At 70.9% G+C, this 56,841-nt stretch carries 55 protein-coding genes (1 of these 55 only partly in view); 21 read left to right on the top strand and 34 right to left on the bottom strand.

The genetic code is table 11. The features are described from left to right. Window positions 1-598 carry the final stretch of a HAMP domain-containing sensor histidine kinase gene (locus HCK04_RS32265; protein ID WP_142651158.1) on the top strand. The gene continues 788 nt to the left of window position 1, outside the view, so only the last 598 of its 1,386 coding nucleotides appear in the window; its start codon lies beyond the left edge, outside the window; its stop codon occupies window positions 596-598. Between the two features lie 40 nt (window positions 599-638). Beyond that, a complete protein-coding gene (locus HCK04_RS32260; protein ID WP_142651157.1) occupies window positions 639-2,516 on the top strand; it encodes an acyl-CoA dehydrogenase family protein in 1,878 nt (625 codons plus the stop codon). A 142-nt stretch (window positions 2,517-2,658) separates the two neighbouring features. Here the strand turns inward: HCK04_RS32260 and HCK04_RS32255 are convergent, their stop codons facing one another. The 7 genes from HCK04_RS32255 to HCK04_RS32225 form a co-directional block, all read right to left on the bottom strand. Continuing rightward, window positions 2,659-2,817, bottom strand: a complete 159-nt coding sequence (locus HCK04_RS32255) for a hypothetical protein (protein ID WP_168066445.1) — start codon at window positions 2,815-2,817, stop codon at window positions 2,659-2,661. Between the two features lie 545 nt (window positions 2,818-3,362). Further along, complete coding sequence (locus HCK04_RS32250; protein WP_142651156.1) at window positions 3,363-3,962, bottom strand: Uma2 family endonuclease; 600 nt, start codon at window positions 3,960-3,962, stop codon at window positions 3,363-3,365. A 150-nt stretch (window positions 3,963-4,112) separates the two neighbouring features. After that, entirely contained in the window at window positions 4,113-5,258 is a 1,146-nt protein-coding gene (locus HCK04_RS32245) for an acetyl-CoA C-acetyltransferase (protein ID WP_142651155.1), read from the bottom strand. A gap of 87 nt (window positions 5,259-5,345) precedes the next feature. Beyond that, window positions 5,346-6,467: a hypothetical protein gene (locus tag HCK04_RS32240; RefSeq protein WP_142651154.1), complete on the bottom strand. Its 1,122-nt coding sequence runs from the start codon at window positions 6,465-6,467 to the stop codon at window positions 5,346-5,348. Between the two features lie 81 nt (window positions 6,468-6,548). Beyond that, the gene (locus tag HCK04_RS32235) at window positions 6,549-7,457 is read right to left on the bottom strand and encodes a class F sortase (RefSeq protein ID WP_142651153.1); all 909 of its coding nucleotides are present in this window, start codon (window positions 7,455-7,457) and stop codon (window positions 6,549-6,551) included. A gap of 8 nt (window positions 7,458-7,465) precedes the next feature. Further along, on the bottom strand, window positions 7,466-8,395 hold the full coding sequence (locus HCK04_RS32230; protein ID WP_142651152.1) for a hypothetical protein: 930 nt from the start codon (window positions 8,393-8,395) through the stop codon (window positions 7,466-7,468). 156 nt (window positions 8,396-8,551) lie between these two features. Next, on the bottom strand, window positions 8,552-9,832 hold the full coding sequence (locus HCK04_RS32225; RefSeq protein WP_142651151.1) for a hypothetical protein: 1,281 nt from the start codon (window positions 9,830-9,832) through the stop codon (window positions 8,552-8,554). A gap of 149 nt (window positions 9,833-9,981) precedes the next feature. Between HCK04_RS32225 and HCK04_RS32220 the strand changes: the two genes are divergently transcribed. Beyond that, on the top strand, window positions 9,982-10,761 hold the full coding sequence (locus tag HCK04_RS32220; RefSeq protein ID WP_142651150.1) for a hypothetical protein: 780 nt from the start codon (window positions 9,982-9,984) through the stop codon (window positions 10,759-10,761). 12 nt (window positions 10,762-10,773) lie between these two features. Here the strand turns inward: HCK04_RS32220 and HCK04_RS32215 are convergent, their stop codons facing one another. Next, window positions 10,774-11,802 (bottom strand): class F sortase, encoded by a 1,029-nt coding sequence (locus tag HCK04_RS32215; protein ID WP_142651149.1) that lies wholly within the window; start codon window positions 11,800-11,802, stop codon window positions 10,774-10,776. Window positions 11,803-11,813: 11 nt separating this feature from the next. Further along, the gene (locus HCK04_RS32210) at window positions 11,814-13,241 is read right to left on the bottom strand and encodes a hypothetical protein (RefSeq protein ID WP_142651148.1); all 1,428 of its coding nucleotides are present in this window, start codon (window positions 13,239-13,241) and stop codon (window positions 11,814-11,816) included. A gap of 239 nt (window positions 13,242-13,480) precedes the next feature. Here HCK04_RS32210 and HCK04_RS32205 point away from each other — a divergent pair, with 239 nt between their 5' ends. Continuing rightward, complete coding sequence (locus HCK04_RS32205; protein WP_142651147.1) at window positions 13,481-14,626, top strand: acyl-CoA dehydrogenase family protein; 1,146 nt, start codon at window positions 13,481-13,483, stop codon at window positions 14,624-14,626. Window positions 14,627-14,654: 28 nt separating this feature from the next. Here HCK04_RS32205 and HCK04_RS32200 read toward each other — a convergent pair whose 3' ends face one another. Both HCK04_RS32200 and HCK04_RS32195 read right to left on the bottom strand, forming a co-directional pair. Further along, window positions 14,655-14,816: a hypothetical protein gene (locus HCK04_RS32200; protein WP_168066443.1), complete on the bottom strand. Its 162-nt coding sequence runs from the start codon at window positions 14,814-14,816 to the stop codon at window positions 14,655-14,657. 83 nt (window positions 14,817-14,899) lie between these two features. Further along, window positions 14,900-15,682, bottom strand: a complete 783-nt coding sequence (locus HCK04_RS32195) for an alpha/beta fold hydrolase (RefSeq protein WP_142651146.1) — start codon at window positions 15,680-15,682, stop codon at window positions 14,900-14,902. 138 nt (window positions 15,683-15,820) lie between these two features. Between HCK04_RS32195 and HCK04_RS32190 the strand changes: the two genes are divergently transcribed. Continuing rightward, a complete protein-coding gene (locus HCK04_RS32190) occupies window positions 15,821-16,714 on the top strand; it encodes a hypothetical protein (RefSeq protein ID WP_142651145.1) in 894 nt (297 codons plus the stop codon). A gap of 107 nt (window positions 16,715-16,821) precedes the next feature. Here the strand turns inward: HCK04_RS32190 and HCK04_RS32185 are convergent, their stop codons facing one another. Together HCK04_RS32185 and HCK04_RS32180 are read right to left on the bottom strand one after the other, a co-directional pair. Further along, on the bottom strand, window positions 16,822-19,050 hold the full coding sequence (locus tag HCK04_RS32185) for a SpoIIE family protein phosphatase (protein ID WP_142651144.1): 2,229 nt from the start codon (window positions 19,048-19,050) through the stop codon (window positions 16,822-16,824). Window positions 19,051-19,170: 120 nt separating this feature from the next. Further along, window positions 19,171-19,875: a metal-dependent transcriptional regulator gene (locus tag HCK04_RS32180; protein ID WP_142651143.1), complete on the bottom strand. Its 705-nt coding sequence runs from the start codon at window positions 19,873-19,875 to the stop codon at window positions 19,171-19,173. 87 nt (window positions 19,876-19,962) lie between these two features. On the opposite strand from HCK04_RS32180, the gene HCK04_RS32175 reads away from it, so the two are divergent. After that, the gene (locus HCK04_RS32175; RefSeq protein ID WP_205830972.1) at window positions 19,963-20,565 is read left to right on the top strand and encodes a UdgX family uracil-DNA binding protein; all 603 of its coding nucleotides are present in this window, start codon (window positions 19,963-19,965) and stop codon (window positions 20,563-20,565) included. 5 nt (window positions 20,566-20,570) lie between these two features. On the opposite strand, the gene pdxH is transcribed toward HCK04_RS32175, so the two are convergent. After that, the gene (gene pdxH / locus HCK04_RS32170) at window positions 20,571-21,215 is read right to left on the bottom strand and encodes a pyridoxamine 5'-phosphate oxidase (protein WP_142651141.1); all 645 of its coding nucleotides are present in this window, start codon (window positions 21,213-21,215) and stop codon (window positions 20,571-20,573) included. A 170-nt stretch (window positions 21,216-21,385) separates the two neighbouring features. Here pdxH and HCK04_RS32165 point away from each other — a divergent pair, with 170 nt between their 5' ends. Next, window positions 21,386-22,492 (top strand): citrate synthase 2, encoded by a 1,107-nt coding sequence (locus tag HCK04_RS32165; RefSeq protein ID WP_142651140.1) that lies wholly within the window; start codon window positions 21,386-21,388, stop codon window positions 22,490-22,492. A 252-nt stretch (window positions 22,493-22,744) separates the two neighbouring features. Here HCK04_RS32165 and HCK04_RS32160 read toward each other — a convergent pair whose 3' ends face one another. After that, on the bottom strand, window positions 22,745-25,483 hold the full coding sequence (locus tag HCK04_RS32160) for an ABC transporter substrate-binding protein (RefSeq protein ID WP_142651139.1): 2,739 nt from the start codon (window positions 25,481-25,483) through the stop codon (window positions 22,745-22,747). A gap of 124 nt (window positions 25,484-25,607) precedes the next feature. Between HCK04_RS32160 and serC the strand changes: the two genes are divergently transcribed. From serC to HCK04_RS32150, 3 genes are all read left to right on the top strand, one after another. Continuing rightward, window positions 25,608-26,720 carry a phosphoserine transaminase gene (serC, locus tag HCK04_RS32155; RefSeq protein WP_142651138.1) on the top strand — a complete coding sequence of 371 codons (1,113 nt, stop codon included), beginning with the start codon at window positions 25,608-25,610 and terminating at the stop codon, window positions 26,718-26,720. A gap of 166 nt (window positions 26,721-26,886) precedes the next feature. After that, window positions 26,887-27,009, top strand: a complete 123-nt coding sequence (locus HCK04_RS43885; protein ID WP_260617490.1) for a hypothetical protein — start codon at window positions 26,887-26,889, stop codon at window positions 27,007-27,009. After that, complete coding sequence (locus HCK04_RS32150) at window positions 27,006-27,683, top strand: hypothetical protein (protein ID WP_142651137.1); 678 nt, start codon at window positions 27,006-27,008, stop codon at window positions 27,681-27,683. Before HCK04_RS43885 ends, HCK04_RS32150 begins: the two co-directional genes overlap by 4 nt. 12 nt (window positions 27,684-27,695) lie before the next feature. Here the strand turns inward: HCK04_RS32150 and HCK04_RS32145 are convergent, their stop codons facing one another. Continuing rightward, window positions 27,696-28,322: a rhomboid family intramembrane serine protease gene (locus tag HCK04_RS32145; protein WP_142651136.1), complete on the bottom strand. Its 627-nt coding sequence runs from the start codon at window positions 28,320-28,322 to the stop codon at window positions 27,696-27,698. 228 nt (window positions 28,323-28,550) lie between these two features. Here HCK04_RS32145 and HCK04_RS32140 point away from each other — a divergent pair, with 228 nt between their 5' ends. Next, window positions 28,551-29,459, top strand: coding sequence for an SDR family oxidoreductase (locus tag HCK04_RS32140; protein ID WP_142651135.1), 909 nt, complete (start codon window positions 28,551-28,553; stop codon window positions 29,457-29,459). A gap of 194 nt (window positions 29,460-29,653) precedes the next feature. On the opposite strand, the gene HCK04_RS32135 is transcribed toward HCK04_RS32140, so the two are convergent. From HCK04_RS32135 to HCK04_RS32105, 7 genes are all read right to left on the bottom strand, one after another. Next, a complete protein-coding gene (locus HCK04_RS32135) occupies window positions 29,654-30,451 on the bottom strand; it encodes a crotonase/enoyl-CoA hydratase family protein (protein WP_142651134.1) in 798 nt (265 codons plus the stop codon). Window positions 30,452-30,466: 15 nt separating this feature from the next. Further along, complete coding sequence (locus HCK04_RS32130; protein ID WP_142651133.1) at window positions 30,467-31,246, bottom strand: SDR family NAD(P)-dependent oxidoreductase; 780 nt, start codon at window positions 31,244-31,246, stop codon at window positions 30,467-30,469. Window positions 31,247-31,279: 33 nt separating this feature from the next. Continuing rightward, on the bottom strand, window positions 31,280-31,627 hold the full coding sequence (locus HCK04_RS32125; RefSeq protein WP_142651132.1) for an STAS domain-containing protein: 348 nt from the start codon (window positions 31,625-31,627) through the stop codon (window positions 31,280-31,282). A gap of 40 nt (window positions 31,628-31,667) precedes the next feature. Then, the gene (locus HCK04_RS32120) at window positions 31,668-32,420 is read right to left on the bottom strand and encodes an ABC transporter ATP-binding protein (protein WP_142651131.1); all 753 of its coding nucleotides are present in this window, start codon (window positions 32,418-32,420) and stop codon (window positions 31,668-31,670) included. After that, window positions 32,417-33,181: a cobalt ECF transporter T component CbiQ gene (gene cbiQ / locus HCK04_RS32115; protein ID WP_142651130.1), complete on the bottom strand. Its 765-nt coding sequence runs from the start codon at window positions 33,179-33,181 to the stop codon at window positions 32,417-32,419. Before cbiQ ends, HCK04_RS32120 begins: the two co-directional genes overlap by 4 nt. A gap of 129 nt (window positions 33,182-33,310) precedes the next feature. Beyond that, window positions 33,311-34,360, bottom strand: a complete 1,050-nt coding sequence (locus tag HCK04_RS44415) for an energy-coupling factor ABC transporter permease (protein ID WP_142651129.1) — start codon at window positions 34,358-34,360, stop codon at window positions 33,311-33,313. A 76-nt stretch (window positions 34,361-34,436) separates the two neighbouring features. Then, entirely contained in the window at window positions 34,437-36,311 is a 1,875-nt protein-coding gene (locus tag HCK04_RS32105) for a glycosyltransferase family 2 protein (RefSeq protein WP_142651128.1), read from the bottom strand. 144 nt (window positions 36,312-36,455) lie between these two features. Between HCK04_RS32105 and HCK04_RS44410 the strand changes: the two genes are divergently transcribed. The 4 genes from HCK04_RS44410 (at window position 36,456) to HCK04_RS32085 (ending at window position 41,709) form a co-directional block, all read left to right on the top strand. Beyond that, window positions 36,456-38,810, top strand: coding sequence for a GH1 family beta-glucosidase (locus HCK04_RS44410; RefSeq protein WP_142651127.1), 2,355 nt, complete (start codon window positions 36,456-36,458; stop codon window positions 38,808-38,810). A gap of 77 nt (window positions 38,811-38,887) precedes the next feature. Then, window positions 38,888-39,109 (top strand): EF-hand domain-containing protein, encoded by a 222-nt coding sequence (locus tag HCK04_RS32095; protein ID WP_142651126.1) that lies wholly within the window; start codon window positions 38,888-38,890, stop codon window positions 39,107-39,109. A gap of 92 nt (window positions 39,110-39,201) precedes the next feature. After that, complete coding sequence (locus HCK04_RS32090) at window positions 39,202-39,831, top strand: TetR family transcriptional regulator (RefSeq protein WP_142651125.1); 630 nt, start codon at window positions 39,202-39,204, stop codon at window positions 39,829-39,831. Between the two features lie 336 nt (window positions 39,832-40,167). Then, window positions 40,168-41,709 carry an FAD-dependent monooxygenase gene (locus tag HCK04_RS32085; RefSeq protein WP_142651124.1) on the top strand — a complete coding sequence of 514 codons (1,542 nt, stop codon included), beginning with the start codon at window positions 40,168-40,170 and terminating at the stop codon, window positions 41,707-41,709. Between the two features lie 28 nt (window positions 41,710-41,737). Here HCK04_RS32085 and HCK04_RS32080 read toward each other — a convergent pair whose 3' ends face one another. The 6 genes from HCK04_RS32080 to HCK04_RS32055 all read right to left on the bottom strand — a co-directional run bounded on the left by HCK04_RS32080 (window position 41,738) and on the right by HCK04_RS32055 (window position 48,966). Then, on the bottom strand, window positions 41,738-42,979 hold the full coding sequence (locus HCK04_RS32080; RefSeq protein WP_142651123.1) for an MFS transporter: 1,242 nt from the start codon (window positions 42,977-42,979) through the stop codon (window positions 41,738-41,740). A 22-nt stretch (window positions 42,980-43,001) separates the two neighbouring features. Continuing rightward, the gene (locus HCK04_RS32075) at window positions 43,002-43,982 is read right to left on the bottom strand and encodes a pyridoxamine 5'-phosphate oxidase family protein (RefSeq protein WP_142651122.1); all 981 of its coding nucleotides are present in this window, start codon (window positions 43,980-43,982) and stop codon (window positions 43,002-43,004) included. Window positions 43,983-44,034: 52 nt separating this feature from the next. Then, the gene (locus tag HCK04_RS32070) at window positions 44,035-47,301 is read right to left on the bottom strand and encodes a BTAD domain-containing putative transcriptional regulator (RefSeq protein WP_142651121.1); all 3,267 of its coding nucleotides are present in this window, start codon (window positions 47,299-47,301) and stop codon (window positions 44,035-44,037) included. A gap of 85 nt (window positions 47,302-47,386) precedes the next feature. Further along, complete coding sequence (locus HCK04_RS32065) at window positions 47,387-47,773, bottom strand: hypothetical protein (protein WP_142651120.1); 387 nt, start codon at window positions 47,771-47,773, stop codon at window positions 47,387-47,389. Then, complete coding sequence (locus HCK04_RS32060; RefSeq protein WP_142651119.1) at window positions 47,770-48,327, bottom strand: MarR family transcriptional regulator; 558 nt, start codon at window positions 48,325-48,327, stop codon at window positions 47,770-47,772. Before HCK04_RS32060 ends, HCK04_RS32065 begins: the two co-directional genes overlap by 4 nt. A 75-nt stretch (window positions 48,328-48,402) precedes the next feature. Continuing rightward, window positions 48,403-48,966: a MarR family winged helix-turn-helix transcriptional regulator gene (locus HCK04_RS32055; protein WP_142651118.1), complete on the bottom strand. Its 564-nt coding sequence runs from the start codon at window positions 48,964-48,966 to the stop codon at window positions 48,403-48,405. Window positions 48,967-49,049: 83 nt separating this feature from the next. Here HCK04_RS32055 and HCK04_RS32050 point away from each other — a divergent pair, with 83 nt between their 5' ends. From HCK04_RS32050 to HCK04_RS32035, 4 genes are all read left to right on the top strand, one after another. Next, entirely contained in the window at window positions 49,050-49,691 is a 642-nt protein-coding gene (locus HCK04_RS32050) for an NAD(P)H-dependent oxidoreductase (RefSeq protein WP_142651117.1), read from the top strand. Window positions 49,692-49,904: 213 nt separating this feature from the next. Further along, on the top strand, window positions 49,905-50,537 hold the full coding sequence (locus tag HCK04_RS32045; protein ID WP_142651116.1) for a DUF1707 domain-containing protein: 633 nt from the start codon (window positions 49,905-49,907) through the stop codon (window positions 50,535-50,537). Between the two features lie 67 nt (window positions 50,538-50,604). Beyond that, a complete protein-coding gene (locus HCK04_RS44405; protein WP_168066440.1) occupies window positions 50,605-50,751 on the top strand; it encodes a hypothetical protein in 147 nt (48 codons plus the stop codon). After that, window positions 50,748-51,479 carry an rRNA methyltransferase gene (locus HCK04_RS32035; RefSeq protein WP_142651115.1) on the top strand — a complete coding sequence of 244 codons (732 nt, stop codon included), beginning with the start codon at window positions 50,748-50,750 and terminating at the stop codon, window positions 51,477-51,479. Before HCK04_RS44405 ends, HCK04_RS32035 begins: the two co-directional genes overlap by 4 nt. A 93-nt stretch (window positions 51,480-51,572) precedes the next feature. On the opposite strand, the gene arsM is transcribed toward HCK04_RS32035, so the two are convergent. Next, window positions 51,573-52,814, bottom strand: coding sequence for an arsenite methyltransferase (arsM, locus tag HCK04_RS32030; RefSeq protein ID WP_142651114.1), 1,242 nt, complete (start codon window positions 52,812-52,814; stop codon window positions 51,573-51,575). A gap of 30 nt (window positions 52,815-52,844) precedes the next feature. Continuing rightward, entirely contained in the window at window positions 52,845-53,228 is a 384-nt protein-coding gene (locus HCK04_RS32025) for a metalloregulator ArsR/SmtB family transcription factor (RefSeq protein ID WP_142651113.1), read from the bottom strand. A 106-nt stretch (window positions 53,229-53,334) separates the two neighbouring features. Here HCK04_RS32025 and HCK04_RS32020 point away from each other — a divergent pair, with 106 nt between their 5' ends. After that, window positions 53,335-53,790, top strand: a complete 456-nt coding sequence (locus HCK04_RS32020; protein WP_142651112.1) for an ArsI/CadI family heavy metal resistance metalloenzyme — start codon at window positions 53,335-53,337, stop codon at window positions 53,788-53,790. A gap of 36 nt (window positions 53,791-53,826) precedes the next feature. Here the strand turns inward: HCK04_RS32020 and HCK04_RS32015 are convergent, their stop codons facing one another. The 3 genes from HCK04_RS32015 to HCK04_RS32005 form a co-directional block, all read right to left on the bottom strand. Further along, complete coding sequence (locus HCK04_RS32015) at window positions 53,827-54,288, bottom strand: hypothetical protein (RefSeq protein WP_142651111.1); 462 nt, start codon at window positions 54,286-54,288, stop codon at window positions 53,827-53,829. Window positions 54,289-54,401: 113 nt separating this feature from the next. Next, window positions 54,402-54,968: a thioredoxin domain-containing protein gene (locus tag HCK04_RS32010; protein WP_168066438.1), complete on the bottom strand. Its 567-nt coding sequence runs from the start codon at window positions 54,966-54,968 to the stop codon at window positions 54,402-54,404. A gap of 240 nt (window positions 54,969-55,208) precedes the next feature. Next, window positions 55,209-55,748: a GNAT family N-acetyltransferase gene (locus HCK04_RS32005; protein ID WP_142651109.1), complete on the bottom strand. Its 540-nt coding sequence runs from the start codon at window positions 55,746-55,748 to the stop codon at window positions 55,209-55,211. 666 nt (window positions 55,749-56,414) lie between these two features. Between HCK04_RS32005 and HCK04_RS32000 the strand changes: the two genes are divergently transcribed. Beyond that, entirely contained in the window at window positions 56,415-56,714 is a 300-nt protein-coding gene (locus HCK04_RS32000; RefSeq protein ID WP_142651107.1) for a hypothetical protein, read from the top strand. The last annotated feature ends 127 nt before the right edge of the window (window positions 56,715-56,841 follow it).

The raw sequence follows: 56,841 nt of genomic DNA, 5'->3' as shown, positions 1-56,841 counted from the left end.
GCTCTACCGGGCCGGTGCGATCCCGTCCGAGGACCTGCCGAAGATCATGGGACGGATCGAGGCCGAGGCCAACCGCATGGGCCGCCTGGTAGGCGAGATGCTGGAGCTCGCGCGGCTCGACCGCGGCGCCGCGCTCTCGCTCGACGAGACCGACCTGGCCGAGATGGCCCGCGAGGTCGCCGCCGACTCGGCCGCCCTCGATCCCGCCTATCCCGTGACGGTGGAGGCCCCGCCCTCCCTGGTCGCGACCGTGGACGAGGCCCGGGTGCGCCAGGTGCTCGTCAATCTTCTCGGCAACGTGCGGGCGCACACGCCCGAGGGCACCAAGGCCACCGTACGGCTGCTGCGTGCCCCGGATTCGGTGACGATCGAGGTGCGCGACACCGGGCCGGGGATGAGCCAGGAGCAGGCCGAACGCGCCTTCGACCGCTTCCAGCGCGGAGAGGACCACCTGTCCGGCGGGGCGGGGCTCGGCCTGTCGATCGTGAAGGCCATCGTGGAGGCGCACGGCGGCCGGTGCAGGATCGTCTCCTCCCCCGGCGAAGGGACGGCCGTACACATCGCGCTGCCCGCGATGCAAAAGGCTACTGGCGGGTAGTTAACGAGCACAGCTCGCTTCACCGCCGAGGAGGTCGACGATGACGACCGATTATGCCAAGGCCAGGGAGGTGGCCGAGCAGGCGCGCGAGACGGAGTGGACCCGCCCGAGCTTCGGCAAGCAGCTCTTCCTCGGGGACTTCCGGCTCGACCTCGTGCACCCCGCCCCCCGCCTCACCGAGGAGGAGATCAAGAAGGGAGACGACTTCCTGCGCGCCCTGCGGGCGTTCCTGCAGGAGAAGGTCGATCCCGCGCTCATCGAGCGCACCGCCGTGATTCCGGACGAGGTGATCAAAGGCCTGGCCGCGATCGGCGCGTTCGGCATGACCATCGAGGAGGAGTACGGCGGGCTGGGCCTGAGCCACCTGTACTACTGCCGCGCGCTGGAACTCGTGACCTCGTGCTCCCCCGCGCTCACCGCGCTGCTGTCGGCCCACCAGTCCATCGGGGTTCCGCAGCCGCTGCGGCTGTTCGGCACCCCCGAGCAGAAGCGCCGCTTCCTGCCCCGCTGCGCCCGGGGCGAGATCTCCGCCTTCCTGCTCACCGAGCCGGACGTCGGCTCCGACCCCGCCCGGCTCTCGACCACCGCCGTACGCGACGGCGACGCGTACGTGATCAACGGCGTCAAGCTGTGGACGACCAACGGCGTGGTCGCCGACCTGCTGGTGGTGATGGCCCGGACCGGCTCCAAGATCTCGGCCTTCGTGGTCGAGGCCGACGCGCCCGGCATCACCGTCGAGCACCGCAACCAGTTCATGGGCCTGCGCGGCATCGAGAACGGAGTCACCCGCTTCCACCAGGTGCGGGTGCCGGTGGAAAACCTGATCGGCCGCGAGGGCCAGGGCCTGAAGATCGCCCTGACCACGCTCAACACCGGCCGGCTCTCCCTTCCTGCCACCTGCGTCGGCGCGGCGAAGTGGGCGACGAAGATCGCCCGCGAGTGGGGGCGCGAACGGGTCCAGTGGGGCCGGCCGGTCGGGCACCACGAGGCCATCGCCCGCAAGATCGCCTTCATCGCCGCCACCACGTACGCGCTCGAATCGGTGGTGGACCTGGCCGGCCGGATGGCCGACGACGAGCGCAACGACATCCGCATCGAGGCCGCGCTCGCCAAGCTGTACAGCACCGAGATGGCCTGGCGGCTGATGGACGAGCTGGTGCAGATGAGAGGCGGCCGCGGTTACGAGACCGCCGAATCGCTGCACGCCCGCGGGGAGCGCGGCGTGCCCGCCGAGCAGATGCTGCGCGACCTGCGGATCAACCGCATCTTCGAGGGCTCGACCGAGATCATGCACCTGCTCATCGCCCGTGAGGCGGTCGACGCCCACCTGTCGGTCGCGGGCGAGCTCATCGATCCGAAGGCCGACCTGCGGGCCAAGGGGCGGGCGGCCACCCGGGCCGGCGCCTTCTACGCCAAGTGGCTGCCGAGCCTGATGGCCGGGCCCGGCCAGGTGCCCACGTCGTACGCAGAGTTCGGCCCGCTGGCCCAGCACCTGCGCTACGTCGAACGGACCTGCCGCAAGCTCGCCAGGTCGACGTTCTACGGCATGTCGCGCTGGCAGGCACGGCTGGAGCACAAGCAGGGGTTCCTGTCGCGGATCGTGGACATCGGCGCCGAGTTGTTCGCCATCACCGCGGTCTGCGTACGCGCCCAGGAGGACGGGGCCGAGTTCGGGCGCAAGCCGTACGAGCTGGCCGACACCTTCTGCCACCAGGCCCGGCAGCGGGCCGAGGCGTTGTTCGACCGGCTCTGGGACAACACCGACGCCATGGACGTGCGGCTGGCCCGGCGGGTGCTCGACGGGCGCTACACGTTCCTGGGGGAGGGCATCATCGACCCGTCGCTGGAGGGGCCGTGGATCGCGCCCCAGCGCACGGGGCCGTCCATGTTCGACGACGTCCACCGGCACATCGGCTGAACGGGAACGGCCCCGCCCCCTTCTGAGCGGGGGGCGGGGCCGTTTCATGCGGTGGAGCCGTGTTTTGTGCGGGGCCGTGCTCTATGCGCGGGCGGGGCCGTGCTTTGTGCGCGGGCGGGGCCGTGCGGCGAGCCGGTCAGGCTCACACGTCGAGGCACCACATCCAGCCGTGGTCCGAGACGTAGCAGCGGTACCAGCCGTCGGCCCTCTGGGCGTGCGCCGGGGCGGACAGGACGCCGAACGTGGTGACCGCGACGGCGGTGGTGGCGAGCACGGCGGCGACGCGCTTGAACGACTTCATGGGTATCTCCTGACTCCTGTGCAAGGGATGTCTCTCTGACGCGTCCGAGTACACAGGACCCCACTTGTCGCGGTCTGGTGGGCCACTTGGAGACGGTTTGGCCGTCTCGGACGGCGAAAACCCTTTGTCCGGCGATACAGCGGCTTGTTACCGTCGTCCGCATGTGGATTCTGTACGGCGACCGCTGATCAGCCCAGCTGATCCGCTCAGCTTTCCGGCCCTGTCCATCCGACGCGGCAGCTGAGTGACGGCACCTCGGTGCCGCGTTCCCGACGTACAAGGAGATCCCGTATGCGTACTCGCGCGTCCAGCAAAGGCGGCAAGCGGCAGAACCCCCGCACGCCGCAGCCCCAGCGTTCCTTCCCACCGCCGCGGCAGATCCCGGCACCGCCCATGCGACCGGTGCGCCAGCCGCGGCGCCTGCCGAAAGGCCGCTGAATAAGCCGGCCCGGCAGAGGAAAGGGCACCTCGGAATCGATCCGGGGTGCCCTTTCGGTGTCCGTGCCCTGCCGTCCCGTCCTCTGCAGGGGTGACGGGGCCTGAGCTCAGACCGAGAGAAGCACAGCAGGATCGATGGAGAGCTCGACTGGGACATCCGTCTCCAGCAGGTCCCCGGCGAAGACACGATCGACCCGCCGGTAGACGTCATGACCCGGCACCAGCGTCCAGACCGTGATGTTCGGCTTGGGCTCCAGGTCCACCACCCAATATTGGGCGATCCCCGCCTTGGCGTACTCGCTGGGCTTCTCGTACCTGTCGGTGCGCTCGCTGGCGCTCTCCCGGGAGACGACCTCGACCACGAGAAGCAGGTCCACTCCCTGATATGCCCGTTCGTCTCGCTCGACCGCGCGCCGGGCGGCCCTGCCGTCGACGACCGCGACGTCGGGCACACGTATCCCGGTCGACGTGAACACGTCGACCGGGCCGTTCACGTAGAGATCGGCACCGGCGCGCGCGACCGCCGCATCCAGCCGCGTGCGCAGGTTCCGGACCGCGTGGTCATGACGAATGCTGGGCCAGGGGGACATGACGATCCATCCGTCGACGAGCTCGTACCGCGCGTCCCTGGGCATGCGATCCAGGTCGGCGATCGTGTACGGACCGTGATGGTAGGAGTGCTCTCTGTCATCGTAAGCGACGCTCATCCCGCCTCCTTCGCCCCGAATGCCACGAGCCACGACTCAGCGTAACCCAGCGGGCCCACGAGGGCCGGGGCTCGTGCACCGCACGTCGCCGGCCCGGCAGAGGAAAGGGCACCTCGGAATCGACCCGGGGTGCCCTTTTCGCGCGAACGGTCAGAGACGCTCGATGATCGTGACGTTGGCCTGGCCGCCGCCCTCGCACATCGTCTGCAGGCCATAGCGCCCGCCGGTGCGCTCCAGCTCGTGCAGGAGCTTGGTCATGAGGATCGCGCCGGTGCCGCCCAGCGGGTGCCCCAGCGCGATGGCGCCGCCGTTGGGGTTGGTGCGCGCCGGGTCGGCCCCGATCTCCTTGAGCCAGGCCAGCGGCACGGGTGCGAACGCCTCGTTGATCTCGATGACGTCGATGTCCTCGATCGACAGGCCCGCCTTGGCCAGCGCCTTGCGGGTGGCCGGGATCGGCGCCGTCAGCATGTAGATCGGGTCGTCGCCGGTCAGCGCGAGCGTGACGATCCGGGCGCGCGGGACCAGGCCGTGCTCGCGCACCGCCTGTTCCGAGGCGATGAGCAGCGCCCCCGAGCCGTCGGAGATCTGCGAGGAGGTGGCCGCGGTGATCCGGCCGCCCTCACGAAGGGTCTTCAGCCCGGCCATCTTCTCCAGCGTGGTGTCGGGTCGCGGGCCCTCGTCGTCCTCGACGCCGTTGATCGGCGCGATCTGGTCCTTGAAGTGTCCGTTGGCGATCGCCTTCGCGGCCCGCTGGTGGCTCTCGTAGGCGTAGCGCTCCAGCTCGTCGCGCTCGAAGCCCCACTTCTCGCACATCAGCTCCGCGCCGCGGAACTGGGAGATCTCCTGCTTGCCGTACCGCTCGACCCACTTGTCGCCGAACGGGAACGGCATGCCCTTCTCCAGGGCCGCCGAGATGCTCGATCCCATCGGCACGATGGACATCGACTCGACGCCGGCCGCGACGACCAGGTCCTGCGTGCCCGACAGCACCCCCTGCGCGGCGAAGTGGATGGCCTGCTGCGACGAGCCGCACTGCCGGTCGATCGTGACCCCGGCCACGGTCTCCGGGAGGCCCGCGCTCAGCCACGCGTTGCGCGCGATGTCCATGGACTGCGGGCCGAACTGCATGACGCAGCCCATGATCACGTCATCTACGGCGGCGGGGTCGACGCCGGTGCGCTCGACGAGCGCGGAGAGAGTGTGGGCGGCCAGGTCGACCGGGTGGACCGTGGAGAGCCCGCCCTTCTTCTTGCCGACCGGCGTGCGAACCGCCCCGACGATGTACGCCTCTGCCACAGTGCCTCCATAAGAAACCGAGCAATGTTCGGTTAGTGAGAGGTTACATCAGAACTTTCGTCGGGGGAGGCGGGGAAACGGACATATTCAGGCATAACCTCCCGGAAGCGCGTCGGCAGGCTCGGCAAGCTGGAAGCCCCGGCTGTCGGCCGCGATCCCCCGGAGCGCGTTGGCGAGCGTCACCGCGACGTCCGCCCGGACCAGCAGCGCCGCCCGCGCCTCGTCGGCGTCCTCCGCGTCGGTCTCGCTGGCCGTGTCCTCCACGTCTGGGTCTGCGTCCGTATCTGAATTGGCGCCCGCATCGGCGGCGGAGCCCGTGTCCGAGGTGGCGTCTGCGTCGGAGCCGGAGTCCGCGTCGGCGGCAGAGCCCGTGTCGGCGGCAGAGCCCGTGTCGGCAGTGGCGTCCGTGCCCGAGCCGGCGTCCGCGTCCGAGGTTGTGTCGGCGTGGCCGTCCAGCGGGGCCGCGTCCGCGCCCGCCACGTCTTCCGTCGTGCCGTCGGCCGCTTCTCCGGAGGCCGCGCCGGCCGCGTCGTCGGCTCCCGTCTCCTCCGTGCGTACGACCGGGGAGACCCTGGCGATGGCGATCTCCGTGAGGTACGGCCAGCGGGTCTGGGCGGCGAGCGGCAGGCGGTGCCCCTCCTCGATCGTGACCTGCACGTCGGCTCCGGCGTAGACGTCGGCCACCCTGCCTCGGCGTACGGAGACGTGGACGACGCCCTCGATCAGCTCGCCGTCCGGCCACCTTTCGGCGTCCACCGCATCGGCGTGCCGCAGCGCCTCGGTCAGGACCGGCAGGATCTCCTCGGGCTCGGGCACGGCCGGCAGGTAGACCAGCGGATCTACGGTCTCCTCCGCGGGATCGAGCGGCTCGCCCTGGCAGAGCGACCAGCCGCCCAGGCGGTAGGCGATGCCCTCGGCGAGACTCTTGTCGAAGAAGTCCACCGGCAGCGGGCCCTCGGCCGCGATCCGGCACGCCCAGAGCGTGTCCGAGTCGGGCACGCCGAGTTTGGCGAGGACGTCACCGGTCAGCTCGACGGGCACCTCGATGCGCGACCCGCCCGCGAGGATGTCGTCGCCGTCGGTTCTCGCCTCGGGATCGGCGAGTTGCGCGACCGCCAGCAGTGTCTTCGGATCCGGCCGGGCAGGCAGCAGCGCCGTGGGCCCCGTGCGCAGCCGACCGGGCAGCAGGAGTTTCGAGAACCAGCCCACAGGCCCTCCTCATGATCGGGTCGAAGAGACCATAGCCCCGACGGCCGCCCGCCACGAGCCCTTCCCGTGAGGTGCCCGGGATCAGGACTTTCTTTTCGCCAGGCGCGTGCCGGTCATCGTGGCATAGACGATGACATTGTCGACATAGTGGCCAGTTGTGTGGTTGTAGGTGCCGCCACAGGTGATCAGCCTGAGCTCGGCGTTGTCGGCGTGGCCGTACACCCGGTTGGTGGGGAACGTCTGCTTGTCCGCCTGCTCGATGCCGCCCACGGTGAAGATGGCCACGGTCCCGTCGAGGCGATACACCTCGATCTTGTCGCCGTACGCCAGCTCGTGCAGGCGGCTGAAGACAGCGCTGCGCGTGGTGGTGTCCTTGTGGCCGAGCATGACGGCAGGGCCCGCCTCACCCGCCGTCGGGCCCCCGCGATACCAGCCGACCAGGTTCGAGTTGCTGATCGGCGGCGTCTGGATCGTGCCGGAACGATCGAGGCCGACCGACTTGATCGGCGCGTTGACGCCGATCTTGGGGATGACCAGGCGCTTGGGCGTGGACGGCTGCATCGCCGGAGCCGCCGGGATGTTCGGAACCGGCGGCGGCGCGGTGGCGACCGCCTGCGTCAGCGGCTGCCCGACTCCGCCCGGCCCCACGGAGGGGGCGAGCCCGTCCTGCGCCACGCGCTTCAGCGTCGAACGCTCCGACGCGGCGTACTCGTCCGGGTTGTTCACCATGATCACCACACCCACGATCATGATGACCAGGCCCACGATGGCCGCCGTGATCAGCAGCCGCCGTACGGCCTCCGCCCCGCTGCCGGGAGGCTTCTCCTCCGGCGGCGGGGGCGGCGCCTGCACGGGCTGCATCTGGGGCAGCATCACCGGCTGGAAGACCGGCTGGCCGTAAACCGGCTGTGGGTAGCCCTGCCCGCCCGGCCCGAGAGGCACGCCGTACGGCTGGCCCGGCGGGTACTGTCCAGGTGGCGGGGTGGTCATGACTCGTCCTACTGCCTCACCGGACGTCGCCGGGCCCGGAGCACGAGCCCGCCCGCACCCGCCGCCAGCATGAGCGCGGTGCCGGTCAGGACGAAGAGCCGCGCGTCGGGGCCGGCGTCGCCTCCACCGCCGGTGGCCGCGCCGCCCCCGGGCGTGTTCTCGATCTGGGCGGACTTCGACTTCTTGGTCTTGACCGGCGACGGCGACGCGAAGACCGTCTCGTACACCGTCCTGGTGCTACTGGGCCTGGGCGAGGCGCTCGCGGAAGGACTCGGGCTGGCGCTGGGACTGGCACTCGCGCTCGGGGACGCCGAGGGGCTCGCCACCGCGATCGTCGCGACGGCGGGCGCCGTGTTGGCGCCCGTGGTGGCGACCACGCAGTTGTAGAGCGCGGTGGGCGTCGTGGTGGTCGTGCCCGTGCCGGCGGGCGCGATCATACTGATCTTGAAGTCCTTCGCCGTCAGCACGACGGAGGTGGCCCCGCTTTGCGGTGTGACGGTCATCGTGGCCGTGGGAAGAGCGGGCATCGCCCCTCCCGACGCGACGACCGCGGTCAGCGGCGTGCCGGTCGGCGAGGGTGTGGACACGCCCGCGGTCATGCCGGCCGGCAGCGCCGACGCCGACACGGTGGGCTGGAGCTCGATCGTCGCGCCGCTCGCGATCTCCACCGGCGCGGGGAACGCCGACGTGGTGACGGGCTGGACGCTCAGGGTCGCGGTGTACTGAGTGCCGGACACCGCCGAGGTGCTGGCAGTGAGCGTCACCATGAAATCGTGCGTCACCGCAGCGCCACCCACGTTCGGAGTGCAGCTGTACGTCACGGTCTTCGTGTCGGCGTGCGCGCCGAGCGCGCTCAGGCCCAGGAGAAGGCCCGCGCTGACCACTCCGGCCGCGGCGGCCCTTCCGGCGACACGGCCCCGCGCCTTTGACTTCAGCACTGACGTCTCTCCACTTCGATGCTCGCAGTCAACAGGCGTACCAGCATTCCAGCGTACGGTCACGGTCAGGTAGAGATCTTACGGACAAAAACCCCAAGACTGTCTCCACTTGCTCAAACATTCTCCCGTTCTCCACCTGTGCGCGTCAGCCGGACGCTAATGCCTGCCGTACGAACCGGGGTTGAGGCCGAACCGCCGCAGCAGCAGCCCTCCGGCCGCCGCGGCGGCCATCAGCGCCAGGCCGGTGAGCACGACGAGCCGGGCGTCCGGGCCCGCGTCGCCTCCGCCCCCGGTCTGCGCGCCGCCGAGCGGGGTCGTCTTGATCTGCTTGGTCGCCGGGCGGGAGGCCGTCGCGGTCGCCGTGACCGTGCGGGTCGCCGTGATGCTCGGGCTCGGGCTCGGGGTCGGCGATGCCGAGGCGCTGGGGCTGGGCGAGGCGCTCGCGTCGCTGTCGGACGGGCTCGGCGAAGGGGACGGCGAAGCGGAGGGAGACGGCGAGGCGGACGAGGACGAGGCGACGGCGAACGCGAGCGACGCCCTGCTCGCGGACGCCGGCAGCGTGCACGTGTAGAGCGCGTCACCCTCGCCTGTGGTGTCCCCGGCGGCGCGCAGCTTCAGCGTGAAGTTCCCGGCCGCGACTCCGACCGTGCCCGTCGCCGTCGGCGTAAGCGTGACGAGCAGCTGGGGGATCGGCGTCAGCGTGGCCGACGGCGAGAGTGACGACGCGAGCACCGTAGAAGCGGACGGGCTCAGCGTGATGGCCGCAGGGCTCTCCCCCGTGCCGTTCTCCGTTTCGGCGCCGTTCTCCGTGTCATCCGTGGTCGAGCCGCCCTCCTCGCCGGGCGGAGTCGCACTGGCGGAGGGTGACGGGCTCGGGGAAGCGTCCGTCGCCGACTCGTCGCCGTCAGGGGAAGGCGACGGCGATGCCGAAGGAGAAGCCGAGGGAGAGACGGATGGGGAGACGGAAGGGGAGGGCGACGGGCTCGGCGTCGGGGAGTCCGAGGGGCCGGCGCTCGGACTGGCGCTGGGACTGGCACTCGGGCTGGGGCTGGGCGACGCGTCCGCGGGCTCGCTCACGACGGGAGCGCCGGTCACCTCCACCAGGCCCTCGGCGATCATGACGTCGTTCGCCGCGATGCCCGTCGCCGGCGCCACCATCGCGCTCTGGCCCTCAGACGGCGTCGCGGGAGCGATCTGCCAGGTCAGGGTCGCCGCGCTGCTCACCACCGGGTCGTCGGGCGCGACCAGGGTCACGTTCACCGGGTAGGTCGCGGCGGCGGAGGCACCGGCCGGAGTGCACGAATACAGCACCGTCGTGGTTTCGGTCTCGGCGAGCACCGGCCACGTCATCAGGGCCAGCGCGACCGCCGCTCCCGCCGCCGAACGGGCCGCGATGCGACGCTGGGCACTCCTGCGCCGGGCACTGGGGTCGGGCACGACGTCTCTCCTGCCACCTCAGTCACGTACACGTAGCGAACAGTCTCCCAGGAGTTGACCATTGACATAACCGGCGGGCGGCCTATGTCAGGAAATTCCCAGGGAACCTTCATCGCCTCGCAACAGTAGGGAGGGTGGAGGTGTTGACCATGAGAAGACTGCTCGTGGCTCTCGCGGCCATGGCGGCGATCCTCGTTCCGGCCCTGCCCGCGCACGCGCGGGCAGGCGGCTGGGCCGTGACCGAGCTCGACCCGCTTCCCGCCACGGTGCGGCCCGATGTCTCCTACACGGTGGGCTTCTGGGTGCTTCAGCACGGCACCCACCCATACGACGGCCCCGGCGACATCGGACCGATCGGCCTGCGTCTGACCGGAAAGGACGGCACGACCCTGACGTTCGACGGGACGCCGCTGCCGGAACCCGCGCACTACGCCACGTCCATCACCGTGCCGGCCGGACGATGGCGGGTGGAGGGTGTGCAGGGCATATTCGCGACGTACGAGATCGGGACGCTCACGGTGCCGGGCGGGCTGAAGACGGCTCCGCCGCCGTTCCCGGTGCCCGTCGGCATCGTGATCAAGGATTATTGGGGTCCGGTGAAGCCTCCCGGGTTCCCCTGGAAGGCGACGAACGTCGTTCCCAACCGCCCGCCGACGGCGATGCCCGCAGCGTCCGCGGAGCCGACCGGTGCCTCACCGCAGGCCCCTGCCCCTCAGCCGGTCGAGGCCACCCCGCCGACGCAGGTGGCCGCGGCCGCCGGCGACTCCTCGCCGTGGCGTCAGCCGTACGCGCTGGTGGCCGTCGCGGTGGCGGCGGTGGCGGGCACGCTGCTGGTCCAGCGCGCGGCCCGGCCGGTCGTACGGCGAAGGCCCCACGATCCGCCCGAGCGTGAGGAGCGGGAGGGCGAAGAGGTGATCAGCCTGGGCTGATCACCTCCGTGATCACTTGGTCTGCGTCAGCGTCGCGTAGACGATGATGTTGTCGGTGTAGTGGTGCTGCTTGGCGTTGTAGACCCCGCCACAGGTGATCAGCCGCAGCGACGACGTGATCGTGTTGCTGTAGACCCGCTTGGTCGGGAAGGTCGACTTGCTGACCTGCTCGATCCCGTCCACCGTAAAGATCGCCATCTTGCCGTCCGCGCGGAGAACGGCGATCTTGTTGCCGCGCTTGAGCTCGCGCAGGCGGCTGAAGACGGCGGCGCCCTTGCGGGTGTTCACGTGTCCGAGGATGACCGCCGGCCCCTGGTCGCCGGGGGCCGGTCCGTAGCGGTACCAGCCAGTCAGGCCGGGCTTGCTCAGCGGGGGCGCCTGGATGACGCCGGACTTGTCCACGCCGACCGAGCCCACCGCGGCCTTCACGCCGATCGCGGGAATGCTGATCTTGAGCGGGCGGCCGGCGGCGGCCTTGCTCGTCGTCTTCTTCGCACCGGACGACGAGGACGACAGCGGCTTCGAGGACGACGAGGCCGCGCTCGTGAGGGTCAGCGGGGCGATCGGCTGCAGCGCGGGAGCCGGCGGCGGCGCGGTCGGGTCGGCCGCCGTGAGCGGCACGCCCGGCCCGCCCGGGCCCACGGTCGGCGGCAGGAAGGCCGCGTTGCCCGCGTCCCGGACGGTCACCGTGCCCGGAACCGGCCCGCTCTCCTGCGGGTCCGAGGGGCTCAGCACGACGAGCATCCCGGCCATCACCGCCGCGATGCCGCCGAACGACCCGGCCACGAGCAGCGTCGCGAGCACCGGCTGGGGCAGTGGCTTGCGCGCCTTCTTGGCGTCGGCCTCCGCGGGAACGCCGCTCTGCACGGGCACGCCACCATGCGAGGGAGCGTCCGCCTGCGCAGGAACGCCACCCTGCGAGGCAGCGCCCTGCGCGGGAGCACCACCCTGCACGGGAGTGCCGGCCTGCTCGGGAACGCCACCCTGCTGGGGAGCGCCGCCGTGCTCGGGAGCGCCGCCGTCAGGAATGCCGTCGTTCATCGTCATCCTCCTCAGCCCCGCTCACCCGAGTGCGCCGCCCTGCGCCGGAGCATCGCCACACCGCTGAGCATGCCGATAAGCAGCAGCGCGCCGCCCGAGCCGATCAGCAGCATGCCCGAGAACGACACGCGCTCCGGAGCCTCACCGGTCTGCGCGCCGCCCTGCGGCGTGATCGCGACCTGTGCCACGCTCGGCGTCGCGGTCAGCGTCACCGTTCTCGTCGCCGTCGGCGACGGGCTGCCCTGCGTCACCACCGCCGTCACGATGTAGTGCTGCGTCTGCACGGCAGCCGGCGACGGACTGGCCGACGGAGAAGGCGAAGGCGTGGCCGAGAGCGAAGGCGACGCGGAAGGCGACGCGGAAGGCGACGGCGACGGCGACTCGTCGCCCGGGTTCTCGTCCGTCGGACTGACCGAAGGACTGGCAGAGGTGTCCGGCGACTCACTCGGCTCCACCGAAGCCGACGGGCTGCTACCCGTCCCGCCGCCGATAACCACCCGGATCGCCGTCGGCGTCTTCACCGGCTTGCATACCGCCCGAAACTGCTGCGGCGGGTCGCGAAGCTCCTCGGTGATGACTCGGAAGGCATCCACATACGCCTCCGTGTCGTCGCCGTTATACACCGTCAGAGTGTGCTGCCCGTACGACAGTCCACGCATGCTCCACAAGTTGTGGTTGCCCTTGTGCTCTACCAGCACCGGGGCGCCGTTGCGCTCTTTCGAGGAGTCGGCCGTTGCGGGGATACCCGCTTTGCCGTCTACGAAGAACCGGACCGGGCCTCCGTGAGTGGACTGCTCGGAGATGAAGTCGATCCCCGTTCCTGTGAACTTGTAGTCAACTCTCGCGTCCTTGACCTTGGTCCAGTGGACGTCTCTCAGATAGTCCCCGTAGTACGGCAACCGGTCGCTGGAGTCCTGCCAGTTCGCGTCGTAGGTGATCCCGGCCTCGTCATCATTAACGACTTCCTCCGAGGCTGGCGGCGTGAAGTCAATGTAGAGGTTACGCGGCTCGATCTCCCAGACGCCCGGCTCGGTCGTACCCACAGAGCCGGACACCAGTTCGGGCAACCCGAGAGCACCGCCGCTATCGAGTTCCCCTTCGTCCTTCGAGCCGATCGAGTTGAGCTCGCCCTCCCACATCTCGCCAAGGACGCCGACCACGCCAGTGGCCGTGACTCGAGCACCTGCCGGAAACAGCCCAGGCGACAGGAAGGTGTTCAGGCTGTCCTTGTAGGCGAGCCCCCATCTGACATCCAACGGCTCTCTGACCTTCAGTGCCGTCTGCAGAGCGAGCGTCACTTTCAGATTCACAGGCGTGGAGCCGGCGACTCCCCGGGTGCATCGATAGTCCATATCGATTTGCGCGGTCTCCGCCTGCGCCGTCATCGAGGGACCGACGACGAACGCCGTTCCGGCCAGGCCGAGGGCCAGAGCGGCCATGGTCCTAGGGAGACCAGCTTTCCACCGAATCACCGCATACTCCGATCACAGGACCGCCCTGGCGGGCCTATAGCAAACCGAAGGTAGATCTTAGAGGCAACCGAAGCGGGCCAAAGGGGTCGTTATGACGATGGTTTCGGAGTTGTGACCCTCCGTACAAGCTGATCCCGATCGACCAGGGAGGACCAGAATCGTATTCTGGTGCGGCCAACAGACCCTGGGACCGGAAGGCTTACCCGATGCGGCGAGACCTCTTCGACGAGGAGCACGACCTCTTCCGCGAGACCGTCCGTGAGTTCATGGCCCGTGAGGTCGTCCCCCACCACGCGCAGTGGGAGAAGGACGGCATCGTCCCCCGCGACGTGTGGAAGAAGGCGGGCGAGCTGGGCATGTTCGGCTTCTCCGTCCCGGAGGAGTACGGCGGTTCGGGCATCACCGACTTTCGCTACAACGCAGTGATCGTCGAGGAGATCATCCGCGTCGGCGCCACCGGCCTGGGATTCGGCCTGCACAACGACATCATGGCGCCGTACATGGTCGATCTGACCAACGACGAGCAGAAGCAGCGGTGGCTGCCCGGCTTCGCGTCCGGCGAGCTGATCACGGCGATCGGGATGACCGAGCCGGGGGCCGGCAGCGACCTGCAGGGCATCCGCACCACCGCCGTACGCGAGGGCGACCACTACGTGGTGAACGGTCAGAAGACCTTCATCACCAACGGCATCAACTCCGACCTCGTCGTGGTCGTGACCAAGACCGACCCCTCGGCGGGCGCGCGGGGCACCTCGCTCCTGGTGGTGGAGCGCGGCATGGAGGGCTTCACCCGCGGCCGCAACCTGGAGAAGGTCGGCATGCACGCACAGGACACCGCCGAGCTGTTCTTCGAGAACGTCCGGGTGCCGGTGACCAACCTCCTGGGCGGCGAGGAGGGCCAGGGCTTCTTCCAGCTCATGAACAACCTGCCGCAGGAGCGGCTGTCGATCGCGGTGGCGGCCGTGGCCGCGGCGGAGACGGTGCTGGAGCAGACGATCGAATACTGCCGCAACCGTACGGCCTTCGGCCGCAGCATCGGCAAGTTCCAGAACACCCGGTTCCTGCTGGCCGAGCTGTCCACCGAGGTGGAGATCGCCCGCCACTACGTGGACAAGTGCATCCGGGCGCTCAACGCCAAGGAGCTCACGGCCGTCGACGCCGCGAAGGCCAAGTGGTGGACGACCGAGCTGCAGAACAAGGTCATCGACCGGTGCGTCCAGCTCCACGGCGGCTACGGCTACATGCTGGAGTATCCGGTGGCGAAGGCCTGGCTGGACAGCCGCGTGCAGACGATCTACGGCGGCACCACCGAGATCATGAAGGAGATCATCGGCCGGTCCTTCGGCTTCTGAAAGGGCCCCGGATCAGCAAGGCCCCGGATCAGCCGTGCTGCTGTCCCCAGATGAGCAGCATGGCCACCACGAACACGACCATCACGCCTCCGTAGGCCACCGGGCTCAGCCGGAAGAACCTGCGCACCTTGTTCAGCAGCCACGCGAACAGGAACGCCAGGAAGACCAGAAGGATGAGTCCGGTGTCCACACTGATCAGTATGCGCGGGTTTCCCCGCCCCCGCGTGCCCGTCGGCACAAGCGGCATGAGCGGCACAAGCCGCCCGGGAAGGCTCAGCGGGAGTCCTCGCGAGCGCAGCCTTCGAGGATCACCCGCGCGACCAGTTCCGGGTCGTCGCTCATCGGCAGGTGACCGCAGCCGCGCAGCAGCAGCGCCCGCTGCCCCGCCCACCGTGCCGCCCGTACGGCCTGACGGCGCGGCAGCAGCCGGTCGCGGTCGCCCCAGGCGATCGTGACCGGCACCTGGGGCGGCGCGGGCGGCGCGACCCACGCCATCGACTCCAGCGTCTCCTCGAACCCCGCGCACTCGCGCATCGCCTCGGCCGCCGCGACCACGGCCTCGCGCGACAGCCGCTCCGGGTGGGCCACGAGCAGGCTCATGGCCAGCGCCCTGCCCTCGGCCGTGCCGGCCGCGAGCGCGGGCAGCTCGCCCGCCCGCGTCGCCAGCCGCAGCAGGCGCAGCACCGCCCGCGCGTACATGTGCTCGGACCGGGACCAGAACCCGATGGGAGACAGCGCGACGGCCGTGCGGACGTCGGCGGACGACGCCAGGTCGAGCGCGATGTAGCCGCCGAGCGAGTTGCCCGCGACGTGCGGCCGGCTCAGGCCGAGGCCGGTCCAGAACTCGCGCACCGCCCGCCCCAGCGTCTCCGCGTTGTACGGCGTGCCGTACGGCAGCGGCGGAGAGTCCCCGAAGCCGGGCAGGTCCACCGCGATGACGTCGTGCCGCTCGGCGAGCAGGTCGAGGACCGGCAGCCAGCCGTGCCGGTGATGGCCGATGCCGTGCAGGAGGACCAGCGGTGGGCCGCTGCCGCGGCGGTCGTGGGCGAGCTCCATGTGTCCGAGTGAAGCACCCGGAACGACCGGAAAGAAGCGTGCGGCGCGTCGCGTCCGTCGGCGTCAGTTAACGCATTGGTCTTCTGCACCTGCAATCATGTTTCGTCACAATAGTTGAAAATGGAATGAAACCGACAGATGACTATCACTAAGCCGGAGGAAATCACCGGCGCCGTCTCCGACCTGCCGGAGCCGGACGCGAAGGCCAGCGTCGTCGATCTGCTGGAGCGCGGCGGATCGGTCGTGGTGCCCGTCGGCGTCGCCCTCTACGCGCTGCTCTACCTCGGCATCCAGCAGGTCTACGGCATCTTCAACATCAGCCCCGAGCAGGCGGGCATCGACCAGGCCACCATGTTCGGCCGCCTGGTCGGGTCGCTGGTCCTGCTCGTCATCGCCGGCGCCCTGCTCATGGGCGTCGTCGTAGCCGTCGTGTGGCTGCTCGACAAGGTGACCCTCGGTTACCTGTTCCGCCTGATCCAGGCCATCAGGGAGCGCCCGTGGGCCGCCGCGATCGTCGGCGCGCTGTGGTGCGGGGCGACCTACTGGGGCTTCCTCGGCTACCTCGGGCTGGGCGAGGGCGTGTCCATGGCCGGCGTCGTGATCACCTCGGTGCTGATCGGCGCCCTGGCCTTCCTCGTGCCGTTCCGGCTGCTGCGGCGGCGTCCGTCCGGCCGCGCGGGCATGAAGATCGTGGTGGCGGCGTTCACCGGCATCGGGCTGGGCTTCGCGTTGATGGGGCAGATGGAGAGCGACGCGATCGCCGTCGCCGAGAAGGGGCAGCCCGCCAGCATGCTGCTGTCGATGGTGGGCTTCCAGGACCAGTGGGTGGTGCTGAACGACCGCGAGAGCGGCAAGGTGCTGCGCGACGGTGCGCAGGTGCTGCTGCTCGGCGAACGCGAGGGCACGTATGCGCTGTACGACTGCGCGCACCAGGAGACCTTCCGCATCTCCATGGAGGCGACCGTGCTGCGGCAGGTGACGCTCGAACCCGAGCGCCCGGACGGCTACAGCTGCCTCGACCAGAAGCACTGACCTGAAGCCAGAGGCACCGACCTGAAGCGCCCCCGCACCGGGGGGCGCTTCAGCGTCCTACGGTCTTCACCCGCTTACGGCCTTCACCATCTGACGGTCTTCGCCGTCTAACGGCCGCCGATGGGGATCTCGAACCAGACCGCCTTGCCCTCGCGGGTGGGACGGGAGCCCCAGCGGCGCGCGAGCTGGTCGACGAGATAGAGACCGCGGCCGCCCTCGTCGTTCTCCCCCGCGCTGCGGATGCGGGGCAGGCGCAGGTCCTGGTCGAAGACCTCGACCCAGACGGACTCCGCGCCCCGGCGCAGCCGCAGGGTGAACTCCTTGTCGCCGGCGATCTCCTCTTCGAAGCCCGGCACGTCCCACGACTCGTCGAACGGCAGCGGCGGCCCGTCGAGCACCAGCTCGCGGCGCGGCACGCTGGCGCTGGCGGCGTGCAGCACCACGTTGGTCACGACCTCGGAGACGAGCAGGCAGGCCAGCTCCGCGCGTTCCTCGGGCACCTGCCATCCGGCGAACGCCTCGGACGCCATCCGCCGGGCCTCGCTCACCATGATCGGCTGGGCCGGGAACGTGCGCTCCTGGGACTGCAGCTCGGTGCCCGCGGAGCGGACGACGAGGATCGCCATGTCGTCGTCGATCTCGCCGGGGACGGCCACCGTGGCCAGGTCGGCGATGCGCTCGACGGACTCCCCCGACGCCTTGGCGAGCTTCTCCCGCAGGATGTCGAGCGCCTCGTCGTCGACGGGGACTCCCGTGGCGGAGTCGCGCGGCGGCCTGCGGTCGACCAGGCCGTCGGTGTAGAGGAGCAGGGTCGCGCCGGGCGGCAGCACCCGCGTCTCCTCCTTGTAGACCAGGTCGGCGTGCATGCCCTTGGCCCGCACCCCGAGCGGCTGGCCGACCTCGGTGATGTCCAGGTCTCTGACCTCGCCGTCCACGATCAGCAGTGGCGGCGCGTGCCCGGCGTTGGCGAACGACAACTGCCTCGACCACGCGTCGTAGACCATGTATTGGCACGTGACGATCGGCGGGTTGGTGATGTCGGCGCCGAAGTCGTCGCGCTCCGGCGCGGCGACGATCCTGGTCCACTCGTCGAGGCGGGCGAGGATGTCGGCGGGCGGTTTGTCGTCCTGGGCGAAGGCCCGCAGCGCGGCCCTGAGCTGGCCCATGACCGCCGCCGCCTTGGCTCCTCTGCCCTCGACGTCGCCGATCACGATGCCGACGCGGCCGGCCGACAGCGGGATCACGTCATACCAGTCGCCGCCCACCTGGGTCTGGATGCCCTGGCCGTGCGAGGCGAGCGGGGCGGCCGGGTAGTAACGTACGGCGATCTCCAGGCCGTCGAGCGACGGCAGCGGCTGACGCGGGAGCAGGTGCTTCTGGAACGACTCGGCGGTGTGCCGCTCCTCCTCGAACAGCAGCGCGTTGTCGACGGCGAGCGCGACGCGGGTGGCGATGGCGCCGACGAAGTCGCGGTCGAAGGTGTCGTAGTGGGGCGACCGCCGACTGGTGAGGTTCGACAGGCCGAGGTACATGAGGCCGAGCGTCTCTCCGCGCACGCACAGCGGGGCGACGATGGCCGAGGTCATCCCGATCTCGCCGCACAGCCGGGCCGCGCCCTCGCTCGGCGCCGGATAGCTGACCTGGGAGAAGTCTTCGACGAGGATCGTCTCCTGGCGGCGCAGCGCGCTCTCGGCGTAGTGCCCGAGGGGGTATCTGATCTCCGCGCCCACCGGCCGCCAGGTGTCCGGCGGCGGCGTCCAGCCGTTCACGTGCGTGGAGACCTTGCGCACCAGGCGGTCGCCCTCGTTCAGCTCGATGAAGCAGTGGTCGGCGAACTGCGGGACGAGCATGTCCGCGACCCGGTTGAGCGTCTCCTCGACGTACAGGGAGCCGGCGAGCCGCTCGCCGATCCGTTCGAGCAGGCCGAAGCGGTCCTTCTCACGCTCGTTGCTGCGCATCGCCTCGCGCGCGGTGATCACGATGCCGCTCACGGAGCCGGAGGGGTGGCGCAGCGGCACGGCCTGCGCCCGCACGTAGATCGTCGAGCCGTCGCCGCGGGTCACGTCGAACGTGCCCTCCCACACGTTGCCGCGCAGCACGTGCTTGGCCAGTTCGGCCGCGAGCGGATGGTCCTTCTCCGAGATTCCGAGGGTGTGCAGCGACTCCTTGGCCGGAGACGCGCCCACGCGGCCGAACAGCTGCTCGGCGAAGGGGTTCCAGTACAGGACATTGCTGAACCGGTCGGTCACGACCACCGCCATCTCCGCGTGGTCGAGCACGGAACCGGCGGAAAGGTGGTCGTCGGCGTCCTGTGACAGATCTCCCCATCGCCTCATGCCACGACCGTCCCTTGTCGAGGTGGGTTCGCTATGCCGGGCACGGGCGCTCCTGCGATGGCTGGGTCGCGAGAAATGAAAGGACTCCCTAGGGGATTCAACCAGGCACAACTCATTCCGTCATCGTCTGGTGACAAAAACGTGAGAGGCGACGTCCCTCGGAAGATCCGCGGTCGTGGTTCCCACCTCACCATCACCAGTCACCGTTACACCGTTGTCACTCGCCGCGAGCGTGACCTCGCGTCCCGGTTGTATCCCAACTTGCTTGAGTTTAAGCATCACAGCCGGGTCGCTTTGCACTTGTTCGCTGATTCGGCGCACTACAACGGGCACAGGGGCCTGTCCCGCGAGGGTCACCATGGGAGACACCATCTCATCCCCGGTCGAACCGGACTGGGGCACCCCCAGCTCGTCGAGACCCGGGATCGGGTTGCCGTGCGGGCACACCCGGGGGTTCTTGAGAAGGTTCACGAGCCGGGTCTCCACCGACTCGGACATCACGTGCTCCCAGCGGCACGCCTCGATGTGGACCTCTTCCCAGGGCATGCCGATCACCTGCGTCAGCAGGCACTCGGCGAGGCGGTGCTTGCGCATGACGCGGATCGCGAGCGTGCGGCCCAGCGCGGTCATGCTGAGGTGCCTGTCCCCCTCGACCTTGACCAGGCCGTCGCGCTCCATACGCGCCACCGTCTGGCTGACGGTCGGGCCGCTCTGCTGCAGCCGCTCGGCGATCCGGGCGCGAAGCGGGACGATGCCCTCCTCTTCGAGTTCGAAAATCGTCCGGAGGTACATCTCCGTCGTGTCGATCAGGCCGTGTGCGGTCAAGGCTCCTCCAGTCCTTGTAAATCGATGCTACGACCTCCCCCGTGTTCGCAGCCGACCCTATTGGGGAAGCGACCCAGGATGGGAAACATGGGGGCTCAGCGATTCCTTCCGGCGGAGATCAGCCTGCCCGCGCTCAGGGAGGCCGCGCGGCGCTGCAAGGGCTGCGACCTCTACCGCGCCGCAACGCAGACGGTCTTCGGCGACGGCGCCCCCGACGCGCGGTTCATGCTGGTGGGCGAGCAACCCGGCGACGAGGAGGACCGCGAGGGTGCGCCGTTCGTCGGGCCCGCGGGGCGCGTGCTCGACAGGGCGCTCGAAGAGGCCGGCATCGAGCGCGAGGCGGTGTACGTGACCAACGCGGTCAAGCACTTCAAATACGAGCCACGCGGCAAACGCAGAATCCACCGGAAACCCACCGTGGGAGAGATCAACGCCTGCCGGCCGTGGCTGGAGGCCGAGATGCGGCTGGTGGACCCCGAGGTGACTTTGGTGCTCGGGGCCACGGCCGCCCGGGCGCTGCTGGGCCCGGACTTCCGGGTGACCAGGCACCGGGGAGAGCCGGTCCCCCGGCGCGAGGGGGCCTACTACGTGGCGACGATCCACCCCTCGGCGGTCCTGCGGGCGCCCGACCGGGACGAGGCCTACTCCGGCTTCCTCGCCGATCTCACGGTCGCGGCCGGGCTGCCCTGAAAACTTCAGGGGGCCAGGCGCTCCAGGGTCCAGGCCGCGCCGGTCCGCCGGTAGCGGAGCCGGTCGTGCATGCGGTCGGTCTGGCCCTGCCAGAACTCGACCTCCGCGGGCACCACCCGGAAACCGCCCCAGAAGTCCGGCAGCGGCGGGTCCTGCGGCCAGCGCTCGGCCAGCTCGCGGAACCTGGCGTCGAGCTGCTCCCTCGACTCCACGACCGCCGACTGACGGGAGGCCCACGCGCCGATGCGGGAGCCGTACGGACGAGAGTGGAAGTAGGCGGCGCTGTCCTCGCGCGGGAGCCGTACGACGGAGCCCTCCACGCGGACCTGCCGCCTGATGGGATGCCAGGGGAACAGCAGGCAGGCCCGCGGGTTCTCACCGAGATCGCGGCCCTTGCGGGACTCGTAATTGGTGAAGAAGACGAACCCGCGCTCGTCGAAGCCCTTGAGGAGGACGGTGCGAGCCGAGGGGCGGCCACCGGCGGAGCTGGTGGCGACGACCATCGCGTTCGGCTCCGGCAGGCCCGCGGCGACCGCGTCCGCGAACCACAGCGCGAACTGCGTCACCGGGTCGGCCGCCATGCCGGATTCGAGCAGGGGCTCACCCTCGTAGCTGTGCCGGAGCCCGGGGAGGTGCGAAGCGCTGTCCACGGAAAGGTATTCTCGCGTGCTCGGTACACGTCTCGCTCGGTGGCCCCTGCCTGGGGGAACCCCGTTGGGTAGGGCCGGGGGCGCGACAGTCGGGCGCTGCGGGTTAAATTGACCCGCCGGTATCTCGACATCAAGGCTCTGGACTTCACAAGAGAGGGAGGCGGCCGAGAATGTCCGACTTCAAACCCGGGCTCGAAGGCGTGGTGGCGTTCGAGACCGAGATCGCGGAACCGGACAAAGAAGGGGGCGCCCTGCGTTATCGGGGCGTCGACATCGAAGAGCTCGTGGGCAATGTCTCCTATGGACACGTCTGGGGCCTGCTCGTCGACAACACGTTCCAGCCGGGTCTGCCCCCGGCGGAGCCGTACCCACTTCCCGTCCATTCCGGCGACATCCGAGTAGACGTACAGAGCGCGCTGGCCATGCTGGCGCCGTCGTACGGTTTCCGTCCGCTGCTCGACATCGACGACGACCAGGCCCGCGACGATCTCGCACGCGCCTCGGTCACCGCTCTGTCGTTCGTCGCGCAGTCGGCTCGTGGCCTGGGCCAGCCCATGGTCCCCCAGAAGCGCGTGGACGAGGCCGAGAGCATCGTCGAGCGCTTCATGGTCCGCTGGCGCGGTGAGCCCGACCCCAAGCACGTGAAGGCCATCGACGCCTACTGGACGTCCGCCGCGGAGCACGGCATGAACGCGTCCACGTTCACGGCCCGCGTCATCGCCTCCACCGGGGCCGACGTGGCGGCCGCCCTGTCGGGCGCGGTGGGCGCGATGTCCGGCCCGCTGCACGGCGGCGCGCCGGCGCGCGTGCTGCACATGATCGAGGGCGTCGAGAAGATGGGTGACGCCCGCAAGTACGTCCAGAGCGAGCTGGACAAGGGCCAGCGGCTCATGGGCTTCGGCCACCGGGTCTACCGGGCCGAGGACCCCCGTGCCCGCGTGCTGCGGCGTACGGCCAAGGAGCTGGGCGCGCCCCGCTACGAGGTCGCGGCCGCGCTCGAGACCGCCGCGCTCGAGGAACTGCACGCCCGCAAGCCCGACCGGGTCCTCGCGACCAACGTGGAGTATTGGGCCGCGGTGGTCCTCGACTTCGCCGAGGTGCCGTCGAACATGTTCACCTCCATGTTCACCTGCGCCCGGACCGCCGGCTGGGCCGCCCACATCCTGGAGCAGAAGCGCACGGGCAGGCTGGTCCGCCCCAGCGCCAACTACGTGGGCCCGAAGCAGCGCTCCATCAACGAGGTGCCCGGCGCCGCCGAGGTCATCGGCAAGGTCTGAGGCCCCGGGCGCGGGTCGCGGCCCTGCGGCGTGCCACAAGCTCCGAGAGACCGCAGGGCCCGCCCGCGCACCCGTCGGCACACGTGACGGCCCGTTCCCTTCCGGGGAGCGGGCCGTTTCCGCGTACGGCTCGCTCACGCGCACGGCTCACTCACGCGCACGGCTCGCTCACGCGCACGGCTCACTCACGCGCACGGCTGGCTCACGGGTCCTGCCGCTGAGTGGTCCTGACCCTGACCAGGCCCCGAGGCGTCAGCGGCCGGAGTCCGCGGGCCCGGCTGCGGGCCCGGCTGCGGGCCCGGCTGCGGGCCCGGCTGTGGGCGGGGCCGTGGACAAGGCCGAGGCCGAGGGAGCCGCCGGGGCGTTCGGCACCGGGCGCTCCGCGTCGAGGTTCTGGCAGATGCCTCTGGTGTCCGGGGGCTCGGTGGTCGCGAGGAGCCCGCAGCGGACCGCGACCTCGGACTTCCCCGAATCGGTCACCTTCAGAATCGCGATGGCCTTGTTCTCGGGCTGGTGGACGGTGGCGCCGAAGGAGATGACCCCGCTGGAGCCGTTCCACCTGTCGCGCGGGGAGATGAGGGAGATCTGGTAGAGCACGTCTCCCCTGCTGGGCAGCCCGCCCCGATAGGCCGCGTTGACGCGCTCGTAGAACAGCTTGACGGCGTCGTAGCTGAGGATGAGGTTGTCGTCGGACTCCTTGGCGTGCCGGCCGCCCAGGAGGCCCTGGAGGAAGCCCGTGGGCGCCGCCGCGCCGTCCCGCCACAGTTCGCGGCTCGCCAGCGCCGCGTAGTAGACCCGGACACGCCGGTAGTTCCCGATCTCGGCGCCGCTGTTGGCCACCGCCTTGATGACGTCGTCGCCCGCGAGGACCTTGATCTGCTCCTTGCCGCAGTCCTTGCCCTCGACGTAGCGCAGGAAGTCGAGGAAGTCGGCCGCGCGCCCCGCGTAGAGGAGCAGGTCGGGCCGGTGGGCGCAGGCCCGGCTCACCGCCATGTCCATGCCGGTCCCCCGGTCCTTGTAGGGGACGCTCTCGGTGATCTTGATCCGCTCCGCCCTGGCCTCGCTCACGTAGTCGTCGGCGAGGTTGTTCGTGTAGTTGTCGTTGTCCGTCTGGTCCTTGACGACCACCGCGGTCGGCTCGGGCACGGCGCGGAAGAGCTGCTCACGGGCGAACCGGACGGCCAGCCGCGCCTGCCGCAGGTTCGACGGCCCCAGGCGGAACACGTACGGCGAGGGGTAGTCGGACCCGGCGGAACCGTCCGGGACGTACCCGAGCCGGTCGGCCGTCGCGGTGGTGACCAGCATCGGGATCTTCGCCGTGTGCAGCGTCCTGATGGCGTCCCCGACGCCGCTGACGCTGCGCTGGAAGCCGATCACCCCGAGCATGCGCGGGTCCTCGGCCGCCATCTCGCTGACCAGCTCGGCCGTACGCCGTCCCTGGGCGAAGTTGGTCCCGGCGTTGGCCACCAGCACCTGGAGGCGGGGCGCGCTCGAGACGCCCCGCTGGTATTCCTCCACGGCCGCCAGCTCCGCCCGGGCCCCGACGAACGCGCTGTCGTTCTCGTTCTCCGCGACGGAGTATTCGCCGAACAGCACCACGCTCACGTACGTCCCGGCCTTCCTGGCCAGTGCGTTGTTGCCGTCGATCCTGGCGACGAGATCCTTTATGTCCTTCGAGGGGAAGATGTCCTCCGGGGCCGGGCCGTCGGCGTTCACGACGCCGACGCACTCCGTGCCGATGCGCTCGACCCACGACAGGCCGCCGCAGTGCGCGTTCCGGTCCTGCTGGATGCGTCCCAGCAGGACGACCGGCCCGATCAGCAGCAGCGCCATCACGCACCAGTAGCCGATCGCCCGCATCCGGGGGGCCAGCAGGTGCGGCCGATAGTCGTCGTCCAGCGGCATCGTGGGCGCGCTGACCATCAGCCGCAGCGGCGGCACCCTCCGCCGCGCCGCCGTCCGCCACGCCGACACGAGCGCGGGCAGGTCCGCCAGCCGGCCGGCGGTGACCGGGCGGCGGCCCGGCGCGAACGACTCGGGCACCGCGGCCAGCACGAGGAGCGGCGGCAGCAGGCCGGTCTCCTCTACCGTCTCCTCCAGGGTGCGCAGGAACCGCTCGTTGACGTCGCCGGGCCAGCGCGCGTCGAGGACGAGCATCGCGTAGAGGCCGCGCCCCCAGCTCGGCCACGGGATCAGCCACTTTCCGTAGGCCTGGCGCAGGTCCTGGCACAGCGCGTGGACGAGCAGCCGCTCGATCTCCGCCTCGCTCGCGTTGGCGATGCGCAGCGCGTACTTCGGCAGGCGTTCGAAGGGCTTCCTGGCGAGGTAGGGCTGCTTCCTGAACCAGCCGTTGAAGAAGGACCCCCGGATCGAGAGCATGGCCTGGATCAACGTGCCGACGACGGCGACGAGCACGCCCAGCGCCCACGGGACCACGCCGACCAGGTCGGAGGCGCCGCCCAGCGACCAGACGGCGAGCGTGCCCACCGGCACCCAGGTGGTGGCCGCGCGGCCGATGAAGTCCGCCGCGGTCCTGCGCCCTCTGTCGCCGCCGTACCTGCCCCTGCGCCAGTCCTTGAGCCGCTCCTTGAACTCGTCCTGGCCCGTACGCGACCGGGGATCGGGCGGCCAGGTCCGGGCGGGCACGTCGATCTGCTCCCCGGGAGGCGGCTCCTCGCGCTGACGCCGCGCCCACAGCACGAACTGGACGAGCGGGAACCGCGGCGGGGGCAGGAACGAGCCGCCGACCGGCTTGCCGAGCTGGCCGTGCTCGCCCGCCAGCGCCTCGACCAGCTCGCGCAGCGTGTCGTACTCCCCCGCCCGCACCGTGGCCTGCGGTAGGAAGTCCTCGAAGGGCTCGGCGAGACGCCGGGCCGTGTCGAACGCGCCGCCGTCGCGGCCGACGACGAGGACCAGAGGCAGTGGACGGTCGGCCCGCCAGATGAACGGCCTGCGAACCAGTGCCTCGATGACGGCGTGCGGGTCGGCCACGCGAAAGTCTCCCGGGAGGCGGAGTGCCGGTCTTCAGGTGGTGTGTGATCTTAAAACCCGACCATGATGTCTCAGAATCCGGACCATGGTCTAGAGCATCCGCAGGTCTCACTAGGCTTGAACCGTGGCTGACATCGTGATTCCCGCTGACATCAAGCCCGCCGACGGCCGCTTCGGCTGCGGGCCCTCGAAGGTACGCCCCGAGCAGCTCGCCGCTCTGGCCGACGCCGGGGCGAAGGTGATGGGCACCTCCCACCGGCAGAAGCCGGTGAAGAACCTCGTCGCCCGCGTCCGCGCCGGGCTCACCGACCTGTTCTCCCTCCCGGAGGGGTACGAGGTCGTGCTGGGCAACGGCGGCACCACGGCGTTCTGGGACATCGCGTCCTTCGGGCTGATCCGGGAGAAGTCGCAGCACCTGCACTTCGGGGAGTTCTCCTCGAAGTTCGCCACGGTCGCGAAGAAGGCTCCCTGGCTCGCCGACCCCTCGGTCATCAAGGCGGAGCCGGGCAGCCACCCGCTGCCGGTCGCCGAGGAGGGCGTGGACGTCTACGCGCTCACCCACAACGAGACCTCGACCGGCGTCGCGATGCCCATCAAGCGGGTCATCGATGACGAGTCGCTCGTCCTCGTCGACGCCACCAGCGGCGCCGGCGGCCTGCCGGTCTCCGCCGAGGAGTTCGACGTCTACTACTTCGCCCCGCAGAAGAGCTTCGCCTCCGACGGCGGCCTGTGGATCGCGCTGTTCTCGCCGAAGGCGCTGGCCCGGGTGACGGAGATCGCCGAGAGCGGCCGGTTCGTCCCCGAGTTCTTCAGCCTCCCGACCGCGATCGACAACTCGGTCAAGGACCAGACGTACAACACCCCGGCGGTCGCCACGCTGTTCCTGCTGGCCGAGCAGCTCGACTGGATGAACGCCCAGGGCGGCCTCGCCTGGACCACCGCCCGGTCGGCCGACTCCGCCTCGCGCCTGTACACCTGGGCCGAGAAGACGTCGTACACCACGCCGTTCGTGGCCGACCCGGCGCAGCGCTCCAACGTCGTCGGCACCATCGACTTCGACGACGCGGTGGACGCCGCGGCGGTCGCGAAGGTGCTGCGGGCCAACGGCATCGTGGACACCGAGCCCTACCGCAAGCTCGGCCGCAACCAGCTGCGGATCGCGATGTTCCCGGCGATCGACCCTGCCGACATCGAGGCGCTGACCACCTGCGTCGACTACGTGGTCGAGCGGCTCTAACGGTTCTCGCGGCGGCCGCCTCTCCGGCGGCCGCCGATCCCGCCGGCGGTCTCCGGACCGTCGGCTTTTTCGTTTCTCCGGCCGGTGGTTTCTCCGGCCTTGTAACGGTGTGCGGCGCTCCGTCCACGCAGGGATGTGTTTTCTCACACGACCGAGGGGAGCGCCGGTGCGCCGTAGACAGACGGGTCCGGCGGGCTTCGCCCGTGATCCCGACGCGTTCGAGGCCTTCTACCGGCGGCATGTCCAGCGCTTTCCCGGGGTCATGGAACTGATCGGAGGAACGAAGTGAACGCCACTTTCGAGGACAGACTGCTCGCGCAGCTCAAGGCGGAGATCGTGGCCCGTGAGGCGCGGACGCGCGTGCCGGCCGTACGCCGGATCGCCCGGCCCCGATACCTGGCCGGCGCCGTGGTCGCCGCCGCCGCGGTGGCCGCCGCCGTACCGCTGGTGGTCGGCGGGCAGACCCCGGCGTACGCGCTGACGAAGAACCCGGACGGCTCGATCAACCTCAAGATCAACGAGTTCCGGGACCCGGACCAGGTCGAGCGGGACCTGGCGAAGATGGGTGTGCACGCCGACATCACCTATCTGCCACTGGGCAAGAGGTGCGCCGACGGGCGCGCTCCCTTCGTGAAGGGCGACCGGACCTCCTTCGCCAAGAAGGACCTGGAGAGCAGGGACCCGGCCGTCCAGGCGCGCATCCGGAGGCAACTGGAGAACACGCCGTCGAGCAAGGCGATCCGGCCGGAGAACGGCATCACCATCCACCCCGAGTTCATCGAGCCGGGGCAGACCGTCATGATCGAGGTCAACGAGAATCCGGTGGAGCCGGACGCCGGCCACCCGGGAGTCGCCTGGCAGTTCTCGGGGCGGCTGACGGAAGGGCCCGTGCAGCCCTGCCGGGTCGTCGACGACCCCACCGCGTTCGAGATCGGGAACGCCACGCCGTCTCCCGGCTCGTGAGCCGTTCGCGGGTCAGATCGTCACGGGCCTGCGGCGGCGCAGCAGCCAGGCGGCCAGCACGCCGCCGATGAGGCCGAACAGGTGGCCCTGCCAGGAGACGCCCGGCTGGGTGGGCAGGGCTCCCCACAGGATCGAGTAGTAGAGCACGGCGACCACGACGCCGAGCACGATGTCGAGGGTCCGGCGGTCGAAGAGGCCCCGGGCCACGACATAACCGAAATATCCGAAGACGAGGCCGCTCGCGCCGATCGTCAGGGTGTCCGGCGGGCTGGTGAACCACACGCCCAGCCCGCTGACCAGGATGACGACCAGGCTCGCCGCGAGGAACCTGCCGATCCCCCGGATGGCGGCCACGAACCCCAGGATCAGCAGCGGCACCGAGTTCGCCATCAGATGGCCGAACCCGGCATGCAGGAACGGCGCGAACAGGATCCCGGGCAGGCCGTCCGTTTCATGGGCGACGATGCCATACCTGTCGAGCCGTCCGTCCTCCACGTAGTCGACGATCTCGATCGCCCACATCACCGAGACGAGCACGATCATCAGGATCGCGCTGCCGAGGGCGCCGGTGAGCAGCGCCGACGTTCGCTCCCGCATCGACCGGCCCGGCCGGGGGAGCCCGGGCCCGGAATCACTCATGCTTTCACCGTACGCAGTCCCGCTCACAAACGAGCGGACTGCCCTGATCCGGCGGGATCATGCCATGGGGTTGCCAGGAGGGCCGGGCGGGAGTATCAAGAACCACCTGGCGTTCCTGTGCATGGACCCGACCGATCCGCAGCACTGGTCGTCCACGAGGCGCAGCGAGGGGCGATCCTGGCCCTGCCCGGCGAGGCGGCGGCCGCGTGCCCGCTCGAAGGAGATCGCATGAACGACACCCAGCCGCTCGCCGGGAAGGTCGCCCTGGTCGCCGGAGGCACGCGGGGCGGCGGACGCGGCATCGCCGTCGAGCTCGGGGCCGCGGGCGCCACGGTCTACGTCACCGGCCGCAGCAGCACGGCCGGCCGCTCCGACCTGGACCGCCCGGAGACCATCGAGGAGACCGCGGCGCGGGTCACCGCCGCCGGCGGCACCGGCATCGCGGTGCGCACCGACCACAGCGACCCCGAGCAGGTGCGCGCCCTGGTCGACCGGATCGCCGCCGAGCGGGACGGGCGGCTCGACGTCCTGGTCAACTCGGTGTGGGGCGGCGACGCGCTGATGGACTGGGAGCATCCCCTGTGGGAGCAGGACATCGACACCGGCCTGCGCGTGCTGCGCCGGGCGGTGGAGACGCACATCATCACGAGCCGGTTCGCGCTTCCGCTGATGGTGGCCCGCCGGAGCGGCCTGGTCGTGGAGGTCACCGACGGCAACACCGCCCGCTATCGCGGCGTGTTCTTCTACGACATCGCCAAGTCCACCGTGATCCGCCTCGCCGTCGCCCAGGCCGCGGAGCTGAAGCCGTACGGCGTGGCGGCGGTCGCCATCACGCCGGGTTATCTGCGGTCGGAGGCGATGCTCGACCACTTCGGCGTGACCGAGGCCACCTGGCGGGACGCGATCGCGCAGGATCCTCACTTCGCCCATTCCGAGACCCCCGCCTACCTGGGACGGGCCGTCGCCGCCCTGGCCGCCGACCCCGGCGTCATGGCCAAGACCGGACGCGCGCTGGCCGCCTGGGGGCTCTACAAGGAGTACGGCTTCACCGACGTGGACGGCACCCAGCCGGACTTCGCCGCCCACTGGGCGGACGCGCTGGAGGAGGAGCACGGCCCGCTCGGCGACCCGCTCTGACCCGGCTTCGCGTTCGCCCGGCGTCCGGCCCCTGCGAGCAGCGGGAGGCGGGCAAAGTGAAGCGGCGGGGAGCGGGAAGGGGCGGGAAGCGGGAAGGCCGCGAGGCGACGTCTGCGACGGGCCCGGACATGGCTCGGGGCGCCCCTGGACGGAGCGCCCCGAACGGTTCCCGCGGGTCCCTGCGAAGGTGCGGTCTACTCGCCCTTCCAGATGGGGGCGCGCTTCTCGGCGAACGCCGCCGCGCCCTCCATCGCGTCCTTCGAGGCGAAGATCGGGCCCACGATCTCGCTCTGCCTGCGGAACATCTCGTCGAGCGGCCAGTCGGCCGACTCGACGATGACCCGCTTGGTCGCGGCGAGCGCCAGCGGCGCGTTCTTGGCGATCGTGCGGGCCAGTTCGAGCGCGCCGTTGAGCGCCTCGCCCGGGTAGGTGATCCGGTTGACCAGCCCCAGCTCGTACAGCCGGGCCGCCGGATAGTGATCGCCGGTCAGGGCGATCTCCATGGCGGCGTGGTACGGGATCCGGCGCGGCAGCCGCATGATCCCGCCCGCGCCGGCGACCAGGCCGCGCTTGGGCTCGGGAAGGCCGAACTTGGCCTCCTCGGACGCCACGATGATGTCGCACGACAGCGCCAGCTCGAAGCCGCCCGCCAGCGCGTATCCCTCGACCGCGGCGAGGACGGGCTTCTTGGGCGGCGCCTCGGTGATGCCGCCGAAGCCCCGGCCCTCGACCACCGGCATGTCGCCGGTGAGGAAGCCCTTCAGGTCCATCCCCGCGCAGAACGTGCCACCGGCCCCGGTGAGGACGATCGCGGACACGTCGGGGCTGCCGTCCAGCTCGTCCATGGCGGCCGCGATCCCGCGCGCCACCGCGCCGTTCACGGCGTTCCTGGCCTTGGGCCGGTTGATGGTGACGACGGCCACGCCGCCGTCGACGATCTCTACGAGTACCGCGTCCGGCTCGGCGGCCGGCCCGGAGTTGACCTCGGACACCTGACCTCACTCGCCTTACTTGGGCTGGAAGCGGATGCCGCCGTCGAAACGGATGACCTCGCCGTTCATGTAGTCGTTCTCGATCAGCACGCGCACCAGGTGGCCGAACTCGGAGGCCTTGCCGAGCCGCTTGGGGAACGCGACCGGCGCGATGAGCTTGGCCTTGAACTCCTCGGCGTTCTTGTCGCCGATCTTCCCGTAGATCGGGGTGTCGATGATGCCCGGGGCGATGGTCAGCACGCGCACGCCGATGGCCGCGAGGTCGCGGGCCGCGGGGAGGGTCATGCCGATGATGCCGCCCTTGGACGCGGAGTACGCCACCTGGCCCGTCTGGCCCTCGATGCCGGCCACCGACGCGGTGTTGATGACGACGCCGCGGGCGCCGTCCTCGTCCACCGGCTCGGTCTTGGCCATGGCCGCCGCGCCGATGCGCATGAGGTTGAAGGTGCCGATCAGGTTGACGTCGATCACCTTGCGGTAGGACGCCAGGTTGTGCGGCGAGCCGTCCCGGTTGACCGTGCGCTCGGCCCAGCCGATGCCGGCGCTGCTGATCACGGCGCGCAACGGCTTGCCGGTGGCGACCGCCGCCTCCACCGCGGCCTGCACCGACGCCTCGTCGGCCACGTCGGTGTGGGCGAACACGCCGCCGATCTCGTCGGCCAGCGCCTTGCCGCGCTCCGCGTTCAGGTCGGCCACGACCACGGTCGCGCCGACGCGGGCCAGCTCGCGGGCCGTGGCCTCGCCGAGGCCGCTGGCACCGCCCGAGATGATTGCTGCTGCTCCGTTCAGATCCATAGCCGGACCTTAACGCGCGAACCGAATGAAGTTCTACTCGGGGTGCTGCAAAATCGCGGTATCGACGTCGGGGTAGACCTTGATCCGCCGATCCAGGCCGGTCGTACGCAGGATGCGGGCCACCGGAGGCTGCGGCGAGGCGAGGCATACGGCGCCGCCCTCGCTCGTGGCGAGCCGCCAGGCCTCGATGAGCACGCTGAGCCCGCTTGAGTCCATGAACGACAGCTCGGCGAGGTCCAGCACGAGTGTCGGGCCGTCGTCGCGTATGGCGTCCCGTATCTCGTCACGCAGGAACGGAGCCGTGAACAAGTCGAGCTCCCCCTCCACGGCCACCACCACGACGGCGTTGGAAAGCGATTGGCGGGCGAGCCGCAGCTTCATCGTCGGGACCTCCTCAGCTCCGGCCCACTTTACTTATCCATCACCCCGGCTGAGCAGGGACGGCGAAGCCGTAGGGAAGTTCGAGCCGGTGCGCGGCCAGCAACCGCGCGTCGGCGAGCAGCTCGCGCGTCGGCCCGTCGGCCGCGATCACCCCCTCGGACATCACCAGCGAGCGCTCGCACAGCTCCAGCGCGTACGGCAGGTCGTGGGTGACCATCAGCACGGTCACGTCCAGGCTCTTGAGGATCTCGGCCAGCTCGCGGCGGGAGGCCGGGTCGAGGTTCGACGACGGCTCGTCGAGCACGAGGATCTCCGGCTCCATCGCCAGCACCGTGGCCACCGCCACCCGACGGCGCTGGCCGAAGGACAGGTGGTGCGGCGGCCGGTCGATCGCGTCCAGCATGCCGACCCGCTCCAGCGCGTCGCGCACCCGGCGGTCGAGCTCCGCGCCGCGCAGCCCGAGGTTGGCCGGGCCGAACGCGACGTCCTCCCGCACCGTCGGCATGAAGAGCTGGTCGTCCGGATCCTGGAACACCAGCCCGACCCGGCGGCGGATCTCCCGCAGGGTGTCCGCGCGTACGGGGAGCCCGGCCACCTCCACCGTCCCGTGGCCTGCCGTGAGGATGCCGTTGAGGTGCATGACGAGCGTGGTCTTGCCCGCGCCGTTCGGGCCGAGCAGGGCGACCCGCTCCCCCCGCTCGATCGTCAGGTCCACGCCGTACAACGCCTGTGTCCCGTCGGGGTAGGCGTACGCGAGCCTGCTCACCGTGAGCGAGGGGCTGCCGGAGGTCATGTCGTGCTCCACGCCAGTAGGGCCGTCACCGCGGCGAGGCAAGGCAGCATGCCCGCCATCGCCCAGTCTCGCCCAGTTGCTGATATATCCCTAATCGTCGGCATCTCGCCCATGTAGCCGCGGCTCAGCATGGCGAGATGGACCCGCTCCCCCCGCTCGTACGCGCGGATGAACAGGGCGCCCGCCGACTTCGCCAGCACGGGGGCCTGCCGGAGGTCCCGGGCGACGAATCCCCGCGACTCCCTGGCGATCCGCATGCGCCGCATCTGGTCGAGGATCACGTCCAGGTAGCGCAGCATGAACGTCGCGATCTGCACGAGCAGCCGGGGCAGCCGCAGCCGCTCGGCGCCGAGCAGCATCATGCGGGGCTCGGTCGTGGCCGCCAGCAGGATCGAGGCGACCACGCCCAAGGTGGCCTTGGCCAGGATGTTCCAGGCCGCCCACAGGCCGGGGGCGCTCAGCGACAGGCCGAGCACCTGCACCCGCTCGCCGGTGCCGATCAGGGGGATCGCCAGCGCGAACAACACGAACGGCACCTCGATCGCCATGCGCCGGACGATCACGCCGGCCGGCACCCGGGCGGCGACCGCGACGGCGGCCAGCAGCAGCGCGTCGACGGCGAACGCCCAGAAGCGCTCGCGCGGCGTGGCGACCACGAACACCGCGAACGCGACGACCGCCGCCAGCTTGCACTGGGGCGGCAGCCGGTGGACGGGCGTGTCGGCGGGCCGGTAGATCGGGTGATGGTGTCCGGCACTCACTTCGCACTCACCGTGTCATCATCGCCGTCATCATCGCCGCCCCGTCCCGCCCGGCACGCGGGCAGGCCGCTCACGGCCTCGGCGGCGCGGTGGCCGTCGTGGCCGTCGTGGCCGTCGAGCTCGCGCGGCTCACCGGGCGCTCGCGGGCGTCATGGCGTCGGTTCCGCGCCTGCGCCGGCGGACGACGTAGAAGACGCCGCCTCCGGCCGCGACCGTCAGCGCGACGCCCGCCACCCCGGCCAGGCCGTTGGACAGCCGCTGGTTCTCCACGCCCTTGACGCTGTATCCGGCCAGCGGGCCGTTCTCCGCCGCGTGCGGCTTCTCCTGCGCGCTCAGGCCCTTGTCGGCCGCCACCTTCTCCAGCCCGTCGGGGGCGCTGGAGGCGTAGAACGAGACGACACCGGCCAGCAGCACGGCCACGAGCGCGCCGCCCACGAGCACCGGGCGCAGGCCCATCCGGGCCGGAGGAGCCTCCGGAGCCGCCGGCCCGACCTCGACGTCCCCGTCGGCGGTGCGCAGCGTCAGCGTCCTGGTCATGCCGCGCGCGCCGTACACGAGGTCGGGACGCACGGCCAGCACGCTGCTCACGGTGAGCGCGGTGATGAAGCCCTCGCCGAGCCCGATGAGCAGGTGCACGCCGACCATCGCGGCGGCGACCGAGCCCGGCTCGATCGGCGCGGTGCCGCCGAGCCAGAACAGGGCAGTGAACACGAGCGCCGCCGTCGGCACGGAGACCAGCGCCGCCACGAACGACGCGGCCACCAGCGTCGGCCGCCCGCGCGGCGCACCCCGCGTGATCAGCCGGAAGACCGCCCAGCCGACGACCGAGGTCACGATCGCCATCAGCGTGATGTTGACGCCCAGCGCGGTCAGCCCGCCGTCGGCGAAGAAGAACCCCTGCACGAGCAGCACGACCGCGACGCATAAAACGGCGGTGTACGGCCCGACGAGTATCGCCGCCAGGGCCCCGCCGAGCAGGTGACCGCTGGTGCCGGCCGCCACGGGGAAGTTGAGCATCTGCGCCGCGAATATGAACGCGGCCACCAGGCCCGCCATGGGGGCCGTTCTGTCGTCGAGCTCCCGTTTCGCGCCGCGAAGGCACACGGCCACCCCGGCGGCGGCGAAGACTCCGGCACCGACGGACACGGGAACGTCGAAGAACCCATCGGGCACGTGCACGGCTTATAACCCCTTCGATACGGACGAATCTCCTCCCACTTTAGAGCACGAGGTTGTAGTTGCAAATAATTCGCAATTAGCGCTGCCGCAGGTGCCTGGCCATCCGCCTGACCACGGTCAACGGGGTCACCACCCGCACCGACACGCTGAGCCGCCGGTTGACCGCCGTGGCGTACGGCCGGATGGTCCACTGCGCCACTCCCCCTCTCAGCGCGCCGCGCCACCACCGCAGGGGCCGGTCCAGCGCGTCGGCCTCGGCGACCTTGACCGGGAAGCGCACCGGAGGTCCGCCGAGGCCGAGTTCGAGGTAGGCGTCCCAGGTGCCGGGCCGCAGGCCGGCGGTCTCGGCCGCGAACTCCCGCGGCCCGGCCGCCACGGCCCGCTCACGGTGTTCGCGTCCGGACGCCCGTTCACGCCAGATCACCTGCCGTACGGCCGCGGCGGCGGCCTCCTCGCCCACCAGCGCCCTGCCCTCCACGCGCAGCCGCCTGCCCCGCCACCGCGTCCGCGTGAGCCGTACGACTGCGGGGACCCGCACGACGTGCCCCCCGAGGTCGAGGCCGAGATGGCCGTGGGACCGGGTGAGGAAGGGCACCGCGACGACCCCGCCCACCATGTGGGCGGCCGGAACGCCGACGCCGGGTTCGCGGCGGGAGCCGAGCCTGGCGAGCCTGCGCGCCCCCTCGCACTCGACGGCCACGTGGACGTCCCACACTCCGGGCGGCAGCGCCGCCACGTCGAGCACGGCGGTGAAAGAGGCGCCGGTCGCGCCGTGGGTCACGAACGGCACACGCTCCTGGCGCGACGCGCGCTCGCGCAAGACCACGCCCACAGCACCGGTCAACCCCATGTCGCCCGGCAGACCGTCCGACCGGCCGTCCGACCGGCCGCCCGGCAGGCCGTCCATGTCGCCGAGGGCGGCCCATCCTTCGATCACCAGGCGGTCGCCCCGCCACTCGACGCCGGTCAGCCGATGCCGCAGCGGCGCGGCCTCGACGAGCGCGAGCCGTACGAGCCGGTCGGGGTCGTCGAGCGCGGCGACGCGGGCGGCGTCGACGCCGTCGAGACCGGCGCGCACGCCCGGCGTCAGCCACTGGCCGCAGATGTCGGCCACCTCGACGGCGATCTTCTCGCGCTCGGCCTCGCAGGCCGCCAGGAACGGCACCCCGAGCTGGGCGAGCACGTCGCGGCGCAGGTGCCGCAGGAGCAGGCGGTCGCGCAGCGCGCCGGGCGGCACGTGCCGCGCCATGACCTCGATGGGCGTGCGGACCACGCGCAGCCAGCCGAGCGGGTCCCGCGCGGACGCCTCGCCCCCGCCCTCCGCGGAGCGCCCTTCCGCGTAATAGCAGTCCCCGTCCGCGACCACCGAGATCACCCGTGCATGGCAGTACGCGTGGACGGCGAAGGTCATGTCCTCGCCACGCCGCTGCGTCTCGTCGAACCGGATGGCGTGCCGCTCCAGGAAGTCCCGGCGGAAGAGCTTGAAACAGGACAGATCGTCATAGACCGCGGTTAAGGAGGCCCTGTCGGCGCTCTCCCGCAGCCCCTGGCGGGCGCCGGCGATCCTGCCCACGACGACGTCGGCGCCGTTCCGGTCGGCCACGGCGACGAGGCGGGCCAGCGCGTCGGGCGCGAGATGGTCCCCCGCGTCGCAGAAGAAGACGTAGCGGCCGGATGCCCGTTCGAGCCCGCGGTTGCGGGCGCCGCCGGGCGTGCCGGGCTGGGCGTCCTGGATCACGGTGATCACGCGCGGGTGGTGGGCGGCGTAGAGGCCGAGCAGCGCGCGGGTGCCGTCGCGCGAACCGCCGTCGACCACGACGATCTCCTTGGCGACCCGCTGCACGAGCAACGAGGTGAGGCAACGGTCGAGCGACGCCCGGCGGTTGTACGCCGGGACGACGACGCTGACGTCGATCCCCCGATCGACGCGTTGGCCACTCCCCGTATCCATCGCACTTCATTATGTGCCGACGACCCGCCCCACCTCCGTCTCCGCCGCGCCGGGCACTGCATCGCGTTCTCCGCGACGGAGTAGCGAGCCCGGCCGCGACGCGGGAAACTGAGCGCTCACCGAGTCACCGGGGGTTTCGCGTAGATGCGTACCGCGTTGTTCCCAGAGGGTTTCGTCTGGGGAGTGTCCACGTCCGCGTTCCAGATCGAGGGCGCCACCGACCTCGACGGCCGGGGCCCCTCCATCTGGGACGCCTTCCCGGGCGGGGCGTACGGCGACCCGGCCTGCGACCACTACGCGCGCCATGCGGAGGACGTACGGCTGATGCAGGACCTCGGCCTCTCGGCCTACCGGTTCTCGGTCAGCTGGCCGCGCGTGCTGCCCGAGGGGCACGGCCGCGTCAACGGCGCGGGGCTCGACTTCTACGACAGGCTCGTGGACGAGCTGCTCAGGGCGGGCATCGCGCCGTACGCGACGCTGTATCACTGGGATCTGCCGCAGGCGCTGCAGGACGCCGGGGGATGGACCGCACGGGACACCGCCCGCCGCTTCGCCGACTACGCCCAGGTCGTGTCCGACAGGATCGGCGACCGCGTGGACACCTGGTTCACGTTCAACGAGCCGTGGGTCGCCGCCTTTCTCGGCCACGCCTCGGGAGTGCACGCCCCCGGCCTGCGGTCGGCGGCCGACGCCTTCGTCAGCGCCCACCACATGCTGCTCGCGCACGGGCTTGGCCTGGAGGCGCTGCGCGCGCGGGGCGCCGCGCGGGCCGGCGTCGTGCTCAACCTCTCGCCCGTCCTCACCCCCGCGCAGCTCGGGGACATGTCCACCGGCATCCCCGAGGAGGACGCCGAGGCGGTGGCGCGGATCGACGCCCTGCACAACCGCCAGTTCCTCGAGCCGGTGCTGCGCGGCCGCTATCCCGCCGAGCTGCTGCCGCTGGTCGAGAAGGCCGCCGGGCTCGGCCACATCCACGACGAAGACCTCGACCTCATCGGCCGGCCCATCGACCTGCTCGGCGTCAACTACTACGCGCCCATCGCGGTGCAGGCCCAGCCCAGCGCCCCGGCCGACCCTGCCTTCCCGGGCAGCGAGGGCGTGCTGTTCTGCAGCGTGCCCACGGCCGTCACCGCGATGGGCTGGCCCATCATGCCGAGCGCCCTTTCCGTGCTCCTGCGGCGCCTGTCGGAGGAGTATCCCGAGACCGAGCTGATGATCACGGAGAACGGCGCGGACTTCGAGGACGTCGTCACCGCCGACGGCATCCACGACGTCGACCGGATCAGCTTCATCGAGGAGCACCTGCGCGCCCTGCGGGCCTCGATCGACGAGGGCGCCCGGGTGCGCGGCTATCTGCTCTGGTCGCTGCTCGACTGCGTCGAATGGGCGGACGGCTACCGGCGCAAGTTCGGCATCGTCCACGTCGACTTCACCACGCAGCGGCGGCTGCTCAAGGACAGCGCGCTGTGGTATCGCGACGTCATCAAGCGCAACGGGCTCGGGGCGGAGCGGCCGAAGCGGCCCACGCTCGAAACCGTCGCCGCCCGCGCGGGCGTCTCCCGGGCCACGGTCTCGCGGGTGGTGAACGGGGAGGCGCGGGTCAGCCCCGACGTGCGGGCCACCGTGCTGCGCGCGGTCCAGGAGCTGGGCTACGTGCCCAACGCCGCCGCCAGGAGCCTGGTCACCCGGCGGACCGACTCGGTCGCGCTCGTCCTGTCGGTGCCCCGGCACGGCGGCGAGGCGCTGATCTCTGCCGTCGTCCAGTACGTCACCAGCGTCCTCGAAGGGGCAGGCAAGCAGATCACGCTGATGCTCGCCGACACGGCCGAAAGCCACCGGCGCATCGTCCGGCACGTGGAGGCGCGGCAGGTCGACGGGGTCGTGCTCGTCCCCCCGGACGGCCCGGACACGCTCACCGAACGGCTCGCCCGCACCGGGGTGCCGGTCGTGCTGCTCGGCAAGCCCGCGATCGCCTCCCTGGTGCCGCACGTGGATGTGGACAACGCGGGCGGCGCGAGGGCGGCCACCCGGCACCTGCTCGACCGGGGCCGCCGTCGGATCGGCGTGGTCTGCGGCCCGATGGACCTCGTCGCCGTACAGGACCGGCTCAACGGGCACCTGGCGACGCTCCACGAGGACGGGCTGCGGCCGATGATCGCGCTCGCCGGCCTCGACGGCGAATCGGGGGCCGCCGCCGCCCGCGAGCTGCTGTCCGGCGGCCAGGCCCCGGATGCCGTGTTCGCGACCTCCGACGAGCTGGCGATCGGCGCGATGGAGGCGGCGCGTGAGAGGGGGCTGCGGGTGCCGGAAGACCTGGCGGTCGTCGGCTTCGGCGACATCCACGCCGCCTCGTGCACGACCCCGGCGCTCACCACCGTGCGGGTGCCCGCCGCGGACCAGGCCCTGGCCCTGGCGCGGCTGCTCCTGTCGCGCCTGGACGGCCGCCACACCAGCTCTGTCGTCCTCCCCACGCGCCTGGTGGTCCGCGCCTCGACATGACCGGACCTGCCGTCGAACTTTCGCGCCGTACGGCATAGGTTGTCTGATGTCGTCCCCCGGTGCGAAGGCAGGTCCAGGTGACTAACGAACTCAGCCACGAGCGGTTCGAGACCCTCAAGCGCGAATTCGAGGCGATCGACGGCGACGGTGACGGCTTCATCACCGAGGCGGAGCTGCGGGCGTACTTTCCCGGTCTGCCGCCGGAGGCGATCGGCGCGCTCGACCGCGACGCCGACGTGGACGCCGACGGCCGGTTCTCCCTGGAGGAGTTCATCCGCCTGACCGGGGCGCGCGACTGAGGCACCTCACCGAGCGCAGAAAAAGTGCGCCTCCCGCAAAAATACGCCTCACGCATCTTTGCGTCTCACGCAAGTAGTTGTATGGTGTTCTCGTGAGCAGGGGAGACGAGCGCCCGGGGCTGCGCGAGCGCAAGAAACAGGAGACGCGCATCGCACTGAGCTGGGCGGCGATCAAGCTCGCCGCGGAGCGCGGGCTGGAGAACGTACGCGTCGAGGACATCGCCGCGGAGGCGCGCGTGGCCCCGCGGACCTTCAACAACTACTTCTCCAGCAAGGGCGAGGCGATCGCCGCCAGGCACCTCGACCGCGCCCGTCTGATCGCACAGGAGCTGCGCCGCCGTCCGGCGCCGGAGCCTCTGTGGAAGGCCATCAAGAACGCCGTCGTCACCCAGCTCTCCCTGGGTGCGGAATACGGCGAGGGACAGCCGGACCAGCAGTGGCAGACCGGCATCCGCCTGATGATCAATGAGCCCTCGCTGCTGGGCGAGATGCTCAAGGCCAACGCGATCGCCGAGGAGGAGCTGGCCGCGGCGATCGCCGAACGGACCGGCACCGACGTCGACCGCGACGTCTATGCGCGCCTGGTGGCGGGCGCGGTAGGCGCCGCGATCCGGGTGGCGATGGACCAGTGGCTGCGGGCCGATCCACCGGTGCCCGTCAGACCGCTCATCGAAGACGCGCTCGACCGGCTCTCCGCCGGACTGCCCGAGCCTCTCACATAAACCCCGGGCACCTCGTACAAACCCCGGACCCCTCGTTACAACCCCGGGCCCTGACACAAGGACCCTCCGTACCGCGCTGTGACGTGCCGCGCCGGCACGCCACCCGGCCCTTCACGCCCTGACGCGGACGCCGTACGCGCCCGGCGCCGTCCCGTCATCAGCCATGCCGCGAAGTCGCCACACCGCGAGTTCGCCGTACCCCGAAACCGCCACGCCCCGCCACCGCCGTGCCCCGCCACCGCCGTGCCCCGAAACCGCCATGCCCCGAAACCGCCATGTCTTCCATTCGCCATGCCTTTCATTCGTCACGCCCGCCGAATCCCAAGGAGGACCGCCATGACCACCGACGTCGTGATCGCCGGAGCCGGACCGAACGGGCTGATGCTCGCCTGCGAGCTGAGCCTGGCCGGAGTGCGGCCGATCGTGCTGGAACGCCTGAACGGACAGGCCAAGGAGGACCGGGCCAACGGGCTCGTCGGCCAGGTCGTACGCGTTCTCGACCGGCGCGGCCTGTACGAACGCCTGAGCGGCGGCACCGAGCCGCCCCGGCCGAGCCCGGGCTTCGTGTTCGGCGCGATGCCCCTCGACCTGGGCAGGCTCGACGACAACTCGCTCTACACGCTGCAGGTGCCGCAGAAGCGCCTTGAGCAGATCCTCGAGGAGCGCGCCCGCGAACTCGGTGTGGAGATCCGCCGGGGACACGAGCTGACCGGCCTCTCCCAGGACGAGGACGGCGTCACCGCGGAGATCGCCGGCCCCGAGGGGCCCTACCGGCTGCGAGCCCGCTATCTCGTCGGCGCGGACGGCGGGCGCAGCGTCACCCGCAAGCTGTGCGCCATCGGCTTCCCCGGGGTGACCAGGGACGACTCGGTCTCCCGCACCGCGCATGTCACCGTGCCCGCCGAGCTGATCGATCCCGCCACCGGCGGGCTGAACGTGCCGGGCTACGGACCGATCCCCCCGTTCATGCACCACCGCACCGAGCACGGAATGTTCGCGTTCGCGCCGTTCCCCACCAAGACGCTCGTCAGCACGACGGAGTGGCACGGGGACGGCGGCGACCAGCCGATGAGCCTGGACGAGCTGCGGGAGAGCGCCCGCCGGGTCCTCGGTGGCGCCGACCTGCCGTTCGGGCCGCCCGAGGGCGCGGGGCCCCACCTGCTGCGCCGCCTCAACGGCGGCAACACCCGCCTGGCCGAGCGCTTCCGGGACGGCCGGGTGCTGCTGCTGGGCGACGCCGCGCATGTCCACAGTGCGATCGGCGGCCCCGGCCTCAACCTGGGCCTCCAGGACGCGGTCAACCTCGGCTGGAAGCTGGCCGCCGAGATCCGCGGCTGGGCCCCGCCCGGCCTGCTCGACACGTACGGGACCGAGCGGCGCCCGGCCGCGGAGCGCGTGGTCATGCACACCCAGGCGCAGGCGGCGCTCATCGCCCCCGGGCCGGAGGTCACCGCGCTGCGCGTGCTGTTCGGCGAGCTGCTGCGCGACGAGCGGACCATCAAGCACATCGCGGACATGATGTCCGGCGCGGACATCAGGTATGACCTCGAAGGAACCCACCCCCTGACCGGCCGTCCGGCCCCCGACCTCGTGCTGGAGACGGAGACCGGCTCCGTACGGCTGGCCGAGCTGACCAGGACCGCCCGGCCGCTGCTCATCGATCTGACGCCGGACGGCACGCTCGCTGGTGCCCTCGACGGCCGGCGCGACCACGTCGACCTGGTCACCGCGACGACGAGCCGGGAAGGCGTCCCGACCGGGCTGCTGCTGCGTCCCGACTGCTACGTGGCCTGGGCGTCGGACTCCCTCCGGCCCGACGCGAAGGAGCTCGACACCCTGCGTACGGCCCTGGCCTCCGCCTTCGGCCCCGCTCGCTGAAAGGTCAGGCGTCGCTGCAGGTCGGCCGTCAGCCGGTGGCGGCCGACAGCTCCGGGTTCTGCTGGCGGATGGGCGTGAAGAACGCGGCGACCGCGATCAGCAGGCAGGCCGCCCCCGCCAGCAGGCAGACCACCTCGACCCCGTGGTGCTGCGCGCCCCAGGTCAGCACGGCCGCCCCGGCCGGGCCCAGCGCGTAGTGGGTCATCCAGAAGGCCGAGGTGACCCTGCCGAGCAGATGGTCGGGGGTGACCTGCTGGCGCAGCGACATCGAGCAGATCCCGGCCACGCTGACGCAGGCGAGATAGGCGGCGGCCGTCACCCCGGCCACCGGGACGCCGGTGGACACGCCGAGCCCCATGATGGCGAGCCCGGCGACCGCGATCGCCCCGATCCACGACGCACCGAACCCCATCCGGCGGCGTACGGGACCGACGAGGAGCGAGCCGGCGACGGTGCCCAGCCCGGCGGCCGCGAGCACCACGCCCACGGCGCCGTCCGACTGGCCGAGGTCGTGCTTGAGGTGATAGATCAGCACGTCGGTCAGCCCGAGCGTCAGGAAGATGAAGAACGACAGCAGGACGGTCAGGGCACGCAGCACCGGCTGCCGCCACAGGAAGCGGGCCCCGGCGAGCAGCTCGTGCCAGGGCCCCCGCGCCGCTTCGTCCGCTTCCTCCGCTGACGGCGCGGGCTGCCGCCTGAGCCTGATCAGCAGGACGCCGAGCGCCGAGACCCCGAAGCTGGCCGCGTTGATCGCGATCGCGGCCGTGGGCCCGAACCAGCCCGCCACCACTCCCGCGAGCAGCGGCCCGCCGATCCCGGCCGCGGCGGCAGTGGCGCTCAGCCGCCCGTTGGCCTCGGTGATCCGGTCCGCGTCGACCAGGCCCCGCACCGCCGTGACGTACGCGACCTGGAAGACCATGCCGATCGCCTCGCTGAGCGGCAGGACCACGTAGAGCAGCCAGATTTTCGGCCCGAAGGCCCAGGCGACCGGGACGACGCCATACAGGGCCATCCGCGCCACGTCGCACCAGATCAGCAGGCGCCTGCGGTCGAGCCGGTCGACCAGCACCCCGGCGAAGATCCCCGCCACCACCGACGCGGCGCTCGCCACACCGGTCAGCAGGCCCATCTGCGCGACCGATCCGGTCACGTGCAGCACGAGCAGGGGTACGGCGATGAGGGCGAACGAGTCCCCCGCGACCGACAGCGTCTGGGATGCCCAGAACACGGTGAAGTTCCGGTCACGCCACAGTGATGGTCCATCTGGCACCCGACCATGCTGCCGTACGTCGTCAGGCGCGCGGACGGCGGACCACGGGCACGGGCTGGCCGCGGCGTGCGGCCTCGGCGCGCAGACGCTTGCTCAGCATCCGGCCCTGCCCGGCGAACGACCGGAACCGCTCTCGACCGCTCCCCGCGAGGCTCCAGTCGTTCAGGGCCCGCTCGACCCGTACGCTCAACCGGTCGCCCGTCCCCGTCGCTGTCCCGACGAGCACCACGTTCTCCTGCCACTCCATCGCCGGGCCGTGCCGGTGGAAGGTGAGGCACACCGGCCCCGCGACGGCGTCCACACCCGCGGGCAGCAGCAGGTCGAAGCCCTCCTCTGTGCGTACGGCCGATCGGGTGCGCACGGGCAGCGGCATGCCGCCGGCCATGGTGACGACGGGCTCGCCGAGGCGGGCCGCGCGGCCGGCGAAGGGCCGCCAGTCCGCCGGCGCGACGGACCGGCTCGGCAGCCGGGGGCCGTCCGGGGCGGGGTCGGAGACGGGCGCGGCCGCCGGACCGGGCCGGGTCCACACCTCCGGCGTCCGGGACAGGTCGCCCTCGGGCCACCAGACGATGCGCTCCGGGGTCACCTCCACGTAGACGCGGGCGAAATACCAGGCCAGCCGCTTCGTCAGGAACCACGGCATCCCGGCGAACCCGGAGCCCGTCTTGGCCAGGGACTCCCGGACGTACCTGTCGGTGTTGGCCTGCAGGTCGGCGTCGCGTACGGCGGCCCGGCCCTGCACGAGGACGACGGGCGGCCGGTCGAGGCCGCTGCCCACGGCGGAGGAGTAGAGCAGCGCGACGCGCGGGTCGCGGCGGGCCCGCTCCGCCTTGTCGGGATAGGTGAGGCCGGTGCTCACGTCGAGCGTGCCGCCCGCGCCGACGTACGGTGTGACCGGCCAGGTGACGGGCCGCCCGTCGCGGGTGAGCGAGGCGTACTCGCAGACGACGGCGCGCTCGAACAGCTCGGCCGCCTCGCGCGGCCAGGTGGTCAGGGTGACCATGGCATGACTCCAAGGGATCGGTTTCGCACGTGAAGCGTGCGCTTTTTCCCCCTTATGAGCACTTGTCGAGGGCTTGTCGGGCCCTTGACAGCCAGTAGCCGGCGCCCGCCTCCTCCAGGACGCGCACCGCCTCGCGCAGATGGGCCCGCGCTCCCGCGCGATCCCCCAGCGCCAGCAGCGCCTCGCCGAGGTGGCCGTCGTACGCCCCGTCGACCGTGGTACAGGAGCCGTTCACGTGCAGCAGGCCGGCGAAGGGACGGAACGCGTCGTAGACCTCCCGCACGACGTCCGGCTCGCCGAGCCGGATCGCCGCGTGCAGCCGGCACATGGTGGCCGTGGCCCATTGGTAGTCGCGCGGCGGCAGCGGGGTCTCCCGCAGGAGCCGCAGGGCCCGGTCACGCTCGCCCAGGTCCGCGAGCGCGCAGGCCAGGACGTAGGCGAACCCCGCCAGGCCCGTACGGCGATGCATCTCCTCGATCCAGGCCACCTCCGCGACGAGGCGGTCCTCCTGGATCAGCGTCTCGGCCCGCACGGTGAGCATGGCCACCTCGAAGTACGCGAGGTCGGAGAGGGACAACGTCGCCCTGACCGGCTCGAAATGGCGGGCCGGGTCGGGCACTCCCTGGAACAGGTCGAGCCCCACGTGCGCGATCGCCGCCTGCAGCGCCAGCGCCGGGTTGTGCAGGTCGCGCAGCAGGGCGTCGGTCTCCGTCAGCAGCTCGCGCGCCTGCGCCACCCGGCAGTGCTCGACGAGATGGGCGACGAGGTGGAGCTGTGCGATCACCCTGAGCTGGGGCGACAGATCCGGCTCCGCCAGCAGGCGCCGCGCGGTCTCGGCCTTCCGGTCCATGAAGTCCTGCCCCTGCATGGCGAGCAGCCGCAGGTGGAGCACGCGCCGCAGCAGCGCGGGGTCGCCCAGCCGCTCGGCCGCCGCCACGGCCTGCGACGAGACCCGGTCGATCTGGTCCTCGCCGCCGGTCTGCGCCAGCACCACGGCCCGTACGGCCTGCGCGGACGCCCAGGCGGGGGTGTCTTCCGGCAGCTCGCGCACGGCGCGGTCCATCGACTCCCGCAGGACCCGCACGTCCAGGTCGTGCCGGAAGGGGACCCAGACACCATGCCCCATCGCGATGTCGGCGGCCCGGACGGCCCGCTCCGGGTCGTCTCCCGCGAGGGCCAGCGCCTGGCCGATCGCCTCGTAGCCCTCGTCGTATCGCCCGGCGGCGTAGCGGCTCTCGGCCAGGCCCGCCGCGAGCTCGAACCGCTCGGCCGCCCCGGCCCCGGCGAGCTCGGCCGCCGCCAGCGCCTCCTGCCAGGATGCGGCCGCATCGTCGAGCGCGTGCCTGCGCATGGCCGCACGTGCGGCGCGTGCGGCGTAGTCCATCGCCATGCGGGCCGGCTCCGGGCCCAGCCCGGCCGCCGCCAGCCAGTGCCGCGCGATGGCCGCCGCCTGGTCGTCCCGGTCTCCGTACACCCGGGTGAGCACCCCGGCCAGCCGCGCGTGCACGCCCGCACGCCAGAGGCGGGAGCGGCGCGACAGCAACGCGTCGGTCACCAGGGCGTGCGCGAACGCGTATCCGCCCAGGCGTGTGCCCGACTCACGGAGCAGACCGGCCGCCAGCGCCGCGTCCAGCGACGGCACCAGGTCGCCCAGGTCGCGCCCGGCGACCTCGGCCATGACCCGCGCCTCGAACTCGTCGCCCGCGACCGCGGCCAGCTCCAGCAGGGCCGCCGTCTCCTCGCCCAGCCCGGCCACCCGGTGCAGCACGACGTCGAGCACGCCCTGCGGCAGCTCCTCGCCCGCCCGGGCCAGCTCGGTGAGGAAGAAGGGGTTGCCTCCGGTGCGTCCGCGCAGCTCCTCGGCCTTCCGGCTGCCCGGGTCACGGCCGGACAGCTCCAGCACGAGGGCGCGCACCTCCTCGGCCGCGAGCCCGTCGAGCCCCAGCCTGCGCGCGCCGAGCCGCGACAGCGCCGACAGGGTGGCGGTCAGCGCCGATGCCTCGTGCCGCCGGAAGCTGGCCACGACCAGCAGGCCCGGCCGCGCGACGGACGCGACGTGGACCAGCAGGCGCAGCGTCGCGTCATCGGCCGCGTGGACGTCCTCCAGGACGACGGCGACCGGGCCGAGATCGGCCAGGAACGCCGACACCGCCTCGAAGAACCGCAGCCGCGCCCCCTGCGCGTCGTACGCCGGGATCGCCTCGACCCCGCCCGACAGGAACGTGCGGACCTCCTCGGGCAGCACGGCCCCGGGCACCGCGTCCGCGAGATCGCGCAGCACCTGCTCCCACGGCCACAGGGCGGGCGCCGTCTCGTGGCCGGGGCTCGCTCCCCACCCCACCGGGACGCCGGCGGTCGCGCGGAACCTCCTGAGCAGGCTCGTCTTGCCGACCCCGGGCTCGCCGTCGACGAGCACGACCTGCCGGGCCGTGGACGCCGCCCGCACGGCACCGGCCAGGAACTCCAGCGCGCTCTCGCGTCCCACGAACGGCTCGTCGTCCACGGGCCGCCCGGGGGCGGGCCGCCTCGGGGGCAGCGCGACGGGCCGTGCCGCCGCGGTCAGCGCGGCGTCCTGGCGCAGCACGGCGGTCTCCAGCTCGCGCAGCCGGGGCCCGGGGTCGATGCCCAGCTCGTCCGCCAGCACCTCGCGCACCCTGCGCAGGCACTCCAGCGCCGCCGCCTGGCGGCCCGACCGATAATGGGCAAGCGCGAGCAGTTCCCAGGCTCGCTCCCGCAGCGGGTGATCGTGCACGAACGGTTCGAGCCGGGCGACCACGTCCGTGTGGCGGCCCAGCTCCAGCAGCGCCCCCGCCAGCCCCTCGACCGCGTCGAGCCGCAGTTGCTCCAGCCGGGCGATCTCGGGCCGCGCCCACTCCTCGGACCGCACGTCGGCGTACGCGTCGCCCCGCCACAGACCGAGCGCCTCGGTGAGCACGGCGACCGCCCGCTCGTGCCGTCCCTCGCCCAGATGCCTCGATCCTGTGGACACGAGGCGGTCGAAGTCCCGCGTGTCGAGGTCGATCCCGGCGGTCATCAGGCCGTACCCGTCCGCCGCGCTGACCAGGACCGTGGCCGGTGCGCCTGCCTTCCTGCCGGGTTCCAGGCGGCGGCGCAGGTTGGAGACGTACACCTGGAGGCTGCCCTGCGCGCTCGCGGGCGGGCCGCCGTCCCAGAGCCGGTCGGCCAGCACGTCCACCGGGAGCACCCGATCGGCGTTCATCACGAGGAGGGCCAGGAGCGCTCGCTGCTTCGGCGGCCCGGCCGGGACGGCCTGCCCGGCCACGACGAGTTCCATCGGACCGAGGACGTTCAGCCGCACGGGCCAATGCTAGGGAGAGGGCGTGAACCGGTCCAGCGGCTCCTGGACGCCCGTGGGGGCCCTTCGTGCCCGGGGCCCCGCGGGTTCACTTCGCGGAGCTCGGCTCGATCTCCGCCCGCATCGGCTGCCAGGGCGACGCGTCGAACACCAGCATGATCGAAACGATCTTGCCGTCGTCCAGGCGGAAATGCTCGGCGGTGCGCTGCGTACCGGCCGGCGTCGCGGTGTGCACGTCGTAGACGAGCGTCGCCTCGGCGTCGCCGTACAGCTCACTGATGAGGTCCACCCCCGTCACGATCGACACGAACCCCGGCAGCGTCGCCAGATGCCCGGCCCGGTCGCCGGAGGCGAAGAACGGGCTCTCGAACCGGAAGGGCTCCCCCAGATGCGCCGCGGCGGCGGTCGCGTCCCCGCGGAATCGGGCCTCGTGATACCCGCGTACGGCGCGGCGCGTCTGTTCCAGGGTGGTCATGGGCGGGTTCCGATCTGACGGAGGTGGGCGGAGAGGCGCTGCTGGTTGACGGCCAGGCGCAGGCACAGATCACGCAGGACGACCAGCTCCTCGGGCGTGAACCCCTGGAACAGCGCCTTCATGGCGAGTTGCGATGGTCTGCGGAAGTCCTCGATCCATGTCCGGCCGGCCGGGGTGATCTCGGCGAGGACCGAACGCCGGTCGCCCGGGTCGGGCACCCTGCGGACCAGCCCGTCGCGTTCGAGGGTGTCCACCAGGCCGGTGACGTTGCGGGAGCTGACCCCGGCGGCCCGCGCGAGCTCGCCGATGCTGATCCCCTGCTCGCGCGCGGCGAGCCGGATCAGCAGGTCGAGAGCGCCCGCGCTGAGTCCTCTGCCCTCGGAGCCATGGGAGCGGAGGCGCTCGACCGCGTGAGACGCGGTGCGGACCGCCGCGCTCGCCTCGAACGCGGGCAGATCACCGTCGTCACCGGCGATCCACGCCATCGCCGCTCTGGCCCGTGGGTCGAAGAGGAAGCCGTCGGGATCGTGCTCATAGGAATCTACGTCCTTCATAGTAAGAACATAGATTAGTACGTACTTCCAGATTTGGCGACACACTGCGGGAAAGGCAGGCCGGCGGCCCGGGGTTCAGCGGGGTGGGACCTCGTCGTCGGCGGCCGCCTCCGCCACACAGGCCGCTTCCACACTGCCGGTGTCCGCCTCCACGCAGGCCGCCTCCACGCCGCGGGTGGCCACCTGCTGGAGCAGGCCGAAGAGGGTCTCGCGCTGGTCGTGGTCGAGCGCGCCGAGCACCTCGTCCTCGACCGCCGCCAGCGCGCATTCGGCCTTCGCGAGCCGCTCCGCCCCGGCTTCGGTGAGCTCGACGATGTGCCTGCGGCGATCCTCCGGCGACCGCCGGCGCTCGATCAGCTTCTCGGCTTCGAGGTCGTTGAGCAGCCCGACGACGTTAGTCCCGTCCATCTCCAGCGTGCTCGCGAGCGCCTGCTGGGTGCTGCCGCCCCGGGCCCGCAGCACCGTGAGGGCGACGAGATGGCGGGGACGCAGGCCGAGCGGCGCGAGCACCGACTCGGAACGCAGACGCAGACGCCGCGCGAGGTGTTCGAGCAGCGCACCGCACCGGTGCACCGGTTGTTCAGGCCGTCTGGGCTGTTCGGGTTGTCCGATCTGTTCGACGACGGGCGGGGACGTCATGAATCAACTCTAGCCGACTTGACCTGCGATAGACAGAGAGCTAATCATTGGTCCTACGTCAACCATCTTCGAAAGGTTAAGAGATGCCTCATCTGTTGCACATCGACGCGAGCATCCAGGGCGAGCGTTCGGTCAGCCGCAAGCTCACCGCGCGGGCCGTCGCCGCCTGGCGCGCCGCGCATCCCGGGGGTACGGTCGCCTACCGCGACCTGGGCAGCAGCCCGCTCCCGCATCTCGACCAGGAGAGCGGCCTTGCCCGGGTGGTCCCGCCGGAGCAGCACACTCCTGCGCAGGCGGCCTCGTGGAGGTTGACGGAAGAGCTGGTCGGCGAGGTGAAGCAGGCCGACACGATCGTGCTCGGGCTCCCGCTCTACAACTACGGGCCGCCGAGCAGCGTCAAGTCCTGGGTCGACCACCTCATCGCCCCCGGGCTGTCGTACGACCCGACGACGAACCAGGGCCTGCTGGGCGGGCGCGAGTTCCTGGTCCTCGCGAGCCGTGGCGGCGGCTACCAGCCGGGAACCCCCCGCGAGGGATGGGACCACGCGGAGCCGTGGCTGCCGCACGGCCTGTCCATGACGGGCCTGGAGCCGCGCTTCATCACGGCCGAGCTCACCCTCGCCCACGTCACACCGGCGATGGCCGAGCTGATTCCGCTGGCGGAAAAGAGCCTCGCGGCAGCGGAGCAGGCGATCGACGGCCTCTGGGCCCCCGTCGCCGCATAAGGACTCCGGCAGGACTCCGGCATTCGACCGGCATTCGACCGGCATTCGACCGGCTTCGACCGGCGAAGGCCCCTTCCCGGGCGAGGGAAGGGGCCTTCGCCATCGAAAGCGCGGGCGACCGGCGTTCACCCGCTCCCTCGACGGCCGGCTACAGGAACATTTCGAAGCGGGACGAACTCCCTGCCGGGCCGAATGAGAACTATCGTGACCAGCATGGAAAATGCCCCTCAGCGTCGGGACTCCCCCACGTCTCACCTGCGCGCCTCGGACCAGAACAGGGACCAGGTCGCCGCCCTGCTCGGCGAGGCCCTGAGCACGGGTCAGCTGAGCCACGACGAATACTCCGAGCGGCTCGACAGCCTCTATCAGGCCAAGACCGTGGGAGAGCTCGAGCTCCTCACCCAGGATCTCCAGGTCGAGCGGCACCGCTCCGCCACGAGCCCGGCGTCCTTCACGGCGGGCGCCAGCGCCATCTCCTACGCGCCGGGCGAGAGCACCCAGCCCGACAACGTCGTCGCCATCTTCGGCGGCGCCGAGCGCAAGGGCCGCTGGCGGGTACGGCGGAAGACCACGGCGCTGGCCGTCTTCGGCGGCATCAAGTTCGACCTGTCCGAGGCCGTGTTCGAGGCGAAGGAGGTCGAGATCACCGTCAACGCCATCTTCGGCGGTGCCGAGATCATCCTCCCGGAGGGGGTCGAGGTGCGCTGCGAGGGCGTCGGCATCTTCGGCGGCTACGACGTGCACAACAGCCCGGACGCCGACCCGTCGGCGCCGGTGATCGTGATCAAGGGCATGGCGCTGTTCGGCGGAGTCAGCGGCAGGTTCCGCCGCCACCGCGACCGCTGACCTCTCCAGGAGGCCCCGCGAGGAGCTCTCAAAAAATGGGTGGACGGCACTGATAGCGTCCTAAAACGTGACAATCCATGACATCGACTGGCATGTCGCGTACGGATGCGCCGAGGTGGGGGCGACGGACCCGGCCGGCGACGCCACCGGGGACCGGCGACGGATTGTCAGCGGTGCAGGCGACCGGCCCGCGCAGTTCGGCCTCGCGCCGTGACCTACCGGCACGCGACCGTCCGGGCGGACTACGCCGATCTGGCCGGCGGCGCGGTGCTGCACTCGGCTCCGGGGTTCCCCGCCTTCCCCGTACGGCTGGCCAGCGAGATGTTCCAGCGCGCGATGGCGCTGCGAGGCGGCGGCAACGCCACGGTGTGGGATCCGTGCTGCGGCAGCGGCTATCTGCTGACCGTGATCGGGCTGCTGCACCGACGCCGGATCTCGGCCGCGCTGGCCTCCGACATCGATCCGGCCGCCGTCGAGCTGGCCGAGCGGAACCTGGCCCTGCTGACGCGCGCCGGGCTGATGGCACGTGCCGCCCATCTCGGCGAACAGGCCGCGCGCTGGGGCCGCGCCTCCCACACCACGGCGGCCGAGGCGGCGCACCGGCTCGCGGACACGCTCAGCGGCGACGGCGGTGACCTGCCCAACGCCGTGTATCAGGCCGACGTTTTCGACGCCGGCCGGCTCCGCCGTTTCCTCTCCGTACGCCCGCCGGACGTGGTCATCACCGACGTGCCCTATGGCGAGCAGACGTCCTGGCACGGCCCCAACGGCGCGGACGGGGTCGTCGGCATGCTCGACACCCTCGGCTCGGTGCTCGGCGAGAACGCGGTGATCGCGGTGGCGGTCCGCGGACGGAAGGCGCCGCGCACCGACCGCCTGCGTACGTGCGGGTCCTTCAAGATCGGCACCAGAACGGTCGCCCTCCTGCGGCCCGAACCCTGAGGCGACGGAGCCGGCTACGCGATCCCGGCGGTCGCCCACCTCCGGCGGATCAGTTCGGCCGGCTCGGCCGTGTCCCACGGCCTGGACGGTAGGTCACAGGCCAGTGGCGCTGCTGCGGCGTTCGATGAAGACGACGTCGCGCCAGCGGCCGTGGTGGCGGCCGATGCGGTGGCGGGTGCCGACGACGCGGAAGCCGGCCTTCTCGTGGAGGCGCAGGCTGGCGGTGTTCTCGGGGAAGACGCCCGACTGGATGGTCCAGATGCCCGCGGTCTCGGTCGACTGGATGAGCGCGTTCAGGAGCGCCGGCCCGATTCCCCGGCCGCCGTGGTCTGGGTGGACATACACGGAGTGCTCGACCACCCCGGCGTACACACAGCGGGACGAGACGGCGCTGACCGCGATCCAGCCGACGACCTCCCCGCTGGCGGTGTCCACGGCGACGTGCCGGTGAAGCGGCAGCTTCGCGGCGTCGAACGCCCGCCAGTCCGGCGCCGTGGTCTCGAAGCTGGCGTTCCCCCCATCGAGACCGGCCTGGTAGATCGCGAGCACCCGCGCCGCGTCGCTCTCCCGCATCGGACGGATGGTCACGCCGGACGGCGCCGCGGGCGTGGCCGCCCGGATGATCGCCGAGTGGAGCCCCCCGGCCGCGGCGTGCGTGCGCGTGATCGTGTACGTGGTGAACCCGGCCTTCGCGAGCAGGGCGCGATACTCGGATTCGGTGAGGGTGCCGACGGTGCAGCCGACGAGGCGTTCGGCCTCGGCACGCTGGGCGGGGTCGAGCCCGTCGTCGGCGATGACGTCGGAGACACCGAGCCTGCCGCCGGGCCTGAGGACGCGGAAGGCCTCGGCGAGCACCCGGGGTTTGTCGGCGGACAGGTTGATGACGCAGTTGGAGATGACGACGTCCACGCTGTCATCGGGAAGCGGGACGTCTTCGATGTGGCCGTGCAGGAACTCGACGTTGGCCGCCCCGGCCTCGGCGGCGTTGGCCTTGGCCAGCTCGATCATCTCGGGGGTGGCGTCCAGGCCGTACGCCTTGCCGGTCGGGCCGACCCTGCGGGCCGACAGCAGGACGTCGATGCCGCCGCCCGATCCCAGGTCGAGGACGGTCTCGCCGGGCTGGAGATCGGCGACGGCGACCGGGTTGCCGCAGCCGAGGCTGGCCCGGAGGGCTCCGTCGGGCAGGCCGGTGGTGTCGTCGTAGCCGGCCGCGCCGAAGCATCCGCCGGTGACCTCCTGCGGCTCGACGACCCGCTCGCCCGCCTGCGCGGCTCTGGCCAGTTCGCCGTAGCGGGCGACGACGCCGGCTCTGACCTCTTCCACGTTCTCGGACATGAGCCTCTCCATCTTTGATGGTGCCCGTGGTCAGGCCGTACCGGCGAGGGCGGGCGACGCCGGGCCGATCAGCGCCGACATGCGGGCCAGGACCACGGGCTTGATCCAGTAGTACACCCAGGTACCCCGGCGTTCTGAGTCGATCAGCCCGGCCTGCTTGAGCACCTTGAGGTGGTGGCTGATCGTGGGCGGGGTCAGGTCGAAGGCCGCCGTCAGGTCGCACACGCAGGTCTCGCCGCCCTCGTGGCAGGCGATCAGCGACAGCAGGCGCAGCCGTACGGGGTCGGCGATCGCCTTGAACAGCGGCGCCAGCTCGGCGGCCTCGCTCTCCGACAACGGCGCGCACGCCAGCGGCGCGCAGCAGGCCGCATCGGGCACGCCCGCGTCGATGATCGGCAGCTCATGCTTCGACATGTCTCTAATTTGACACAGGTCTATGCAGAGCCACAAACTCCGGGTATCCATTGATTAGAAGTTCATCGAAGCAAGCAGTCAGTCCGGCCGCTATAGGAGGACACCCATGTCCCGCGTCCAACTCGCTCTGCGCGTCGCCGACCTCGAAGGCTCGATCGCGTTCTACTCCAAGCTGTTCGGCGTCGAGCCCGCCAAGCGGCGGCCCGGGTACGCCAACTTCGCCATCGCCGAGCCCCCGCTCAAGCTCGTCCTGCTGGAGGGCGAGGCGGGCGAGCCGACCCGGATGGACCACCTCGGCGTCGAGGTCGAGGACACCGCCCAGGTCACCGCCGCGACCGAACGCCTGAAGGAGGCCGGCCTCGCGACCTTCGAGGAGAACGACACCACCTGCTGCTACGCCCTGCAGGACAAGGTGTGGGTCCACGGTCCCGGCAACGAGCCCTGGGAGGTGTACGTGGTCAAGGCCGACGCCGACAGCCTCACCAAGCAGGCCGACCCCGTCTGCTGCGCCACGGACGATGCCCAGAACGAGACGGCGAGCACGGACAAGTCCTGCTGCTAGGCGGGATCGACGACGGTCCTGCCTGTCCGTGTGGCGTCAGAGAGACATCCAGCAGTACAGGTGGTGCCGGTGCCGGGTGGCCCGTACCGCGAGATCGCGCAGGTCGTGGAGGAGCTCTGCGAGGTCGGCCGGGTCCGCGTGGCCCCAGAACTCCTCCGTCTCGGACCAGGGCTGCGCTACGGCGCGGATCCGGTCATCGGTGGTGGCGGCGAGTGCCGAGGTGAACTCGTCGGTGACGGTCATGACTCCCTGCCCTCCGTCCTCGCTGAATCTCAGCGGGGCGGAGTGCCGGGGCCGCGCGGTGATGTCCTCGTATCGGCCGCCGGTGAGCAGCGCTTCGAGAGTTCCCATCATCACGTGCGGGTCGATGTTCTTGAGTTCGGCGCTGTCCTTCGGCTCCACGCCGGGAGGCGGGCAGGTGGGACCGGCCGGCCAGTCGAAGACGTCCACGGCCTCGCCGTCCGTGGCCGCCCTGAAATAGTCGTAGAGGACTCCCATGATCGGGCAGAGTGCCAGGAACCGGGCTGACTGTCATCACCACAGCTCCGCCGTCGCGAGCCGCGGCGGCGGGAGCGCCTTCACCAAAGCCCGCCCTCATCGTGGACGGAATGTCATCCCTGCCCCGTCTCACGCCAGTTGATCGACCAATCGAGATCCTGGCCCTGATATCGGATCGTGGGAGTGCCTTCCACTCCTCTGCTGAAGCCCAAGGCGGTGACGTCGTCGGCCCGCTTCGCGGTCTCCGGAGACGTGAGACACTCGGCGAACTCCTCGGCCGGAATGCCGACCTTGCTCGCGAGCTGCACGAGCTGCTCGTTGGGGAACCCGCCCTTCTGTAACTCGTCCGGCTGGTGGGCGTACAGCTCGTCGTGATATCTCAGCCATTTGCTCGGGTCCCGGACGCAAAGTGAGGCGATCAGAGCCCGTCGGGAGTTCTCCCGAGTGATCGGCATGTCGTCCTGGAAGATGGTCATCGGGTGGATCATGACGGCTATCTCGCCTTTGACGGCCAATTCCCGCACGAACGCGCCGTTGTCGCCCTGCTCGAACTCCAGGCACACCGGGCACTGGTAGTCCTCGTAGATCTCCATCGTGGGACCCGCCACATCGAGCTGAGCTATGCGGACGGTGCCATCCTGCTCCAACGTGACCAGGCGGTCGACGAGGGCGGCAGGCACGCCGGCAGGTGGAGCCGCGGCAGGCGTTTCAGGCGTGCCGCACCCTGCCACCACCGCCGAACATGCAAAAGCAACAAAGAACCTGAGAAGCCGCTGCGGACGCGGAGCCATACACACCTTCAAGATCTCAACAAGTGCCGAAGCGGCAACTCTAGTGATCTATGCGCATATGGCTCCACCCTGTTTGCGGGAGACCACCACGACATGCGCTGGCGAGATCACCCAGCGGGATCCGTTTCTCTACCTCGGTTGGAGTACGCGCGTCATCCAGATCGTGTTGCCGCGTTCGGCGTCCTCGGTGATGCGGCCGCTCCAGTGGAAACCGAGCTTCTCGAGGACGCGGAACGAGGGGGCGTTCCACTCCCGTACGGTCGCCCAGAGCCGTCGCCGCCCCGTACGCGTCGCGGCTTCGACGATCGCACGCGCGGCCTCTGTCGCGTACCCATGGCCGTGCGCTCGTCGTGCCAGCTCATAGGCGATCTCGGGTTCGTCGAAAGACGCCTGGCCGACGGTCAATCCGCAGTACCCGATGAACTCACCGGTGTCTCGCAGCTCGATCGGCAGCAATCCGAGCCCTCGATCCGCCATCAGCGGGTTGTCGACGAGCCGGCCGCGCATGTCCTCGACCGTCGGGCGCCCCTCGGCGTCGATCCGCCGTAGCGCTCGCGCATCCCGCTCAAGCCACAACCCGCGATACTCCTCGGCATCCGACGGCATCCACCGCCGCAGCCGGAGCCGCTCGGTCACCAACTCCGCCGGCAGAGCGTCATAGATCGCCACCCGACCAACCTAACCGGGCGCATCCAATCCTCACGTCCTCGCGTTTTGAGCAGGTTCCGCAGCCCCCGGGACAGCTCCCGCGTACGGCACCGACCGGCCTCCCGCCCTCGTCTGCTTCAACGACACCGGGCACCTCCGAAAATCCTCTGGGAAAGTTTCAGCACGTGCCCGATAAAGCCGCAGGTCACCTCGCAGGAGAACGGCGACGAACAACGCGACCTATACCGATATCACCCGCGCTGCAATGCTTCGCAGTGGAAGTTCGGCACGACATCCACGGTCAGGAGATTAAGTGCGGAAACTCAGAGCTTTAGCCGTCGCCGGCGCTTTGGTCAGTGGGCTGGCGGTCACCGCGACCGCCGTCCCCGCACACGCCGATACGCTTCGCAACGTCTACTACTACTCGTCCGACTGCTATCGGTACGGGGACTACGGCGTCCAGAACCACTTGTGGGACTGGTACCACTGCGAATACCAGTATAACTTCTGGTTCCTTTACAGCGTCCCATAAATCTCTCCACGGCCCCGACCGGATTCAGCCGGCCCGGGTTCCCTGGTCGCCGGGCAGAAACAACCTGGCCCGGCGACCAGCCCGTTCATTCGCCTGATACAGCCCGTCGGCGGCCGAGCCGAGCATTGGGCCATGCCTGGATATCATCGCCGATCATGACGTCATGGAGTGTGAGATACCGCGCCGGCGAATGCTTCGCCGTCTGGGACGAGCTTCGTGCGTACGGCCCCGATGGCGTTCCCGATGCGCTTCACGAGGACGCCGAAGAGGTCGCGCGAGAGACCATGAGACGCGTCGCGGCCAACGTGGACGTCATCGTGGAGCGGCTCACCGCGGTGGGCTATGCCTTCGCCTATCCCGAAGATGCCCGGCAGACCCCCATCTCCAGGCTCTTACCTATGGCGAGACTGGGAATCATGGGGTGGCGATTTCGAGCAGGGGTGCGCCTGTACTGATCCCGGAGAAGAGCACCGCTGTCGATTTCACTCGGAAGGCTTCCCCTTCTCCTTGCGCCGGATGAATTTCACAAGGCGAATGTCAGCGGTGGTGAGCAGAACATCCTGCTTCCGAGCACGAGACACA

The organism is Microbispora sp. CL1-1 (assembly GCF_012034195.1).
Classification (GTDB): Bacteria; Actinomycetota; Actinomycetes; order Streptosporangiales; family Streptosporangiaceae; genus Microbispora.
Note: the sequence above shows the minus strand (reverse complement) of the source record. Positions and strands in the feature narration are given on the sequence as shown.

Coding starts and splice junctions, on each gene's coding strand:
- HCK04_RS32260 (WP_142651157.1), top strand. CDS start 639: ATGACGACCGATTATGCCAAGGCCAGGGAGGTGGCCGAGCAGGCGCGC.
- HCK04_RS32255 (WP_168066445.1), bottom strand. CDS start 2,817: ATGAAGTCGTTCAAGCGCGTCGCCGCCGTGCTCGCCACCACCGCCGTC.
- HCK04_RS32250 (WP_142651156.1), bottom strand. CDS start 3,962: ATGAGCGTCGCTTACGATGACAGAGAGCACTCCTACCATCACGGTCCG.
- HCK04_RS32235 (WP_142651153.1), bottom strand. CDS start 7,457: ATGACCACCCCGCCACCTGGACAGTACCCGCCGGGCCAGCCGTACGGC.
- HCK04_RS32220 (WP_142651150.1), top strand. CDS start 9,982: ATGAGAAGACTGCTCGTGGCTCTCGCGGCCATGGCGGCGATCCTCGTT.
- HCK04_RS32215 (WP_142651149.1), bottom strand. CDS start 11,802: ATGAACGACGGCATTCCTGACGGCGGCGCTCCCGAGCACGGCGGCGCT.
- HCK04_RS32210 (WP_142651148.1), bottom strand. CDS start 13,241: ATGGCCGCTCTGGCCCTCGGCCTGGCCGGAACGGCGTTCGTCGTCGGT.
- HCK04_RS32205 (WP_142651147.1), top strand. CDS start 13,481: ATGCGGCGAGACCTCTTCGACGAGGAGCACGACCTCTTCCGCGAGACC.
- HCK04_RS32195 (WP_142651146.1), bottom strand. CDS start 15,682: ATGGAGCTCGCCCACGACCGCCGCGGCAGCGGCCCACCGCTGGTCCTC.
- HCK04_RS32190 (WP_142651145.1), top strand. CDS start 15,821: ATGACTATCACTAAGCCGGAGGAAATCACCGGCGCCGTCTCCGACCTG.
- HCK04_RS32185 (WP_142651144.1), bottom strand. CDS start 19,050: ATGAGGCGATGGGGAGATCTGTCACAGGACGCCGACGACCACCTTTCC.
- HCK04_RS32175 (WP_205830972.1), top strand. CDS start 19,963: ATGGGGGCTCAGCGATTCCTTCCGGCGGAGATCAGCCTGCCCGCGCTC.
- HCK04_RS32165 (WP_142651140.1), top strand. CDS start 21,386: ATGTCCGACTTCAAACCCGGGCTCGAAGGCGTGGTGGCGTTCGAGACC.
- HCK04_RS32145 (WP_142651136.1), bottom strand. CDS start 28,322: ATGAGTGATTCCGGGCCCGGGCTCCCCCGGCCGGGCCGGTCGATGCGG.
- HCK04_RS32140 (WP_142651135.1), top strand. CDS start 28,551: ATGAACGACACCCAGCCGCTCGCCGGGAAGGTCGCCCTGGTCGCCGGA.
- HCK04_RS32130 (WP_142651133.1), bottom strand. CDS start 31,246: ATGGATCTGAACGGAGCAGCAGCAATCATCTCGGGCGGTGCCAGCGGC.
- HCK04_RS32125 (WP_142651132.1), bottom strand. CDS start 31,627: ATGAAGCTGCGGCTCGCCCGCCAATCGCTTTCCAACGCCGTCGTGGTG.
- HCK04_RS32120 (WP_142651131.1), bottom strand. CDS start 32,420: ATGACCTCCGGCAGCCCCTCGCTCACGGTGAGCAGGCTCGCGTACGCC.
- HCK04_RS32105 (WP_142651128.1), bottom strand. CDS start 36,311: ATGGATACGGGGAGTGGCCAACGCGTCGATCGGGGGATCGACGTCAGC.
- HCK04_RS44410 (WP_142651127.1), top strand. CDS start 36,456: ATGCGTACCGCGTTGTTCCCAGAGGGTTTCGTCTGGGGAGTGTCCACG.
- HCK04_RS32085 (WP_142651124.1), top strand. CDS start 40,168: ATGACCACCGACGTCGTGATCGCCGGAGCCGGACCGAACGGGCTGATG.
- HCK04_RS32075 (WP_142651122.1), bottom strand. CDS start 43,982: ATGGTCACCCTGACCACCTGGCCGCGCGAGGCGGCCGAGCTGTTCGAG.
- HCK04_RS32065 (WP_142651120.1), bottom strand. CDS start 47,773: ATGACCACCCTGGAACAGACGCGCCGCGCCGTACGCGGGTATCACGAG.
- HCK04_RS32060 (WP_142651119.1), bottom strand. CDS start 48,327: ATGAAGGACGTAGATTCCTATGAGCACGATCCCGACGGCTTCCTCTTC.
- HCK04_RS32055 (WP_142651118.1), bottom strand. CDS start 48,966: ATGACGTCCCCGCCCGTCGTCGAACAGATCGGACAACCCGAACAGCCC.
- HCK04_RS32050 (WP_142651117.1), top strand. CDS start 49,050: ATGCCTCATCTGTTGCACATCGACGCGAGCATCCAGGGCGAGCGTTCG.
- HCK04_RS32045 (WP_142651116.1), top strand. CDS start 49,905: ATGGAAAATGCCCCTCAGCGTCGGGACTCCCCCACGTCTCACCTGCGC.
- arsM (WP_142651114.1), bottom strand. CDS start 52,814: ATGTCCGAGAACGTGGAAGAGGTCAGAGCCGGCGTCGTCGCCCGCTAC.
- HCK04_RS32025 (WP_142651113.1), bottom strand. CDS start 53,228: ATGTCGAAGCATGAGCTGCCGATCATCGACGCGGGCGTGCCCGATGCG.
- HCK04_RS32020 (WP_142651112.1), top strand. CDS start 53,335: ATGTCCCGCGTCCAACTCGCTCTGCGCGTCGCCGACCTCGAAGGCTCG.
- HCK04_RS32015 (WP_142651111.1), bottom strand. CDS start 54,288: ATGGGAGTCCTCTACGACTATTTCAGGGCGGCCACGGACGGCGAGGCC.
- HCK04_RS32000 (WP_142651107.1), top strand. CDS start 56,415: ATGACGTCATGGAGTGTGAGATACCGCGCCGGCGAATGCTTCGCCGTC.